Below are 57,671 nucleotides of genomic sequence, written 5' to 3' on the forward strand. Positions count from 1 at the left end.
TCATGGCCACGATCTGCTGGGCCAGTACGTCCAGCGGGTTGGCCGGGACGCGCAGGGCCTCGATGGCACCGCTGCGCATCCGCTCGGTGACGACGGCCGCCTGCACCAGATCGCCGCGGTACTTGGGGAAGACGACGCCCGTGGAGACCGCCCCCACCTGATGGCCCGCGCGGCCGACACGCTGCAGCCCTGAGGCGACGGAGGGCGGCGACTCGACCTGGACGACGAGGTCGACGGCGCCCATGTCGATGCCAAGCTCCAGGCTGGAAGTGGCGACCACGGCAGGCAGGCGCCCCGCCTTGAGGTCCTCCTCGACCAGCGCCCGCTGCTCCTTGGACACCGAACCGTGGTGGGCGCGCGCCATGACCGCCGGGCTTCCCTTGGCTGCACCCGAACCGCCCATCAGCTCGGCGGGGGAGTGGTGCTCGGGGGCCGGCTCGCCGGTCTCCCGCTCGTAGGCGATCTCGTTGAGCCGGTTGCACAGACGCTCGGCGAGACGACGGGAGTTGGCGAAGACGATCGTGGACCGGTGGGCCTGGACGAGGTCGGCGATCCGCTCCTCGACATGGGGCCAGATGGACGGCTTGCCGGCCCCCGACCCGCTCTCCGGTTCGGTGGCGGGGGAGGCGCCCAGCTCGCCCATGTCCTCCACGGGCACGACCACCGACAGGTCGAACTCCTTGCCGGACGGGGGCTGGACGACCTTGGCCGTGCGCTGCGGCGAGAGATAGCGCGCCACCTCGTCCACCGGACGCACGGTCGCCGACAGCCCGATGCGCCGGGCCGGACGCTCCAGCAGCTCGTCCAGCCGCTCCAGCGACAGCGCAAGATGGGCACCCCGCTTGGTGCCCGCGACGGCGTGCACCTCGTCGACGATCACCGTCTCGATCCCGGCCAGCGCATCGCGGGTGGCGGAGGTGAGCATCAGGAAGAGGGACTCGGGGGTGGTGATCAGGATGTCCGGAGGACGGTTCGCCAGGGCACGGCGCTCGGCCGCCGGTGTGTCACCGGAGCGGATGCCGACACGCACCTCAGGCTCCGGCAGCCCGAGCCGTACTGACTCGTGCCGGATGCCGGTGAGCGGGCTGCGCAGATTGCGCTCGACGTCCACCGCGAGGGCCTTGAGCGGCGAGACGTACAGCACCCGGCAGCGCTTCTTCGTCTCCGCGGGCGGCGGCGCGCTCGCAAGCCCGTCGAGCGCGGAGAGGAAGGCGGCCAGCGTCTTGCCGGAGCCGGTCGGGGCGACGACCAGCACGTCCGAGCCCGCGTCGATGGCCCGCCACGCTCCTGCCTGGGCGGCCGTGGGCGCGCTGAAGGCCCCCGTGAACCAAGCCCGGGTCGCGGGGGAGAACGCGCCGAGGGCCGACACCGCATCGTCCGACATGCTCCCCATCCTGCACCCGGCCACTGACAACGAGCCCGGTCCGCAGGTCGGCGTGGACCGGGCGGCAGGCCGGCGTCCTTCCGCTCCGCTGCACAATGGCGGTATGGCGCGGCAGGAGAAGGCACGGCACTGGCGGTACCCGGAACTGCCCGGCGTCGACCTGCTGAAGGCCCAGTACGTGCACAAGACCTTCGTCCGGCACACCCACGACCCCTTCGTCATCGCCGCGATCACCCAAGGAGTGGAGACCTTCAGATGCGGCGGGACCTTGGAGCGGGCCGGGGCCGGCGGGCTGGCGCTGGTGAACCCCGGCACTACGCACACCGGCCAGGCCGGCGTCCCGGAGGGCTGGACCTACTCGGTGCTCTACCCGGAGCCGGAGACGGTCGCCGCGATCGCCGCCGAGACCACGACGATCCGTGGTACCGCCGGCTTCGCCTCCGCCGTCGTCGACGACCCGTACGTCTGCCACCTGGTGACCGAGGTGCACCGGGCCGCCGAGGAGGGCAACGCGCTCGCGGCGGACACTCTGCTCAAGGTCGCTGTCGCCCGGCTGCTGCGGGTCAACGGCGGCACCCTTCCGGTGCGCGGTGCGCGCACCGCGGGTGCGCGCACCGCCGAGCGTGCCCGGACGATCCTGGAGCAGCGGATGGCCGATCCGCCCTCTCTGGAGAAGCTCGCGGCCGAACTCGGCACGAGCCCGTTCGCGCTGCTGCGGGCCTTCCGCGACCTGTACGGGATGCCGCCGCACAACTGGCTCACCGACGCCCGGGTGCGCCGGGCCCGACATCTGCTCGACTCCGGCACGGCCCCAGCCGAGGCGGCCGTCACGGTCGGCTTCACCGACCAGCCGCATCTGAACCGGCACTTCAGCCGGATCGTGGGCGTGCCGCCCGGGGCGTACCGGCTCGAGCGGACCCGGTTCCGCGGTGCTGCGACGGAGCGGAGCGTTGCGGCCGCAAGAACGTACAAGACCGGGGACCGCCCCGGCTCGTAGCGTGCGGTGCGTGGCACGAGAACGAACTCCGATACGCCCCGGTGACCGGGAGACGGCTCCTCGGGACCGGGACACGGGCCTCCGGGACGAGAAGGCGATTCCCCAGGACAGCCCTCGGGACAGGGAGGCGGTCCTCCGGAACCCCCGGGACCCGAAAGCCGCCCGCCCCCGGGCGCGCTCCGATGCCGCGGTGGTGCGCGACGCCCTGGGCGTCGGCGTCGCCGTCGGTCTCTCCGGCTTCGCCTTCGGCGTGACATCCGCGGGCGCGGGATTGACCCTCCTGCAGACCTGCGCGCTCAGCCTGCTGGTTTTCACCGGTGCGTCCCAGTTCGCGCTGGTCGGCGCACTCGCCGCGGGCGGCAACCCGCTCACCGCGGCCGCCGGCGCCTTCTTCCTGGGCGTGCGCAACACCTTCTACGGGCTGCGGCTGTCCCAGCTCCTGCGGATCCCGCGCGCCCTCCGCCCCCTGGCCGCCCACTGGGTCATCGACGAGACCACGGTGGTGACCCTGGCCCAGCCGGACCGGCGCAGCGCCCGGATCGGCTTCACCGTCACCGGGCTGAGCATCTACGTGCTGTGGAACCTCACCACCCTGCTCGGGGCGGTTGGGGCCTCCGCCCTTGGGGACCCGGATGCCTGGGGGCTGGACGCCGCGGGGCCGGCGGTGTTCCTCGCGCTGCTCGCGCCCATGCTGCGCACCACGCTGGAACGCGCGGTGGCGGGGCTCGCCGTGGTGTTCGCCCTGGTGGGGCACCCGCTGCTGCCCGCAGGTGTGCCGGTGCTGCTGTCGGCCCTCGCCGCGCCCGTGGTCCTCGCCCTCCACGGGCTCCGCACACGGCGCGCGGGCACGGACGGGGAGGCGGACCGATGAGTGTCTGGATCGCGATCGGCGCCACCGTCGTCGGCTGCTACGCGGTCAAGCTGCTGGGTCTCTCGGTGCCCGCCGGTGCACTGGAGCGCCCCCGCATCAAGCAGCTCGCCGCGCTGATCCCCGTCGCCCTGCTCGCCGCGCTGATCGCCATCCAGACAGTCGGCGCCGACGATCGCACGCTGGTGCTCGACGCCCGCGCGGCAGGGCTCGCGGGGGCCGCGGTCGCGCTGGTGCTGCGCGCCCCCTTCCTGGTGGTCGTCGCCGTCGCGGTGCTGATCACCGCGGGCGTACGGGCACTGGGCGGTTAGCCGCATAGCGTCCGTACGCCCCGGGGGCGGGGATCCGGCTACGCGGGCCGGTCCTCGAGCGGCCGGCCGTGGGCGCGGAGCGCCAGCAGCGCGTCGACAGTGACCATGGGACGGCACTCCAGAGCCGTGCCGGGCGCCCAGGAGCGCCAGCGGATGGGCCAGCCGCCGTCCTCCTCCTGACCTGCCGCCAGGAAGTCCAGCGACCGCTCCATCTCCGCGTCACTGAACCAACGGCGGGCGAGCGAGCCGGGCGTGCGCGCGAAGTCGTGGGCGTAGTGGTGCTCGCCCGGGCCGTACCCTTCGGGCACCGGGTGGTCATCGGCCCCCTCGGGATCCACGACCACCAGGTCCTGTTCGCGCACCAGCCGCCCGAGCCGCTCCGCCGCGGCTTCGGCGCGGTTCCGGTCCGGGACGCCGTCCAGGAAGGCGACCGCGGCCATGATCTCGTACGGGTGGGACTTCTCCAGCGACTCGACGGCCGCCCAGCAGAAGTCCGTGGCCCGGAAGAGCCAGGCGTGCCACACCTCGTTGCGGTGCAGCAGGCCCACGACGGGGCCAGTCGCCAGCAGGTCGCTCTGCGGGTGGTCCACGACCGGGATCCAGGGGGCGGCCGGGTAGCCCCGGAGGGACGGGTCGATCGCGGGCAGCGCGCCGTCCTCGGTAGAGATCGTCGTCAGATAGCGGCAGATCCGCTCCACCCGCTGTCCGCCGCAGCGGCCGATGGAGTCCAGCACGCGGAGCGCGTGCGCGGTGTGCAGGGGCTGGCTGACCGGACCGCGCAGATCGGGCTCCAGCGCGTGGCCGTAGCCGCCGTCGCCGTTGCGGTAGGCGTCAAGCGCCGTCTCCACGGCGTCGGCCGCCGGGGAAAGGTCCGCCTCCCCGGACGCGCCTGGGGTGCCGGAGAGGAAGTGGTACGCGAAGGTGCGCTGCTCGAGCACGCGTGCGGTGAGCCAGACGAAGTGCTCGGCGCGGGCGAGAGGGGTTCCGGATCGGGCCATGTCCCCGACCGTATGGGGAAAGCGCGCCGGGTTCCCCGGGAGCGCGAGGCTGCAATCCCTGAGCGGGATACTGGGCGCATGCGGTTGACGGTCTTCTGGCAGCGGATGGCGGATTACTTCGGCGAGGCGTACGCCGACTCCTTCGCGCGCGATCATGTGATGTCGGAGCTCGGGGGCCGGACCGTGCACGAGGCACTGGCCGCCGGGTGGAACGCGAAGGACGTCTGGCGCGGTGTGTGCGCCGCCATGGACGTTCCTGCGGACCAAAGGTGACAGAGGTGGGTCACACTGGCCCGATGGATGCGACGGAAGAAGCGGCCCGCGAAGGCGCTCGGGGCGGTGCCCGCGACGGCGCTCAGGGTGGTGCTTCCGAGGCGGGGAGACCCGGCGGGGCGGCGGCTCCCCGCGAGCGGATGCCGCGCTGGCTGCCCCGCGCCATCGTGCTGGCCCTCGCCCTCTTCGCCTGCTTCCAGCTGGCGAACTGGGCTTTTCACCAGCTCATCGGGCTCCTGGTCAACATCCTCATAGCGTTCTTCCTGGCGCTCGCCGTGGAACCTGCCGTGGACCGCATGGCAGCGCGCGGCGTACGGCGAGGGCTGGCCACGATGCTGGTCTTCCTCGCGGTGATCGGCTTCTTCGCGGGGTTCTTCGTCCTGCTCGGCTCGATGCTGGCCGGGCAGATCGTGACCATGGTGGAGCACTTCCCGCAGTATCTGGACTCGGTGATCCGGTGGATCAACGAGTCATTCCGGACGAATCTGTCCCGCGTCGAGATCCAGGACAGCCTGCTCCGCTCGGACTGGCTGAAGAGGTACGTGCAGAACAGCGCCACGGGCGTGCTGGACATCTCCACGACCGTGCTCGGCGGGCTGTTCCGGGTCCTGACCGTGCTGCTCTTCTCCTTCTACTTCGCCGCCGACGGGCCGCGGCTGCGCCGCGCGCTGTGCTCCGTGCTGCCGCCCGCCCGGCAGACGGAGGTGCTGCGCGCCTGGGAGATCGCGGTCGCCAAGACCGGCGGCTACCTCTACTCGCGCGGGCTGATGGCCCTGATCTCCGGTGTCGCGCACTACGTGCTGCTGGAGTTCCTCGGCGTCCCGTACGCGCCGGCGCTGGCGTGCTGGGTGGGTGTGGTCTCGCAGTTCATCCCGACCATCGGCACGTATCTCGCGGGTGCGCTGCCGATGCTGCTGGCCTTCACGGTGAACCCCTGGTACGCGCTGTGGGTGCTGTGCTTCGTGGTGGTCTACCAGCAGTTCGAGAACTATCTGCTGCAGCCGCGCATCACCGCCCGGACCGTGGACATCCACCCGGCCGTGGCCTTCGGCTCGGTGATCGCGGGCACAGCGCTGCTGGGCGCGGTCGGCGCGCTGATCGCCATCCCGGCGACTGCGACGCTGCAGGCGTTCCTGAGCGTGTACGTCAGGCGGTACGAGGTCACCGACGACCCGCGAGTGCAGGGGCGCCCGCGGCGGCGCACGATCGCCCCGGCGCTGGCGAAACTCCGCCGGGCGTGGCGCGGTTGACACCAAAATCGAACATCCATTCTCATGGTGGTCCGGCCCGGTTTTCCACAGGCCGGACGACGCCCGAGCGCATTGTCAGTGCCAGGCGCTAGCGTCGTTGACGTGAAGCGATCGACTCAAGCAAACCGGGTGGGACCCATGGCAGGAACCGACCGCGAGAAGGCGCTCGACGCCGCACTCGCGCAGATTGAACGGCAATTCGGCAAGGGCGCCGTCATGCGCCTGGGGGAGCGGCCGAACGAGCCCATCGAGGTCATCCCCACCGGGTCGACCGCTCTCGACGTCGCGCTGGGCGTCGGCGGCCTGCCGCGCGGCCGCGTCGTCGAGGTCTACGGTCCGGAGTCCTCCGGCAAGACGACTCTGACGCTGCACGCGGTGGCAAACGCCCAGCGCGCGGGCGGCACGGTCGCGTTCGTGGACGCCGAGCACGCCCTCGACCCCGAGTACGCGAAGAAGCTCGGTGTGGACATCGACTCGCTGATCCTGTCCCAGCCGGACAACGGCGAGCAGGCGCTGGAGATCACGGACATGCTGATCCGCTCCGGCGCCCTCGACCTCATCGTCGTCGACTCGGTGGCGGCCTTGGTGCCGCGCGCGGAGATCGAGGGCGAGATGGGCGACTCCCACGTCGGCCTCCAGGCCCGGCTCATGAGCCAGGCCCTCCGCAAGATCACGGGAGCGCTGAACCAATCGAAGACCACCGCGATCTTCATCAACCAGCTCCGCGAGAAGGTCGGCGTGATGTTCGGCTCGCCGGAGACGACGACCGGTGGCCGGGCCCTGAAGTTCTACGCTTCGGTGCGTCTGGACATCCGCCGTATCGAGACCCTGAAGGACGGCACCGACGCGGTCGGCAACCGCACCCGGGTCAAGGTCGTCAAGAACAAGGTCGCGCCGCCCTTCAAGCAGGCCGAGTTCGACATCCTCTATGGACAGGGCATCAGCCGTGAGGGCGGGCTCATCGACATGGGCGTCGAGCACGGCTTCATCCGCAAGTCCGGCGCCTGGTACACGTACGAGGGCGATCAGCTCGGCCAGGGCAAGGAGAACGCCCGCAACTTCCTGAAGGACAACCCCGACCTCGCCAACGAGATCGAGAAGAAGATCAAGGAGAAGCTGGGTATCGGAGTGAAGCCGGACGCCCCGGCGGGTGAGCCCGGCGCGGATGCGGCGGCTGCCGCGGGTGCACCGGCCGAGCCGGCGGCAGCGGCCGCCCCCGTGACCAAGGCCACGAAGGCGACCAAGGCCGCCGCGGCCAAGAGCTGATCCGTGACGCGTCGCACCGACTGGGGGGACGTCGCCTCCAGCGGCACCGGCAGTGATGGCGGGGACGTTTGCACGGGTAGCGGTGCCTCTTCTTCGTCGAGGGCCGAAGAGGGGGCGCCGCGCAGCCCCGAGGAGCAGGCGCGGGCGATCTGCCTGCGCCTGCTCACGGGGACTCCCCGGCCCCGCAAGCAGCTCGCGGACACGTTGCGCAAGCGCGGCATCCCTGACGCCGCCGCCGAGGAGGTGCTCTCCCGGTTCGAGGGTGTGGGACTGATCGATGACGCGGCGTTCGCCGATGCATGGGTCGAATCCCGGCACCACAGCCGGGGGCTGGCCCCAAGAGCACTGGCGCGTGAACTGCGCACCAAGGGCGTCGACTCGGCGCTGATCGACGAGGCCGTCGGGCAGCTCGATCCCGAGCAGGAGGAGCAAACCGCCCGGGAGCTGGTCGAGCGCAAGCTCCGCGCCACCCGCGGTCTCGACCGGGAGAAGCGCATCCGCCGCCTCGCCGGAATGCTTGCCCGTAAGGGCTACGCGGAGGGGCTCGCCCTGCGCGTAGTGCGCAGCGCGCTGGAGGAAGAGGGCGAGGACCCGGAGCTGCTGGAGTACCACCTGCCGGACGGCTGACGCCTTCCGCGCGCCGCCATACCGCCCGCCGTCCCCCTCGGGTTCCGGTCGAGCGTCGCCCTGTCGGTCGGCGGCGCAGCCCCGGCGGGCGACGCGAGGTTCGGGTGGGGGCCGCCGAGGTCGGGGGCGGGCGACGCGACGTCCGGGCGGAGGACGCCGAAGTTCGGGAGACGAGGCCGAGGTCCGCGGTCGTGGAACGCCGTCCGTCCGATGCACCGACAGACGCGGGCTACGCGGACGCTGGCGGAGTGATGGGGAGCCCCGCTGCCCGCCATGCCTGGAAGCCGCCGTCCAGGTCCGTGGCGCGGCCGAGCCCCAACTGCCGCAGCGAGATGGCCGCGAGACTCGATGCATAACCCTCGTTGCAGACCACGATCACCCACAGGTCGTGGCTCGTCGCCTCCGCGGTGCGGTGGCTGCACTGGGGGTCCAGCCGCCACTCGAGCTCGTTGCGCTCCACGATCAGCGCACCCGGGATGGTGCCGTCGCGCTCGCGCAGCGCCGCGTAGCGGATATCGACCAGCAGCGCACCACCGGAAGCGAGGGCCTGCGCGGCCTGTTCGGGGCTGAGCCGGTCCAGCGCTGCGCGGTTCTCCTCCAGCAGGGCGTCGATGCTTTTCGGCGCAGGGCCTCCGGGCGCCTCGCTCATTCCCACGCCTCCGCTTCCTCGACGGCCTCCAGGCGAAGCAGTGCCCCCGTACGGCTGTAACGCCGCATCAGGGGCAGCGGCGGGTAGTACGCGTGCACGGAGACGGCGTGTTCGCCGGGGGCGAGGTTGAGCACTTGGTGCACATGGTTCGGGCCGAACGCGCGGCCGTCGCCGGCGGGCATCCGCCGCTCGCGGTCGACGTCCTCGGCCAGTTCGAGCGTGCGCCAGCCCTCCGTGGGGAGCTGGGCGGCGAGGGACTGCTCGGTGAGTTCGCCGGCGGCGATCGCGAAGGCTCCGCGCGAGCCGCCGTGATCGTGCCAGCCGGTGCCGGTTCCCGGGGGCCAGGCGATGAGCCAGGCCTCGCTGCCTCCGGGGCCCTCGAGCCGCATCCAGGTGCGGCCATCGCGGTCGAGGGGGAGCGAGGCGATCAGGCCCCGGTCGGCGGCGGCGCGGCGGGCGAAGTCGAGCAGGTCGCCCGCTGTGGGGCCGGTATCGGCAGCGGCAGGGCCGGTAGCGGGAGCCAGGGGGACGGTCGCGGCTGGGGTGGATCCGGATGCTGCCGGGGCCACGGGCGAGGGCGCGACCGCAGCCACGGGCGAGGGCGCGGATGCGGAGACGTCGCCGGGGGCGGCGGTGGAGAGGGGAGACACAGGTCCGTCCGTAAGTGATCGCGAGGGGGCGCGGGATCGGTGGCCGCGCAGGGACAGTGCGGATCAACAGGACGGACGACACACGCAGCCCGCGTAGCGGAGGAGGTCCACATGGACCCTCCGCCAGAAGCCGGGCCGGGTGTCAATCACGTTCCGGAGTGAACCACGCACCAAATGACCCGGTCAACTCAGCGCGCACGTGGGACGAACCACAGCGCCCGGCCCTCAGGGCCTTTCGGCCCTCCCGTGTCACCAGTGGGCCGAAGCCGTCCCCGCGGGCCCGGGCGCGGAAGCCCTCTGAGCCGGACCGGGCGTGGACGTCTTCTGCACCGGACCGGGCGTGGACGTCTTCTGCACCGTGGACGTCTTCTGTGCCGGTTCCGGCGTGGAAGTTCTCTGCGTCGGTCCCGGCGTGGACGTCGTTTCCGTCGCCCCGGGCGCTGAAGCCGACACCGCCCGCCCTGGTGTTGCCGAGGCCGCACTGCGGTCCGTGGCCTGCGGCGGTACGGCAGTGCCCCCGCGCGCCGCGTCCGCGCACGCGTACAGCTCGGCCGGCCGGACGCCGGACATCGCGGCGACCAGGTGCCCGTCGGGCCGAACGAGGAGCACGGTGTGCGCGGCCGCTCCCGGGTAGCCCTCGGTGACGAGCAGTTCGGCCCTGACGGGCAGCGCGGCGATGGCCGCCGCGAGCCGCGGCATCAGGCCCGCGCTCACCCAGTGGCGGCGTTCCCACACGGCCGTCCCGGGAGCCACGAGCAGGACGAGCAGATCGCGGCCGAGCCGGTCGCGCAGCCGGGCGGACGAGCCGTCGGGTGCCGTGACCGTGACATCGGCGACGGGGGCGCCGGGCGCGGTCGCCACGCGCACCGTGCCTTCCGGGGGCTCGGGTGCGAGGGGTGAGCGTGCGTACACCGGCGGGGCGCCCAGCGGTCCGAGCCCGATGTGACCGTCCGTCAGGAGCACATCGTGTCCCCGCGCACCGCCCGGCACCAGTGACCGCCGTACGGCCGGCCAGCTTCCGCCGCCGCGCACCAGCGGCAGCGCCTGGTCCGCCGCGCGCAGCCGGGACCCGACCGCCGCGCGGCGCTCTGCCTGGTAGCTGTCCAGAAGCGCGTCGGAGGCGTGGCGGTGCCAGACCAGGGCGAGCTTCCAGGCGAGGTTGGCGGCGTCGCGCAGTCCCTCGTCGAGGTCCTGCGTGCCCAGTGCGCCGAGCAGATGGGCGGCACCACCGGCCAGGAAGGCGCGGCCCACACGCCAGCGTTTGGCAAGGCGGTGGTGCACGGTGTGGACGCCGGCGTCCAGCAGGTCGTACGGCGGGGTGCCGTCGCACCACAGGCCGAGCGTGTCCCGGATCCGCGCGACCAGGGCTTCGGGCGTGACCAGTTCACCGCGCGGTGGCAGCAGCCAGTCCAGCCGCCACAGGCCCCCCGGCAGCGGACGGGCCGTCACCTCCCCGCCGAGGGACGGCGAGCGGTGGAGCACGGCCTCACCGGGCCAGGGCAGTTCGGCCCGCAGCGCCGCCACGGCGTGCCGCTCGACGGCCGTACGTCCCGGGAAGCGGATCTCCAGCAGCTTGCGGACGGTGGAGCGCTGGCCGTCGCAGCCGATGAGATGGCTGCCGCGCCACCATGTGCCCGCGCCCGGGGCCTCCGGCCCGCCGGGGGAGCCGCCGGTGGGCCGGGTGTGCGCGGTGACGCCGTGGTCGTCCTGTTCGAGGGCGTCGAGCTTGCTGTGGATGGCGATCCGTGCAAGCCGCTCGCGGGAGAGCGCGGCCCGCAGACGGCGGGTCAGGATGTGCTGCGGTACGTGCAGCGGGGACTCCGGGGGCTCCTCCGCTTCCGCTGCCGCGCCCCTGGCGGGGATGGCCGTCGCCGGGCCCGGCTCGCCGAACTCGATCCGGCGGCTCACCTGCCTGCGCCGCACCGTCCGCCAGGCACTCCAGCCGCAGCCCTCCTCGGGCGCGGGCGCGCAGCCCAGCCGCCGCAGAAAGGCGGCGGTGTCCCGGCGGAGGAGGATGGTGCGCGCGGTGCGCGGCTCGTCGTGACCGGGGCCCTCGTCGAGGACGACGACGGGCACACCGTGGCGCGTGAGAGCCAGAGCGGTGGACAGCCCGACGGGCCCGGCGCCGACGACGATCACCGGGTCCACGGCGCGACTCCCAGAGCCGTACGGGACGTACAGAGGGTGCCAAGAGAAGCCCGGTGCGCGATCACAGGAAAAAGTATGCAGCCCCTCGCGGATGCGTGCACCAAGAGACATCTGCAGCGGCGCGATGAGCGCCACTGCAGATGCCGATGGGACGTCAGACGCCTCGTGGGACGGGGTTCCGGACGAACCGTCAGACCTTGGTGGCCGGCGGTTCCTCCGCGGACGGACCGGGGCGGTCCGTGTCCAGCACACCCGGCGCCTCGGCCGGTTCGGCGGCCGCTGCCACGGAAATGCCGGTCTTCGCACGGCGCCCGCGCTTCTCGATCCAGGTGGCGAGCGAGGAGAGGGCCAGACACATCGCGACGTAGATCGCACCGACGACGATGACGACCGGGGTGATCGGGTTCTCACCGTTCACGATGATGTTGTTGGCCATCGTCCGGGCCGCGTACAGCAGCTCCGCGTACGTGATGATGTAGCCGAGCGAGGTGTCCTTCAGCGTGACCACGAGCTGGCTGATGATCGTCGGCAGCATCGAGCGGACGGCCTGCGGCAGCAGCAGCATGGTCATCACCTGGGACTTGCGGAGGCCCAACGCGTAGGCCGCCTCCACCTGTCCGCGCGGCACGGCGTTGATACCGGCGCGCAGCACCTCCGCCTGGACGCAGCCGTTGTACACGGTGAGTCCGATGACCAGGGCCCAGAACGCCGTGTTCTCGCCGATGAAGCCGAGGTCGGCCTTGTAGGAGAGGAAGACGACCCACAGGGCGTAGATCGTGATCAGCAGCGGCACCGCCCGGAACAGCTCGATGAATCCGGTGGCCAGCCAGCTCACGGCCTTGTGGTCGGAGAGGCGGGCGACCGCGAGCACGACGCCCAGCACGAGCGACAGCAAGCCTGCGGCGGCGAAGACCTGCAGCGTGGTGAGGACACCGTCGCGGATGTTGGTGCGCACACCCGCGTTGTTGAAAATGTTCCAGACCTCGGGCTCCAACTGGCCCTTCTGGTGGAGCCGGTAGACCGAGAAGACGATCAGCCCCAGGACGAGCAGGGAGCCGACGACGGTGTAGATGCGGTTGCGGAGCCGGGCGCGGGGGCCCGGTGCGTCGTACAGGACGCTCGCGCTCATCGTGCGACCTCCAGGCGCCGCTCGAGCAGCCGGAAGAGACCGCTGATGGAGAAGGTGATGACCAGGTAGGCGAGTGCGACCCAGAGGAAGATCCAGGCGATGTCGAAGCCGAGGTCGCTCAGGCGCTTCTGCACGCCGAACAACTCGGTGACACTGAACGCGCCCGCGATGGCCGAGTTCTTGGTCAGGGCGATGAAGATGCTGCTCAGCGGCGGCACGACGGTGCGTGTGGCCTGCGGCAGCACGATCAGACGCAGCGTCTGGAAGAAGGTCATGCCGACGCTGCGGGCGGCCTCGGCCTGGCCGAGCGGCACGGTGTTGATGCCCGACCGCACGGCCTCACAGACGAAGGCCGAGGTGTAGAAGCCGAGCGCCAGCAGCGCCTTGGTCCAGGGGTTGAGGCCGGGGGCGAAGATCACCGGAACGACGAACCACGCGACGAGGAACAGTAGCGTCAGCGGGGTGTTCCGGAACAGCGTGACCCAGGCGGTGCCGAAGAACCGCAGCGGCGGTACGGGCGAGACCCGGAAACCGGCGATCACGACACCCAGCACCATCGCGAGAAGCCCGCTGGACAGGGTCAGCAGGATCGTGCCTATGAACCCCTCGCGGAACAGAGACAGATGGTCGAGCAATACGTTCACGGGGATGTCCTCGTGGGCGGCAGCGGTCGGGGCAGGGGGACCCCGCCCTGTGGGCACCGTCCGGTGCCCACAGGGCGCGGCTCACTGCCGGCTCGTCAGGGAAGGTCAGTAGCGCTCGAGGGCCGGCGGCTCGGTGAACTTGGAGCCGGACAGGCCCAGCGTCGCGTCGTACGCCTTCTTGTAGTCACCGTTCTTGATGTGCGCCTCGAGGGCGTCGCTCACCGCGTCGCGGAGCGCCTTGTCGTCCTTGGCCAAGCCGACGCCGTACGGCTCCTTGGTGAACGGCTTGCCGACGACACGCAGCTTCTCCGGCCGCTGGGCGGCGTAACCCTTGAGGATCGCGTCGTCGGTGGTGACCGCATCGACCTCGTTGTTGAGGAGCTGCTGCACGCACTCCGAGTACTTCGCCAACTCGACGGTCTCGGCGCCGTACTTGGGCTTCTTGATCTCGGCCAGCGGGGTGGAGCCGACGATCGAGCAGACCTTCTTGCCCTTAAGGCTGTCCGGGCCCTTGATGGCCGTGTCGTCCTTGCGGACCAGGAGGTCCGCACCGGCCATGAAGTACGGGCCCGCGAAGCCGACCTGCTTCTTGCGCTCGTCGTTGATGGTGTAGGTGCCCACATAGAGGTCGACGTCGCCCTTGGAGATGGTGGTCTCGCGGACGCCGGAGTCGACCGTCTTGAACTCGATCTGGTCGGTTGAGAAGCCGAGGTCGGCGGCGACCATCTTGGCGATCTCGATGTCGAAGCCGGAGCGCTTGCCGTCCGTGTCCTCGAAGCCCAGGTACGGCTGGTCGTTCTTGGCACCGAAGACGATCTTGCCGCGCTTCTGGGCCTTCTTCAGCGTCGCGGAGTCGACCTTCACGTCCTTGGCAACGGAGTACGTGGGCAGCTTCGGCTGCCCCTCGCCGCCGGTCCCGCCCTTGGGCTTGTCACCGGCGGTACCGGAGTCACCGCCACAGGCGGTTGCGGTGAGTGCGAGCACAGCGATCGCCGCTGCGGCGGCGGACTTGCGGAGCTTCATCGTGAACATCCTTAGTGTCGTCAGGCGTTGGCAGTCGGCGTGTGCCGTCAGTGGTGAAGGATCTTCGAGAGGAAGTCCTTGGCTCGGTCGCTACGCGGGTTGTTGAAGAACTGGTCCGGCTGCGCCTCTTCGACGATCCGCCCGTCCGCCATGAAGACGACGCGGTTCGCGGCGGAGCGCGCGAAGCCCATCTCGTGGGTGACGACGACCATGGTCATACCGTCGCGGGCGAGCTGCTGCATGACCTCCAGCACCTCGTTGATCATCTCCGGGTCGAGCGCGGAGGTCGGCTCGTCGAAGAGCATGATCTTCGGGTCCATGGCCAGGGCGCGCGCGATGGCGACGCGCTGCTGCTGGCCACCGGAGAGCTGGGCGGGGTACTTGTCCGCCTGGGTTCCGACGCCCACGCGGTCGAGCAGGGCGCGGGCCTTCGCCTCGGCCGCCTTCTTGTCCGTGCGCCGGACCTTGACCTGGCCCAGCATCACGTTCTCCAGCACGGTTTTGTGAGCGAAGAGATTGAAGCTCTGGAAGACCATGCCGACGTCGGCACGCAGCCGGGCGAGCTCCCTGCCCTCCGCGGGCAGCGGCTTTCCGTCGATCGTGATCGAGCCGGAGTCGACGCTCTCCAGCCGGTTGATCGTGCGGCACAGCGTCGACTTGCCCGACCCGGACGGTCCGATGACCACGACGACCTCGCCGCGCGCGATCGTCAGGTCGATGTCCTGGAGCACATGCAGCGCGCCGAAGTGCTTGTTGACGTTGTCCAGGACGACCAGGGGCTCTGCAACGGCTGTGCCGTCCTTGGTCACCGATACTTCGGTCATCGGCTTAACGCTCCGTCCTCCTCGGTTGGGAGGACATTAATGAGCTGCGCCGACCGGAGTCATTACTTCTGAGCGGAAATTGAGCATAACGATACGGATACGCGCCGCGACGCTGGGTGACCAACCGACACCCTTCACGACAACTTTCCCACAGGCCTCGTTACGTCCCACGGGTTGCCCCCTGTTTACCGGCTCCATAACGGATCCCCGCCCTCCGGCCGACAGCACTTGACGGGCGCCGCGCCGATCGGGCTGTATGCCCTGTGGACCACGCAGAACCAGGACCGGCCCGACAGGAGGGGGGACGCATGAGGCTGCTGCTCGTCGAGGACGACGACCACGTCGCCGCCGCGCTGTCCGCCATCCTCACCCGGCACGGCTTCGACATCACCCACGCACGCAGTGGAGAGGAGGCCCTGCAGGCCCTGCTGCCCGACTCCGGGGCGCCCTACGGCGTGGTGCTCCTGGACCTGGGCCTGCCCGACCAGGACGGCTTCGAGGTGTGCGGGCGGATCCGCAAGCGCACCAGCACCCCCGTGATCATGGTGACCGCGCGCGCCGATGTCCGCTCCCGGATACACGGCCTCAACCTGGGCGCCGACGACTACGTCGTGAAGCCGTACGACACGGGCGAGTTGCTGGCCCGTATCCACGCCGTCAGCCGCCGCACCGCGCCGGGCGAATCCGGCCCGGAGGAGCACGGGGCACCTGACGGCGGCGGTCGGGCCGAGCCGCTGCGCCTCGGCTCCGTCCTCATCGAACTGCCCACGCGGCAGGTCACGGTCGACGGCAGCCCTGTGCAGCTCACCCGCAAGGAGTTCGACCTGCTGGCTCTGCTCGCGCAGCGCCCCGGTGTCGTCTTCCGACGCGAACAGATCATCAGCGAGGTCTGGCGGACGAGTTGGGAGGGGACGGGCCGCACGCTGGAGGTGCACATCGCCTCGCTCCGCTCCAAGCTGCGGATGCCGGCCCTGATCGAGACGGTGCGCGGGGTCGGCTACCGTCTCGTCGCCCCGGCGGCGTGAAGGACCCCTCGGACCGGTGCGCACCCGACTTCTTCCCCTTCTCATCGTCCTCCTGGCGGGCGTTCTGCTCGCGCTCGGCTTCCCGCTGGCCGCGAGCCTGGCCGCCGCCGAACAGGAACGGGTCGTCGTCGACCGCATCGACGACATGGCCCGGTTCGCAGCCCTTGCCCAGTTCGTGACCGCCCGCCCCGAGGCCCGTGTCCCCGAGGACGAGGGCGGCCGCCTGGTCACCCTCCGCGCCGAGCTCGACCGCTACCACGACCTGTACGGCATACGGTCCGGCGTCTACTACCGCGACCGCTCCGCCATGGCCCAGGCTCCGGAAGGCTGGTCGGTACCCGGCCAGGGCGAGGGCGACCAGGCCTTCATGGAGGCACTCGCGGGCCGCCGCAGCCACGATCCCCAGCAGGTCTGGCCCTGGCAGGAGGGGCGTCTCGCAGTCGCCTCGCCCGTCGTGCGCGACGGAGACGTGGTGGCCGTCGTCGTCACCGAGTCGCCCACCGGCCAGATGCGCTCCCGCATCCTGCACGGCTGGCTGCTCATCGGCGCGGGCGAGTTCGCCGCCATGCTCGTCGCCGTCGGTGCTGCCTTCCGTCTGACGGGCTGGGTGCTGCGGCCGGTGCGGATCCTGGACGCGGCCACGCACGACATCGCCACGGGCCGGATGAAGTCCCGGGTGGCCGCTGGGAGCGGGCCACCCGAACTGCGGCGGCTGGCACGCTCGTTCAACGAGATGGCCGACAACGTCGAGGACGTGCTGGAGCAGCAGCGCGCGTTCGTCGCCGACGCCTCCCACCAGTTGCGCAATCCGCTCTCCGCGCTGCTGCTGAGGATCGAGCTGCTCGCGCTCGAACTCCCCGACGGCAACGAGGAGATCCGCTCGGTCCAGACCGAGGGCAAGCGGCTCGCGAACGTCCTCGACGATCTGCTCGACCTCGCGCTCGCCGAGCACGCGGCAGCCGATCTCAAGCTGACAGACGTCGCCGAGGTGGCGGAGGAGCGGGTGGGCGCCTGGCGCCCGATCGCCGACCGGGAGCGGGTCACCCTCACATACGACGGTCCCGTCGGCGCCACCGCCTGGGCCGACCCGGTGGCTCTCTCCAGCGCCCTGGACGCCGTCGTCGACAACGCGCTGAAGTTCACGCCCCAAGGGGAGACGGTTCGCGTGGGCGTGGAGCACGACGGCGACACCGTACGGATCGTGGTCGCGGACGGCGGACCGGGCCTGAACGAGGAGGAACTGGCGCGGATCGGGGACCGTTTCTGGCGCAGCAGCCGTCACCAGAACGTCTCCGGCTCGGGGCTCGGCCTGTCCATCACCCGGGCACTGCTGGCCGCTGGCGGCGCGTCGATCGCGTACGCCGGCAACGAACCGAAGGGCCTGCGCGTGACCATCACGGTGCCCCGTACGCCACGGAGCTGATCGCCCGCGCCGGTGCCCGGCCCCAAGGGACGACGGCCGGGGTGACGGCGTTCCCGCGCGGCCGGGGTGACGGCGTTCCCGCGCGGCCGGGGTGACGGCGTTCCCGCGCGGCCGGGGGCAGGCCCGGGGGGACGGGGACGGGGCGCGGCATGCGCGAGGCGCCGCGGCAGATGTGCGCGCGGCGCCTCGGTCAGGGGTCCGGCCTCAGCGGAGGAGGCCGAACTGCTCCAGGATGGTCTTCGCGAAGTCCGGGGCGGAGAGCTCGACCGGTTGTGCAGGGGCGGTGTTCCCTGCTGCGTAGCATGACGAACTGCCGTCCGGCCTGGTGGCGCACCGACGCACCTCCTGGCCGAGGCGCTCGGTACCCGCCTTGAGTCCGAGCGTGGCCGTCATCTGCGGGTCATTGGGGTCCACGGGCCCGGTCGACGACGTCTGTCCCTGGAAGCGTGTGCCGAGGATGGCCTTGACCGGCCTGTTCGCACGCTGGGGGGTGAGGACGTTCGTCTCGGCGGTGAGCAGGGTCGCCGAACTGCAGACGATGTCCCAGGTCGCGACCGCCGTCGCCGTTCTCGCCTCGCGGTCGACGGTCAGGTCCACCTCCTGGGTGCGCACGGTGCAGTCGGAGGCGTCGGCCGACCCGGGGGCGGCAATGGCCGGAGGCGCGGCCAGGAGTCCGACGGCGAGGACGGCGAGGGCGGAGAGGGCGGTGGCACGGGCTGGACGAGATCGCATCTGGTCTCCGGTGAATCAGGGCCGTTCGGGTGGGGGATTGCGTGATCCGGTACAGGTGTGGACCATCCTTGCCCCGTACTCACCGGCTCCTTCGCCGAGTTCGGCCGCATGGCGTACGGACGGCCCACCCACGCCGGGCACCCGGCACGTGCGGATGCCGGTTGCGGATCGGTGGTGGCACGCCCCTTCGGCTCCGGACGGTTCTCAGCTCGGGATGCAGCCCTTCACGCCGTCTTCGGCGCCCCGCTCGAAGGCGGCGATGGGTTCCGTGGCGTTCCCGTGGTCCGTCGCCCTTGTCCACGGGGTGTCCCCGTCCGAGCGCCGCCACTCGTTACGGCGCGGCCGCGGCCCGCCACGCGGTTCACCGAGGCGACAGTGGGCACGCACGAGGCGACCGTGGACACGCGCCGGACTGCCCGGACGTGGGGCGGGACGTCGTGGCACTCCCCCGCGAAGTGCCTTGCGCACCGGCCGACTTCCCCGAGCTGGACCACGGGCTCGGCCTGCTCGCCAACGACGTGAGGGCCAGGCTCGCGGGTCCGCCATCGCCCGGACCGTGGAGGAGCGGCGGGGGGCGTGCACACCGGCCCGCGGTGCGCTCGACGGCGCTGGTGGTGGACGTGGGCGGAAGCGAGTCCGTCCCGCTGTGTTCCGTCTGCGGTCCCGGTGGGCAGGTCTTCGGGGCCTGGACGAAGCCGGTGGCCCAGGGCGCCAGCCCTGCCGTTGTGCTCGCCGTCCGGGCGCGGGATGGTGAACACCTCGGCGCCCGGGGGATCACCGAGGTCGTCACCCCGGACCAGGAGGACCGACCCGGACGCGGACCGACACCGCCCGCTCACCGCACCGCCCGCTCACCGCACCGCACCGCCACCGACCACACACCACGGGACGTCCGACGAGCCCCCGGTCCTTCGACGGCCGCCACCCGGGCCCCACTTCCACCCTCGGGCTCCAGCTTCCCCCCGGAGCCCTGGACCTCCGCCTCCCGAACGTCACGAGCCCGCCCAGCCGACCGGCAGTTACGGAGCACTCCGCTATGCACGACGACCGCAAGCTGATCGAAGCCCGGCTGGGACGCGTCCTCGAAGAGCGCATCCGCCCGGCCCTCTACCCTGCGTCCGTACCGCTGGACGTGGCCGCGTGGGTGGCCCCCGGCGAGCCGGTGCCGGTCTCCGAGGGCCTTTCTGCAGAGCACACCCCGGTGTCCGTGGGGGACCAGTGGGGTGCCCCCTGGGGCACCACCTGGTTCCGGGTCACCGGCAGAGTGCCGGAGGAGTGGGCGGGGAAGACGGTCGAGGCACTGCTGGATCTCGGCTTCGACGAGCGGATGCCGGGCTTCCAGTGCGAGGCCCTCGTCCACCTCCCCGACGGGACGCCCGTGAAGGGCCTCAACCCGCGCAACCAGTGGGTGCGCGTCGGCTCTCCCGTGACCGGTGGCGAGGGGGTGCTGTGGCACCTCGAGGCCGCGTCCAACCCCGTGGTCCTGGGCGACAACCCGTTCCGCCCGACCCACCTGGGAGAGAAGGAGACGGCCGGTACCGACCCGCTCTACCGCATCGCCCGCATGGATCTCGCGGTCTTCGACGAGGCCGTCTGGCAGCTCGTCCAGGATCTGGAGGTCCTCGGGGAGCTGATGCACGAGCTGCCGGTCGAAGGGGCCCGCCGCTGGGACCTGCTGCGCGCCATCAGCCGAGCCCTCGACGTCATCGACCTGCAGGACGTGGGCGGCACGGCTGCCGCTGCCCGCAAGCAACTCGAAGGCGTACTTGCCACCCCGGCCCAGCCGTCCGCACACCGGATCAGCGCCGTCGGCCATGCGCACATCGACTCCGCTTGGCTGTGGCCGCTGCGCGAAACCGTACGGAAGGTCGCCCGCACCGCCTCCAACATGACCGCCCTGATCGAGGACGAGCCGGACTTCGTCTTCGCCATGTCCCAGGCACAGCAGTTCGCCTGGATCAAGGAGCACCGGCCCGAGGTCTACGCGAAGGTCAAGAAGGCCGTGGCCGGCGGCCGGTTCGTGCCGGCCGGAGGCATGTGGGTGGAGTCGGACACCAACATGCCCGGGTCCGAGGCCATGGCCCGGCAGTTCGTGCACGGAAAGCGGTTCTTCATCGACGAGTTCGGCGTCGAGAACGACGAGGCCTGGCTGCCCGACACCTTCGGCTTCGCCGCCGGTCTGCCGCAGATCATCAGGGCCGCGGGGTCGAAGTGGCTGCTCACCCAGAAGATCTCCTGGAGCCGGGTCAACAAGTTCCCGCACCACACCTTCCTCTGGGAGGGCATCGACGGCACCCGGATCCTCACCCACTTCCCACCGGTCGACACCTACAACTGCTCGATGCACGGGCATGAAATCGCCCACGCCGTAAGCAACTTCAGGGACAAGGGTTCCGCGCGCCACTCCCTGGCCCCCGCCGGCTGGGGCGACGGCGGGGGCGGTACCACCCGCGAGATGGTGGCCAAAGCCGCCCGGCTGAAGGATCTCGAAGGCTCGGCGCGGGTCGCCTGGGAGCCGCCGGCCGCGTTCTTCGCCAAGGCCGAGGCCGAGTACGAGAATCCGCCAGTATGGGTCGGTGAGCTGTACCTGGAGCTGCACCGCGCGACCCTGACCAGTCAGGCGCGCACCAAGCAGGGCAACCGGCGCAGCGAGCACCTGCTGCGCGAGGCCGAACTCTGGTCGGCCACCGCCGCCGTACGGAACGGATTCCCCTACCCCTACGAGCAGTTGGACCGGATCTGGAAGACCGTGCTGCTCCATCAGTTCCACGACATCCTTCCTGGCTCGTCGATCGCGTGGGTGCACCGCGAGGCCGAGAGGATGTACGCCGCCGTCGCCGAGGAGCTGAACACGATCATCACCGAGGCCCAGCGTGCGCTCGCCGGCGACCCCGCCTCGGGCGGCGAACTCGTCTTCAACGCGGCGCCGCACACCCGCGGCGGCATCGCCGCCGGCGGCGCCGCACCGAGAACCCCCGCCCAGGGACCTGCGGCCGTCACCCCGCGGTTGAACGGCGGATACGTGCTGGACAACGGCCTCCTGCGGGTGGAGATCGACGAGCGTGGCCTCGTGCACTCCGCGTACGACCTCGCCTCCGAACGGGAGACCGTCGCCCCCGGCCAAGCGGCCAACCTGCTCCAACTCCACCCTGATTTCCCCAACATGTGGGATGCCTGGGACGTGGACGCCTTCTACCGCAACACCGTCACCGACCTCGTAAACACCGATGAGCTCACCGTCGCCGCCGAGGGCCCGGAGGCGGTCGCGGTCCGTGTGGTCCGGGCGTTCGGCGACTCGAAGGCCACTCAGATCCTCACTCTTGCGGCGGGCGAGAAGCGGCTCGACATCGACACCGAGGTCGACTGGCACGAGAGGGAGAAGTTCCTCAAAGCATCCTTCCCCGTCGACCTCCACGCCGACCGGTACGCCTCCGAAACCCAATTCGGCCACCTCTTCCGTCCGACCCACACCAACACCAGTTGGGAAGCGGCCAAGTTCGAAGCCTGCAACCACCGCTTCGTCCATCTCGAAGAGCCCGGCTGGGGCGTCGCCCTGGTCAACGACTCGACGTACGGGCACGACGTCACCCGGACGATCCGCGATGACCGGGGAACAACCACCACGGTCCGCCTCTCCCTGCTCCGCGCCCCGCGCTTCCCCGACCCCGAGACCGACCAGGGCGTGCACCGCTTCCGCTACGCGCTCGTCCCCGGCGCGGGCATCGGCGATGCGGTTCGCGAGGGCTACCGCACCAACCTCCCCGAACGCCGACTCCCCGGCGACGCCGAGGTCGCTCCGCTCGTCACCGTGGACCACGACGCCGTGGTGGTCTCCGCGGTCAAGCTGGCCGACGACGGCAGCGGCGACGTCGTCGTCCGGGCCTATGAGTCGTACGGCGGCCGCGCCGTGGCCCGGGTGACCCCCGGCTTCGCGACGACGGGCGTCGTCGCGACCGACCTCCTCGAACGCGCGCTCATGGACGCCCCCGTACCCGGCCCGCGGCTGGAGGGCGGCACGGTGACGCTCTCCCTCCGCCCCTTCGAGCTCGTCACGCTCCGCTTCTCATGCACCCAACCCTGACGACCGCCCCTTCCGCGTCCGTACGGCACGCCCCCACCTCGGCGAGTCGCACGGACCGGCAGGCTCGCAGCCCCCGACCATGGCGCCTCCGGTACGGGTCGTCCCCGCGTTCCGACCGCGCAGACGATCGCGTGCGTCGCGGAAGCGGCCCGCAAGGACGGCCATCACCGCGCGCCCCGGGCCTGGAGCGGCGAGCCCGGGAAGGGACGCGCCGAGCCCAGAAAGTGGACGGGCCGGGTGCTGGTCTCCCGGTGGTCAGGGCTTGACCGAGCGGTAGTAGCGGCGGGCGCCCTCGTGCAGCTCCAGCGGATCGGTGAATATCGCCGTCCGCAGGTCCACGAGCTGCGCCGCGTGGACCTGGCTGCCTATGCGGTCCCGGCTGCCGATGACCGTCCGGGTGATGCCCTCGGTCAGCCCGGGCTCCGCACGGTCCGTGGTCACCAGCAGATTCGCCACCGCCAAGGTCCGCACCGCTTTGCCGTTCTGCGCCTCGGGGTAGGCGTCGGCCGGCATCACCGCCGCCCGGTAGTGGCGTGCCGCATGCCCCTGGGCGTGCAGCTCGTCGACGAGATCGCCGAGTTGCACCAGCCGTATGTCGAAGTCGTCGGCGAGATGGGACACGGCCTGGGTCGGCAGCCCACCCGACCAGAAGAAGGCGTCGATCTTCCCCTGGCGCAGCAGGTCGGGCATCTTGTCGATGCCCACCTCCATGGGCTCGATGTCCTTCGCGGGGTCGAGCCCCGCCGCCTTCAGCAGGCGCCCGGTTATCAGGCTCACCCCGGAGCCCTTCTGCCCGATGGCGACCCGTTTCCCCTTGAGATCGGCCGCGTTCAGCACGCTCGAACCGGCAGGGACCACGAGCTGCATGTAGTCGTCGTAGAGTCGCGCGCACGCCCGCAGTCGTTTCGCGTCCTTGCCGCCCTTGTCGATGTACGTCGCGACCGCGTCCGCCGCGGCGATGCTGAAGCTCGCATCACCTGACACGAGCCGCTTGATGTTCTGCACCGACCCTTCACTGGATTCCAGCCGCACATCGACATCGGGGAGGTCCTTGGCCATGCTCCTCTTCAGCAGCTCGCCATAGCGCGCATAGACCCCGGTGGGCACCCCTGTGGCGAATGAGACCTTCCCCTTCGGAGGAGAGGCCTCGCCGATCGGCAGCAGCCACCACAGCAGCAGCCCGAGCGCGACGATGACCGCGACGGCGGACTCGACGGCGCGAACTCTGCCGATGCGGATATGTGGCGTTTCCATGCGGGCGATCCTGCCAGCAAGCTCGACGGAGCGGCCAGGCCTGTGGATAACCGAGGCGGGGGTGGGCCCGCGGCGCGAGCACGTACCCTGGTGGGCGAGATGAGCGCGAAGACTTACGAGGTGCGCACCTACGGGTGCCAGATGAACGTCCACGACTCCGAGCGGCTCTCCGGTCTGCTGGAGGACGCCGGTTATGTCCGTGCGCCCGAGGGCACGGGCGAGGGCGAGGCCGACGTCGTCGTCTTCAACACCTGCGCGGTGCGGGAGAACGCGGACAACCGGCTCTACGGCAACCTCGGCAGGCTGGCGCCGGTCAAGGCCGAGCGCCCCGGTATGCAGATCGCCGTCGGGGGCTGCCTCGCGCAGAAGGACCGCGACACCATTGTCAAGAAGGCGCCGTGGGTCGACGTCGTCTTCGGCACGCACAACATCGGCAAGCTGCCCGTACTGCTGGAGCGCGCCCGCATCCGGGAAGAGGCGCAGGTCGAGATCGCCGAGTCCCTCGAAGCCTTTCCGTCCACGCTCCCCACGCGCCGCGAATCCGCCTACGCGGCCTGGGTGTCCATCTCGGTCGGCTGTAACAACACCTGCACGTTCTGTATCGTCCCGGCCCTGCGCGGCAAGGAGAAGGACCGCAGGCCGGGAGACATCCTCGCCGAGGTCGAGGCCCTGGTCGACGAGGGCGTCTCCGAGATCACGCTGCTCGGTCAGAACGTCAACGCCTACGGCTCCGACATCGGCGACCGTGAGGCCTTCTCCAAGCTGCTGCGCGCCTGTGGGTCCGTCGCGGGCCTGGAGCGCGTTCGCTTCACCTCTCCCCACCCGCGCGACTTCACCGACGACGTGATCGCCGCGATGGCCGAGACGCCGAACGTCATGCCGCAGCTCCACATGCCCCTGCAGTCCGGCTCGAACGCCGTGCTCAAGGCGATGCGCCGCTCGTACCGCCAGGACCGTTACCTCGGGATCATCGAGAAGGTGCGGGCCGCGATGCCGGACGCCGCGATCACCACGGACATCATCGTGGGCTTCCCCGGCGAGACCGATGAGGACTTCGAGGAGACCCTGCACGTGGTGCGGGAGGCGCGCTTCGCGCAGGCCTTCACCTTCCAGTACTCCAAGCGCCCCGGAACCCCGGCCGCCGACATGGACGGGCAGATTCCGAAGCAGGACGTCCAGGCGCGGTACGAGCGCCTCGTCGCCCTGCAGGAGGAGATCTCCTGGGCCGAGAACAAGAAGCAGGTCGGCCGCACCTTCGAGATCCTCGTCGCCGAGGGCGAGGGGCGCAAGGACGGCGCCACGCACCGCCTCTCCGGCCGCGCCCCGGACAACCGGCTCGTCCACTTCACTCGCCCCGAGGAGCCCGTGCGCCCGGGCGACGTCGTCGAGGTCGAGATCACCTACGCCGCGCCGCACCACCTGCTGGCCGAGGGCCCGACCAGGGGCGTCCGCCAAACCCGGGCGGGCGACGCCTGGGAGCAGCGCAACGCCGCCCCTCCGACACCCCAGGGCGTCATGCTGGGCCTTCCGACCGTCGGCGCCCCGGCTCCCGCTCCCGCCCCCGCGTCGGCCTGCGGCTGCGACTGACCGCCCCGCCACCCGCCGAGCACCTGCGATCACCCGGCGGGCGCGGCGACCGGCAACAGGCGGCGCCGGGGACCGTGGGGCTCCGCCCGTCGGGCGTTAAGGTGCGGGACATGCTTGCCGCAGCCGCCGTATGCCCCGCGCCCCCTCTGCTCGTCCCCGAGGTGGCCGCCGGCGCCGCCCCGGAGCTCGATCCCCTCCGCGCCGCCTGCTCCGACGCTGTCGGCGTGCTCGCCGCAGCCCGCCCTGAACGCCTGCTCGTGGTCGGGCCTGCCGACCGGGACGGCCGCGGCCCGCACCCGCAGGGTTCAGCCGGCTCGTTCCGCGGCTACGGGGTCGACGTGGAGGTGCGGCTCGGCGCGGGCGACAGCGCCCCCGGAATGCCCGATCTGCCGCCGTCGTTCGCCGTGGCCGCCTGGCTGCTGGCGCGCGCCCACTGGGACGCCTCGCCCGTCGAAGGGCTCGGGATCGGCGCACCCCTCGCCGCCGACCGCTGCGCGGAGACCGGCCGCCAGGTGGCGGCCGGCGCCGAACGCGTCGCCCTCCTGATCATGGGGGACGGCAGCGCCTGCCGGTCCCTCAAGGCGCCCGGGTACCTCGACGAACGCGCCGCCGGGTTCGACGCCGAAGCCGCCCGTGCTCTGGCCGCGGCCGACACCGCTGCCCTGCTCGCGCTCGATGAGGAGCTGGCCCACGAGGTGCAGGCCGCAGGCCGTCCGGTATGGCAGGTGCTCGCCGGTGCGGGCGAGCGCGCGGGTCTCGAGGGCCGGCTCCTCTACGACGACGCTCCGTACGGCGTGGGCTACTTCGTCGCGACGTGGTCGTAGCGGTCCGCGCCCGTGGCGCGGGCGAGCACCTCGCCGCCGGACGCGGACGGCCGCGAAGCGCATCGCTTCGCGGCCGTGCTCCGTATAGCTCCTGTCGATGGTCAGGCGCCCTTGCCCTCGTCCTTCTGCTGCTCGGAGAGGCGATCGAGGGATTCCTTCGCCTTGTCGCGACCGGTGTCGACCTGGCTGCTGTACTTGCCCTGGGTCCTCTCGTCGGCCTTCGAGGCCGCCGTGTCCGTCCCCTTGTCGATCGTGTCCCGGTGCTGGCGTGCGGCGTCTTCGGCCTTGCCCCGGTTGAGCTTGGCCTTGACCTTGTCCATCATCCCCATGGGCCGGCCACCTTCCCTGTCGAAGGACTAGTTCCGGGCGCCCTCACCGGTCTCGCTGTCGGCGGCCTCGTCCGCGGACTGCTGCTTGGGGATCTCGACTCCCTCGGCCGTCTCCGACGGCTTCGCGACTCCTGCCGGCTCCTCGACGGCAGCCTCTGCGGTTTCCGCCGTTGGAGTGGCGGCTGCCGCCTGCTCCGTTGACGCCGAGGACGAACGACGGCGAAACCTTGCAAAAACGCCCATATCAACTCCATAGACTACTCGTGTGAGCGAGGTCCCGCGCCTTCCACGGCGTTCCATGGCGTCGCCCGGCGGCGCCGGCCCGTAAACCGGCGTGCGAAACCTCGCAACAGGAAACGACCCCGGACGCGGACCGTCACGCCACTCTTTCGAGGAGGGGCTCCGACGTTTGCAAGACTGTGCCAGTGAAAAGCGCAGCACCTGTGTCCCGGGTCATCGCCGTCGTCGGACCCACAGCAGCCGGAAAGTCCGATCTGGGCGTGGCCCTCGCCCAGCACTTCGGTGGTGAGGTCGTCAATGCCGACTCGATGCAGCTCTACCGAGGCATGGACATCGGCACCGCCAAGCTCACTTCAGCCGAACGCCAGGGTGTTCCGCATCACCTTCTCGACATTTGGGACGTGACCGAGACCGCGAGCGTCGCCGAGTACCAGCGGCTCGCCCGGACGGAGATCGACCGGCTGCTGACCGCCGGCCGTACCCCTGTCCTCGTGGGCGGCTCGGGTCTGTACGTGCGCGGGGCCATCGACGCGCTGGAGTTCCCGGGCACGGACCCTGACGTAAGGGCGCGTCTGGAGGCCGAGTTGGACGAGTGGGGCGCGGGCAACCTGCACGCCCGGCTCGCGGCCGCCGACCCCGAAGCCGGCCGCGCCATCCTGCCCAGCAACGGACGGCGCATCGTCCGCGCGCTCGAGGTCATCGAGATCACCGGGCGCCCGTTCACCGCCAACCTCCCCGGCCACGAAGCCGTCTACGACACCGTGCAGATCGGCGTCGACGTCGAACGGCCCGAACTGGATCAGCGCATCGCGCTGCGCGTGGACCGCATGTGGGACGCCGGCCTCGTCGACGAGGTGCGCTCCCTGGAGGCGGTGGGCTTGCGGGAAGGGCGTACGGCCTCACGTGCGCTCGGCTATCAGCAGGTGCTCGCGTCGCTCGCCGGGGAGTGCACCGACGAGGAGGCGCGGGCCGAGACCGTGCGCGCCACGAAGCGTTTCGCGCGCCGCCAGGACTCGTGGTTCCGCCGTGATCCGCGGGTGCACTGGCTCAGCGGGGCGGCGGACCGGCGGCAGGAACTCCTGGGGCAGGCGTTGGCGTTGGTCGAACGAGCGGTCACAGCCTGATCACGTGATGGCATCGGGACGCTCCGGGCGTCTTCCGGGTCTCCTTGCGCGTGTCATCATCGAGCTCCGATCGAGCCGCGATGTCCGTCGCGATGACCGTCGTGATGTCTGAGTTGGGAGGGCGCGTGTCGATGGAGGCCGGCCCTCGCGACAAGCCGTATCCGCCGCGCGAGGAGCAGTCGGACGACCTGGCGCAGAGCGGGCGTGCGCCGGGCGGACCAGTGCAGGACAGGCCCGGACCGGTGCAGGACGGGCCCGGACCTGTGCGGGACGAGTCCGGACCCGTACGGGACGAGCCCCGACCCGTACAGGACGGGCCGACTCCGGACGGGCTCGCCCTGGACGAGCTGACGCCTGACGGTCCCGACAGCGAGAACCAGGGCGGCGAGTCCTTCCGTGAACTGCGCCCGCCCGCCCGGCTGAGGATCTGGGAGATCGCCCCGATCGTCGGTCTCGCGGCGGCGGGTTCGCTGATGTTCGCGTTCCCGCTCGCCTTCGAATTCGGCGACGGCGGAGCCGTGGTGGCGATGCTCGGGCTGCTCATCAGCAGCTGCGCGGCAGGCTGGGGCTTGATGGCCGGCCGCCGTGCGGGCCTCACCTGGCCCGGCCTCCCGCCCCGCGGATCCGGCCGGCGCCCCGACTGGCGCATCGTCGGGCTGTACGCGCTCGTGGTGCTGACCATTGCCCTGCTCGCGATCTGGCGCGTGGCCCGGCTCCGCTGACCCCGTCTCCCCCCCCGGCCCGGTGGACGGCACCGTCCAGGGCCCCTGCCGCAAGCGTTCTCCGGCAAGCGCTGTCCGCTTCCGGCTGCCGCCAGGGCAGCCGAGTCCGCTCGCGTGGCACCGGCGGGCTCACGCTGCGCCCGGACCCGTAGGATCGAGGGGTGAGCACTGCGCAGATCCCGTTCTTCAAGGGCCACGGCACCGAGAACGACTTCGTGATCATCCCTGACCCCGACAACGCCCTGGAGCTGTCGGCTGACGCCGTTGTGCGCCTGTGCGACCGGCGAGCGGGCATCGGCGGCGACGGGCTGCTGCGGGTCGTGCGGTCCGCAGCGCACCCCGAGGCCGCGGAGATGGCCGCGGAGGCCGAGTGGTTCATGGACTACCGCAACAGCGACGGTGGGATCGCCGAGATGTGTGGCAACGGGGTCCGCGTCTTCGCCCGCTACCTGCAGCGCGCGGGGCTGGCCGACGAGGGCGATCTGGCGATCGCCACCCGCGCGGGGGTCCGGCACGTGCACATCGCGAAGCCCGGTCCTGACCCGGCGGGTACCGGGGCGAGCGGCACCATCACCGTCGAGATGGGCAAGGCGGTCCTCCCAGGGGGCGAGGTCACCGTCTCCGTGGGGGACCGGAGCTGGCCCGCCCGCCACGTCAACATGGGCAATCCGCACGCCGTCGCCTTCGTGGAGGATCTCGACGACGCGGGGGATCTGCTCACGGCCCCGCCCGTACAGCCCGCCTCCGCCTACCCGGATGGCACCAACGTGGAGTTCGTCGTCGACCGCGGCCCGGGCCATGTTGCGATGCGTGTCCATGAGCGCGGCTCGGGTGAGACCCGCTCCTGCGGTACGGGCGCCTGCGCCGTCATGGTGGCCGCCGCGCGCCGCGACGGGCTCGACCCCGCCGTTACCGGACGGCCCGTCACGTACACCGTCGACCTCCCCGGCGGCAGCCTGGTCATCTCCGAACACCCCGACGGGCGGGTCGAGATGACGGGCCCTGCCGTCCTCGTGGCCGAGGGACTCATCGAAGCCGACTGGGTCGCAAGGGCTTTCGCCTGAATCTTCGCTCGAACGGGTGGTCCGTCTCGCACGGGGCAGGACCGGTTCGGTGGTAGCCAATGGGCTCGGTAGCATCAAGCACCGGCCGGGCGTCGGGCGCAGGCCCGGGTCACCGAGCCCCGCCGGTCGACGCCGCCGGAGGAGCCATGACCGTAGAGGACCCCCGTCCAGGTCCTCCCGTCCGCAGGCGCGGCCGCCCACGTATCGAACTCCGTAGACTCGGCCGTGCCGCCCTGCTGGGGCCGGCGCCCAAGGACCGTCTGCCGGACGCGATCGAGCATGTCGCCAAGGTGCACCGCTCGCACCACCCCCGCGCGAACCTCGACCCCCTGCGCCGTGCCTACGTTCTCGCGGAGTCCTCCCACCGGGGCCAGATGCGCAAGAGCGGCGAGCCGTACATCACCCATCCGCTGGCCGTCACCCTCATTCTCGCCGAACTCGGCGCCGAGACCACGACCTTGACGGCCTCACTCCTCCACGACACCGTCGAGGACACCGATGTGACACTCCATCAGGTACGGCAGGAGTTCGGCGAGGAGGTCGGCTACCTCGTCGACGGGGTCACCAAGCTGGAGAAGGTCGACTACGGCGCCGCGGCCGAGCCCGAAACGTTCCGCAAGATGCTCGTGGCCACCGGCAACGACGTGCGCGTGATGTCCATCAAGTTGGCCGACCGACTCCACAACATGCGGACCCTCGGTGTCATGCGCCCCGAGAAACAGGCGAGGATCGCGCGGGTGACACGGGACGTCCTCATCCCGCTCGCCGAACGCCTCGGCGTGCAGGCACTCAAGACCGAGCTCGAGGACTTGGTCTTCGCCATCCTCCACCCCGAGGAGTACCAGCTCACCCGGGCCCTCCTGCTCGACCAGGCAGGCCGTCCCGACCCGCTTCCGGCGACCGCCGAGGACGTGCGGTCCGTCCTGCGCGAGGCGGGCATCGCGGCCGAAGTCCATGTCAGGCCACGCCACTTGGTGTCGGTCCACCGCGTCCACCGCAAACGTGGCGAGCTGGGCGGTGTCGACCTCGGACGGATCCTGGTACTCGTCTCCGAGGACGCCGACTGCTATGCGGTGCTGGGTGAGCTGCACACCTGCTTCACGCCGGTCATCTCGGAGTTCAAGGACTTCATCGCCGTCCCGAAGTTCAACCTCTACCAGTCCCTGCACACTGCCGTCGTCTCCCGCCCGGGCGGTGAGGTCGCCGAAGTCCTCGTCCGTACGCACCAGATGCACCGGGTGGCCGAGGCCGGAGTGATCGCTCTCGGAAACCCGTACGCCCCGACCGCCGAAGGGGAGGGCGGCGCAACGGGAGACGGCGCGCAGGACGGCGAGCGGGCGGACCCCACGCGCCCGGGCTGGCTGTCCCGGCTGCTCGCATGGCAGGAGTCGGCCCCCGACCCCGACACGTTCTGGAGCTCGCTGCGTGACGACCTCGCGCAGGACGGCGAGATCACCGTCTTCCGTGCGGGGGGCGGCGCGTTCGGCCTTCCGGCGGGCGCCAGTTGTGTGGACGCCGCGTACGTGCTGCACGGCGAGGCCGCGCACGCCTGTATCGGCGCTCGCGTCAACGGCCGCCTCGCGGCGCTGTCCACGGTGCTCGCCGACGGCGACGCCCTCCAGCTCCTCCTGGCGCCGGACGCCGCGGCGGGGCCCTCCCCGGAGTGGCTGGAGCACGCCCGTACGCCGGCGGCACGCATCGCCATCACCCGCTGGCTCGCCGCCCACCCCGATGCCCCGCTCGCCGACTCCGCCTCCCCGGCAGGGCCTGGGCAGGAGCCCGGCACCGAGCCCGGCGCCGTCGCGGAGGCGGGCGAGAAGGACCCGCGTCACACCAGAGAGGTGGCCGCCGTTGCCGACATGCCCGGCGCTACGGTGCGGCTCGCGGGCTGCTGCACGCCCGTGCCACCCGACGCGGTCACCGGTTTCGCCGTCCGGGGCGGGGCCGTCACCGTGCACCGCACGCAGTGCCCCGAGGTGGCCCGTATGCAGCTCGCGGGGCGGAACCCGGTGGCAGTGAGCTGGCGCGGACGCGGCGACGGCACCTCGGGGGACTGCCGCGTGACGCTCATCGCGGAGGCCTTAGGAAGGCCGCAGCTTCTGGCCGACCTCACGGAGGCCATTGCGCTCCAGGGCGCGGCCGTCGTCGCGGCCGCGGTGGAGCCGCCGCGCGAACAGACCGTCCGCCACACCTACACTCTCCAGCTCCCGGACGCGGCACGGCTGCCCGCCCTGATGCGCGCGATGCTCAAAGTGCCCGGCGTGTACGACGTGACGCGCGCCCAGCGGACAGTCACCGCCGCACGATGGAACAGCGTCTGACCGCTCGCACGGCCGCTCGCCTCCGGCCGACGGCGGAGCGCCGGGGACACGCTCTTTCGGGTGCGTGCGGCGCGCGGCTCCCCCGGAGGACAGGGAGGCGCTGATAGCCGTATTTGCATGATCCGATCCCCGCATCGCAGGGCACGCAGAGCGGCTTTCGCGGCCGCCGCCATGGCCACCCTCGTCGCAGCCGGGAACCCGGCACCGGCCCCCCTGGGGATCGGCGACCGGCTCTATCCGCATCTGGGGAACCCGGGCTACGACGTCCTGGCGTACGACCTCGCCTTCGACTACTCCGGCAGAAGCACCCGACCGCTGCAGGCCGTCACGTCGATCGACGCCCGTGCCACATCCTTGCTCGACGCGTTCAATCTCGACTTCGCGCGCGGCAAGGTGCGGTCCGTCGAGGTCAACGGCAAGCGCGCCCGCTTCCGCAGCGTCGGCGAGGACCTGGCCGTCACGCCGGCCGAACCCATTGCCCCGGGCGGGCGGTTGCACGTCAACGTGGCGCACACCAGCGACCCCGGCACCGGCGCCGACGGCGGGTGGGTGCGCACCCGCGACGGCCTCGCCATGGCGAGCCAGCCGGACGCTGCGCACCGCGTCTTCCCCTCCAACGACCACCCCGCCGACAAGGCGCGCTTCACCTTCCGCATCGTCGCGCCCAAGGACCTGACCGTCGTCGCGTCCGGTCTGCCGGTCTCCCGGGACCGGGGGCGTCGGGCCACCACCTGGGTGTACCGGAGCGCACACCCCATGGCGACCGAACTCGCGCAGATCTCCATCGGCCGGTCCGCGGTGCTGCGGCGCAAGGGGCCGCACGGGCTGCCCCTGCGGGACGTGGTGCCGGCCGCCGACCGGCAGCGCCTGGGGAAATGGCTCGCGAAGACGCCCGGGCAGATCTCCTGGATGGAGCGGAAGGCCGGCCGGTACCCCTTCGAGACCTACGGGGTCCTGATCGCCGACGCCCAGACCGGCTTCGAGCTGGAGACCCAGACGCTCTCGCTCTTCGAACGCGGTCTCTTCACCGATCCGCGGTTCCCCGCCCCGTATGTCGCTTCGGTGATGGTGCACGAGCTCGCCCACCAGTGGTTCGGCAACAGCGTCAGCCCCGCACAGTGGTCCGACCTCTGGCTCAGCGAGGGGCACGCCACCTGGTACGAGGCCCTGTACGCGCACGAGGTTTCCCGGGTGTCGCTGACGGAGCGCATGCGCCGCGCGTATGCACGGTCCGACGCGTGGCGTACCGAGGGCGGTCCGCCCGCCGCCCCCAAGCCGCCGTCCCCGGGCAAGAAGATCAGCATCTTCCGTCCGATCGTCTACGACGGCGGTGCCCTGGTGCTGTACGCGTTGCGGCAGCGGATCGGCACTCAGGCATTCGACCGGCTCGAACGAGCCTGGTCCAGCCGGTACCGCTACGGCAACGGCTCCACCGAGGGCTTCATCGCGCTCGCCTCGGAGATCTCGGGGCGTGATCAGTCGTCCTTCCTGCGGTCCTGGCTGTTCGGTGAGACGACGCCACCAATGCCCGGGCACCCGGATTGGAAGGCCGACCGGACAACCTCGCGCAAGGCCGCCCACGCGCCCCAGCACATGCCGCACCAGGCCGGCCGGAAGCCCGGATCGCAAGGGAAACCCGCGTGACGCCCCCGGCGCGCCGTGCGACCATTCCGGTGTCGGCACTGCGCTGCTGGGCCGGGGAATCCTCCGGGCCTCCACCGCGTTGACCCGACGAGGATTCCCATCGACGTAAGGATCAAATGACCTCCTCTTCTTCCCCTTCCCAGGACGCTCAGCGCTTCTCGACGGGCCTTCGGGCCGACGCCCTGATGGAAGAGGACGTCGCCTGGAGCCACGAGATCGACGGGGAGCGTGACGGCGACCAGTTCGACCGTTCCGACCGCGCCGCTCTGCGGCGGGTCGTGGGCCTCTCCACCGAACTCGAGGACGTCACCGAGGTCGAGTACCGGCAGCTCCGCCTGGAGCGCGTGGTGCTGGTCGGCGTCTGGACGTCCGGCACTGTGCAGGACGCCGAGAACTCGCTCTCGGAGCTGGCCGCGCTGTCCGAGACGGCGGGTGCGGTGGTGCTCGACGGTGTGATCCAGCGCCGTGACAAGCCCGACCCGGCCACGTACATCGGCTCGGGCAAGGCCCAGGAGCTGCGCGACATCGTGATCGAGACGGGGGCGGACACCGTGGTGTGCGACGGTGAGCTCACCCCGGGCCAGCTGATCCACCTCGAGGATGTCGTCAAGGTCAAGGTGGTCGACCGGACCGCCCTGATCCTGGACATCTTCGCGCAGCATGCCAAGTCCCGAGAGGGCAAGGCGCAGGTCTCGCTCGCGCAGATGCAGTACATGCTGCCGCGACTGCGCGGATGGGGTCAGTCGCTGTCCCGGCAGATGGGTGGCGGTGGCTCCGGTTCCTCGGGCGGCGGCATGGCCACCCGTGGTCCCGGTGAGACCAAGATCGAGACGGACCGTAGGCGGATCCGCGAGAAGATGGCCAGGATGCGCCGCGAGATCGCGGGGATGAAGACCGGCCGTGACATCAAGCGGCAGGAGCGCCGGCGGAACAAGATCCCCTCGGTTGCCATCGCCGGATACACCAACGCGGGCAAGTCCTCGCTGCTCAACCGTCTGACGGGAGCAGGGGTCCTGGTGGAGAACGCGCTGTTCGCCACCCTGGATCCGACGGTCCGCCGGGCCGAGACGCCCAGCGGGCGGCTCTACACGCTTGCCGACACGGTCGGGTTCGTACGCCACCTCCCGCACCACCTCGTCGAGGCGTTCCGCTCCACGATGGAGGAGGTCGGTGATGCCGACCTGATCCTTCACGTGGTGGACGGTTCGCACCCGGCCCCGGAGGAGCAGCTCGCCGCAGTGCGTGAGGTGATCCGGGACGTGGGCGCGGTCGACGTTCCCGAGATCGTGGTGATCAACAAGGCTGACGCGTCCGATCCGCTCGCTCTGCAGCGGCTGCTGCGGATGGAGCCGCGGGCTATCGCGGTGTCGGCCCGTACCGGGCAGAACATCGACGAGCTCCAGGCGCTGATCGACGCGCAGCTCCCGCGGCCTCAGGTCGAGGTCGAGGTACTCGTGCCGTACACGCAGGGCCAGCTCGTCTCGCGGGCGCATGCCGACGGTGAGGTGATCTCCGAGGAGCACACCCCGGAGGGCACCCTGCTCAAGGCGCGCGTCCATGAGGAACTGGCCGCGGAGTTCCAGCCGTTCGCCCCTGCCGGGCGTCGCTGACCGGATCTACGACGGACGGCGGTGCCGACCCCGTCTTGGTGACACGGCAGGTGTTGTACCGGGCCGCTCGCCCGCCGGACGAGCGGCCTGACGGGTCGCTGATGGTCCCAGCGTCCGCAGCCGGGCGGCAGGAACTCTGAAGTGCCAGGCCGAGGGGCCAGGCCCAGGTGTCAGGCCTGAGGTGTCAGGTCCGAAGTGCGAGGCCTGAGGTGTCAGGTCCGAAGTGCGAGGCCTGAGGTGTCAGGCCCGGTGTGCGAGGCCGCCGACGTGCCAGGCCCGAAGTACGAAGGCCCGTCCCACCTGTTCTTCGGTGGGGCGGGCCGCGTCGTGTGCCCTGTCACGTGCGCATGCCCGATGGGCCGTGTCCGGCAACGGCGGGCATCGGCCCTCTACGCCCTCCGGCGCGGGTATCCGCCCGTCGCCGGAGGGCGTGGTGCGGTTACTGTCCGGCGAACTTCCGGCTCACGGAGTCGAACATCTTCTTCGCCTCGGGCCCAAGATGCGGACCGGCCAGCCACCTGGCGGGGCGTGGGCCGATGGAGGTGTTGGACACCAGCGCGGGCTTTCCGTCGGTGCCGTTGGCGAACCAGCCACCGCCCGACGCGCCGCCGGTCATGGTGCAGCCGACGCGGTACATCGTCGGCTGCGACGAGGACAGCGAGAAACGGCCCGGCCTGTCGACGCAGGAGAACATCGTGGCACCGTCGTACGGGGGTGCCGCCGGGTAGCCCCAGGCGCCCATGCTGCTGATGTTCTTGACGGCCGGCGCGTTGAACTCGACCGACAACGCGGCTCCGACGGTCTCTTCCAGCGACTTGCCGCCGCTGCCCTTCTCCGGCTTCACATGCAGGACTGCATAGTCAAACGGAGCCCCGTTGCCACCGGTCTCCGTGCCCTCGGAGATCCACTGCTGCGACGTGGACGCCCAGTTGGCCCAGTACACGCCGTACGGCGCGACTTGCTCCCGCGGAGTGCCCTTCAGGGCTTCCGCGGGGACGCCGTTGTCGTTGAAGGACGGGACGAAGGCGATGTTGCGGTACCAGCCGCCGTTCTTGCCCGCGTGGACGCAGTGGCCCGCCGTCCAGACGAGGTTGGACTTCCCCGGGTTCGCCGGGTCCTTCACCACCGTGGCCGAGCAGACCATCGAGCCCTGAGGGCCGTCGAAGAACACCTTGCCGACCGGAGCCGCGTTGTCGTGGTACGGCGTCCGGACTCCCTTGGCCTGGACCGGCTGCGGCTCCGGGTCCGTGACGCCCTGGTCACCCGAGACATCGGCGGGAACCGACTTCTGCGGCTCCTCTGCCTCCTTCATGCGCTCAGGCTTCCACAGGTCCTCGATGACCGGGTTGATGAAGTCCCCGGCCTCGCGTAGCCAGTCGTCCCTCTTCCAGTTCCTCCACTCCCCGTTCTTCCACTTGTCCACATCGACGCCCAGCTCCTTCAGGCGCTCCTCGAAGTTGGGCAGGGAGACGTCCTGCCGGTCCTGCGAGGTTGCCGACGCGCCGGGGTTCGGGCTCGTGCCGTCCTCCGACGTGCCGCATGCTGTAGCGATGACCGCCAGAACGCCGGTCAGGGCGACTGCGGCGGCGACAGTGCCGCGGACTCGCAACACACTCCGCCCGGAGCGCCGGGAGACGGGCGGGCGTATCGATGGCATGGGCGGATCTCCCCCGTGTATTCGAACCTGCGATTGACTTGTCATGCACGCCGACGAGAGGCGCAGGCCCCCCACTATGCCGGTGCCCTGGGGGACGGCGCCGGGCGGGTCCACGGTTCCCCGCCGACTCCGCGGCTCCGGAGGAACTCCCGTTCGCCCGTGATCCGCTGCCCTCGACGTCGTTGGTACGTACGGGGGACAGTCGGGGAGCGTTCAGCGCGTTCAGGAGGATCGACGAGACGTGGCCGTGACCCAGCCGCCGACGACACCAGCCGTCCCTCCGGCCGACGCGGCTGCCGAGGGCACTTTGCGGCGGGAGTCGCTGCCCGAATCCACCACCTGTACCGACGTGTGCTCGCTGCCGATCGTCCCGGTCCGGGCCCGTGGGCTGACGATCGAGAGTGCCGACGGGAGGCGCTATCTCGACTGCCTTTCGGGAGCAGGGTCGTTGACGCTCGGACACAACCATCCAGTTGTGCTCGAAGCGATCCGCTCCGTCCTCGACTCCGGCGCCCCGCTGCACGTCATGGATCTGGCGACGCCGGTCGAGGACGACTTCACCAGAGAACTGCTCCGTACCCTGCCCCGGCCGCTCGCCGAACGGGGACGCGTACGGTTCTGCGGACCGGCCGGCACCGACGCGGTGGGGGCCGCTCTCGACCTCGTGTGCTCCGCGACCGGCAGGACGGGGCTCTTCGCCTTCTCCGGCGCCGCTCGCGCTACTTCTCCGGGCGACCCCGATACCCGCGCGGATGCCCCTGCCCCACGGGTCACGCGTCTGCCCTATCCCAGCGTCGACCCCTGCTCGTCCGGAAGCGGGGGCCTGGGCGCTGCGCGGGTGCCCGCATCCTGGGCCGAGGACGCCGGCGTCATGGACCTGTTCGCCTCCCCGCGGCCCGGGACGCGAGCGCCCGCAGGGGTGATCGTCGAACCGGTCCAGGGAGAAGGCGAGTTGGTGCCGGTGCCGGAGGACTGGCTGCGCAGCATGCGCCACCTCACCGCTGCACGCGGCATCCCGTTGGTCGTGGACGAAATGCAGACGGGCGTCGGCCGGACCGGGACCTTCTGGGCTGTCGAGCGGAGCGGCGTCGTGCCGGACGTGATGGTGCTGTCCGCGGCCATCGGCGGCAGCCTGCCGCTGGCCGTCATGGTCTACCGCGACGATCTCGACCCCGGGCATCCGGGCGCGAGCGCCGGAGCCTTCCGTGGGAACCAGCTCGCCCTGGCCGCAGGTGCCGCCACCCTGGCCCACGTACGCGAGCACGGGCTGGCCGAACGCGCCGCAACACTCGGCGATCGCATGATTCGCCAGTTGACGGTCCTTGCCTCGCAGCAGCCGTGCATCACCGACGTACGAGGACGCGGTCTCATGATCGGCGTGGAACTGGACGACCCGGACGGCCCGGTATTCGCCGAGCCCGCGACGAACGGCACGGGCGAAGGGGGGCCGTCCGTGCTTGCCGCAGCGGTCCAGGAGGAGTGCTTGCGACGGGGGTTGATCGTCGGCATCGGGGGACGCCGCTCCGGTGTCGTCCGACTGCTGCCACCGCTCACGATCAGCGATGAGCAGGTCGATGCTGTGCTCGAACGGCTCGGCGACGCCATCGACGCCGGAGTCAGGACCGCCCGGCAGCGCGCTCATGGACGCGCGGGGCGAGGTCAGGCTGGTCCGGCTGAGAGCACCGAGAGCGCGGTCCGGTGATGACGGCCCGCCGGGGCCCCGGCAGGCGGCCGTCGCTGCCGGCGGAGGCGCCGCCGCGTCGGACGGCCCGGGTGGGCAAACGGATACCCGGGCCCTGCCACGCGCCTCTCGCCCCTTGCTCATAGCCGAAGGAGGAAGGCGCCGTTGCCATGGCCCCAGCGCCTGGAGCAGCGCGCCGATCAGACCGTGCACCCACCTCAGGGCCCCTCGACCGCATCGCTCACCGCCGAACCCACCGTTCCGGGCCAGGCCGGGCCGGAGTCCGCCCACTCGGTCGCCCGCGACCCGCTGGACCAGCCCGACGCCTTCCTCGCAGCCGACGCCGCGGCTGTCGAGAACCTCCTCCGCTGCTGGACGCGGGAGGACGCCACGCCGCCCCCGGACGGTGACGTTCTGCGCATTCCCCTCCACGCCAGCGGTGCCGCCCTGCTCGTCCCTGTCCGCTACTGGTCGGCCACCGGCTGGCACCGCTTCGGCGCACCCGCCCTCGAGAACGGACCACCCGGCGCCCCTGCGGTCGACGCCGTGACCCTTGCCGCCCTGCTCGGTCGGGAGGCGGCCCACGGGGCCACGAAGGCTCCGGTCCCGGACAGCACCGCACTCGTGAGCCGGGTAGCCGACTCCGTGGACCGCACGGCCGGGTTCATCGCCGACCGGCGGAGCCGCCCCGCCCACTCCGTCACCGGCCACCAGTTCCTGGACTCCGAGCAGTCCCTTGTCCTCGGACATCCGCTCCACCCCACTCCCAAGAGCCGCCAAGGGCTCTCCGATGCCGAATCCCGCGCTTATTCGCCCGAGTCGGGCGGTAGCTTCCCCCTGCACTGGATGACCGTCGACCGGGCCGTACTCGCGGGTGACTCGGCCTGGACCGAGGGCGGGCGGCCCGTACCCGTCGAGCAACTCGTATCGAGCCTGGCCGACGGCCTCCAACCGCCGGACGGCACGGTGCCGTTGCCACTCCATCCCTGGCAGGCACGCGACGTGCTGCGGCGCCCCGCCGTCGCCGAACTCCTCGACGCCCGGCTGCTCCACGACCTCGGCCCCCATGGGGAGCCGTGGTACCCCACCTCCTCCGTACGAACGGTGCACCAGCCCGGTACGGCCGCGATGCTGAAGCTGTCTCTCGGGTTGCGCATCACCAACTCCCGCCGCGAGAACCGCCGTAAGGAACTCCGGCGCGGCGTCGAGGTGCACCGCCTGCTCCGCGCCGGACTCGGACGCCAGTTGCGCGGCAGCCACCCCTGCTTCGACATCGTCCGCGACCCCGCCTGGATCGCCGTGACCGCACAGGACGGCACACCCCTGACGGGCCTGGACACCGTGGTCCGGCACAACCCTTTCGGCCCCGGGGACGACGCCCTGTGCATTGCCGCGCTGACGTCTCCCCGGCCCTGGCCGGGCGCCGAGGCCTGCGGAGTCCCCCTGATGCGATCCCGCCTCGCCGACATCGTGTCCCGCCTCGCGGCCGAAACGGGACGCTCATCAGCCGCGGTGTCCGCCGAGTGGTTCCTGCGCTACCTGGAGGCCGTGGTGCGTCCCGTTCTCTGGCTCGACGGAACAGCCGGTATCGCCCTGGAGGCGCACCAACAGAACACTCTCGTGCTCCTGGACGCCGACGGCTGGCCCGTCGGCGGCCGCTACCGCGACAACCAGGGCTACTACTTCCGAGAGTCCCACCGGGAGGCCCTCGACCGGAGGCTGCCCGGTATCGGCATCGAGAGCGACACCTTTGTCTCCGACGCGGTCACCGACGAGCGTTTCGCCTACTACCTCGGCATCAACAATGTGCTGGGCCTGATCGGGGCCTTCGGCTCCCAACGCCTCGCCGACGAGAGCCTTCTGCTCGCCGCCTTCCGCAGGTTCCTCGCCGACGCGGCATCAGGCAGCACCGGCACCGCCTCGCCCCTCCCGGCTCTCCTCCTCGAATCCACGACCCTCCGTTGCAAGGCGAACCTCCTCACCCGTCTGCACGGCCTCGACGAACTGGTCGGCCCCGTCGACACCCAGTCCGTCTACGTCACCATCCCCAACCCCCTTGCCACTGCAGCGGCATGAACCCGAGACCGATCGGACCGAGGAGGCCCCGAGATCCATGAGGCTCACGCGCTCGGCGCCACTAACGCCATCCATCCGCTCCACGCCGGCAACACCACCCACGCCACCCACACCAAGGCACTCCGCGTGCCCCACCACGTCCACGATCCCCACGAGATCGACGAGAGGAGAGCGCCGCCGTGCCGTCCGCGGACTCAAGGACCGACCAGAGCCCCTGCTCCAGCACCGACGACACCCTCGATCTGCATCTGCGCGACGAACTCGCCGCGCTGATCGCCGAGGAACGTGCGGTCCTGGCGCGCACGGAGGCACCGCCCGACACCCCCTCCCGGACCCGGCCGCCGTGGGTCGGCCCCGATCTGCTCGACTATGTTTCGGCATGGGGCCCCGCACCGAGCGGCTCACGCCCCTTCCGGCTCGTCCCCGTTCGGATCGACCGCGACCTGGCGCTCATCTCCCGGTGGATGAACGACCCGGCCGTGGCCGCCTTCTGGGACCTCGCAGGCCCCGACGAGATCGCCGCCGCCCACCTACGTGCCCAGATCGAGGGCGACGGCCGCAGTGTGCCGTGTCTGGGTCTCCTCGACGGCACTCCTATGAGCTATTGGGAGGTCTATCGCGCCGACCTCGACCCGATCGCGCGGCACTATGCGGCACGTCCGCACGACACCGGACTCCATCTGCTCATCGGGGCCGTCGGCGACCGCGGCCGTGGCTTCGGCACAGGCCTTCTGCGCACGGTCTCCGACCTCGTCCTCGACAATCGGCCCGCCTGCAGCCGCGTGATCGCCGAGCCCGACATCCGCAACACCCCTTCCGTAGCCGCGTTTCTGGGCGCCGGATTCCGCTTCCACGCCGAGCTCGAACTGCCGGGCAAGCGCGCCGCGCTGATGGTTCGCGACCGTCTTCACCGCCACCTCCTCTGATCCGGGCCGGGCCGGCCCGCTGAGCGCTCCACTGCTTTCTCTACACCGCTCGGCCCGATGCGGTTCCGCCCCGATTCCCGTTCCCGCGACGCCGGCAAATGCGCCCGCGCGGGTCCCGACCCGGACCCGACCCCAACCCCGACCCGGTCCGGACCCGACCACACACCGGGCCCAACCCCGACCCCAACCCGCCCCGGGCCCGGTCCGGACCGAGGCCGGCTCCCGACCGTGCCCGGCTCCCGGACCGCCTCCAACTCCCTGCTCCCGCACCCCCTTTACCGCACCACACCCCCACCCGCACACACCGGACACACCCGCACCCGCGCACACCCCCCCCGCCCGTTCCGCCCGAAGAGCCCAGACCTTGCGCCCGTCACTCCAGCCCCACCCCCGACGCCTGGCATCGAGCATCACGCCGTCTCTTCGCCAAAATGCTGGCCGAGTTCGCGTACGAAGGGGTGATCACGCCGGAGCCGGGCGGTGCCGATCCGCTCGCCTACCAACTCCCCGTGAGCGACTCGATCACCTACCGCTTCCGCGCCCGCCGAGGCGCGTACGAGCACTGGCGCGTCGACCCCGACTCCATCGCGCCGACCGCCGACCCCCTCCGGTTCGTCGCGCAGGCCAACGACACCCTCCTCGGGCTGACCGGCGACACCACAGGCCGCCTCATCCGCGAACTCATGGCCACGCTCGCCGCCGACACCCGGATCGATGCCTCAGCCGCGAGCGTCGCCGACCTCGCCGACCTCGGCTACGCGCACCTCGAAGGGCACCAGACCGGCCACCCCTGGATCGTGGTCAACAAGGGCCGTATGGGCTTCTCCGCCGCAGCCGCCGCCCGCTGGGCCCCCGAGCCCGCACGCCGCAGCGCCCGCCCTGGCTCGCCGTCCACCGCGACGCCGCCCGCTACCGGGGCGTCCGCGCTGTCGCGACGCCGGAGCGTCTCCACGCCGAGGAGCTTTCACCGGGGACCCGCCAGGCCTTCGGTCGCCCGGCACCATCGCGACCCCGCCGACTACCTCTACCTGCCCGTCCATCCGTGGCAGTGGGACGAGTGCATCGCCCCCCTCTTCGCCCCGCAGATCGCCGAAGGAACGATCATTCCGCTCCCGGAGGACGAAGATCTCCGGCTGCCGCAGCAGTCCGTCCGCACTTTCCTCAACACCACCCGGCCACGCGCCCGTACGGTCAAGCTCCCTCTCTCCGTCCTCAACACCCTGGTGTGGCGCGGCCTGCCCACCGAACGCACACTCGCCGCGCCCGCCGTCACCGAGTGGGTGCACGGTCTGCGCGACGCCGACCCGTTCCTGAGGGAGGAGACCCGGGTCGTCCTGCTCGGCGAGACCGCCTCCGTCACGGTCGAGCACCCGCTGTACGATGGGCTGCCCGGCGTCCCGTACCAGTACCGCGAACTCCTCGGCTGCATCTGGCGCGAGCCCCTCACGGGCCACCTCGATGCGGGCGAGCGTGCCCGCACCCTCGCCGCCCTGCTCCTCACGGACGCACAGGGCAGTTCCTTCACGGCCGAACTCGTCCGCCGCTCAGGGCTCGAACCCACCCTCTGGTTGCGGCACCTCTTCGCGGCGCTCCTGCCACCGCTGCTGCACTTCCTCTACCGGTACGGCACCGTTTTCTCGCCGCACGGGGAGAACGCGATCGTCGTCTTCGACGAGCACGACGTTCCCGCCCGCCTGGCGGTGAAGGACTTCGTCGACGACGTGAACATCAGCGCCGAGCCGCTTCCAGAGCGCGCCGCCATGCCCGGCGACGTACGGTCGGTGCTGCTCACCGAGCCGTCCGGATTCCTCATCCAGTTCATCCACTCCGGCCTGTTCGTCGGCGTCTTCCGCTACCTCGCGCCGATCTGCGCGGACCACCTCGGCGTGCTCGAGGCCGAGTTCTGGCCGCTCGTCCGGGCCGAGATCCTGGCCCACCAGGCGCGCTTTCCGGAGCTGAAGGAGCGCTTCGAGACCTTCGACCTCCTCACCCGCGCATCGAGCGGCTCTGTCTCAACCGCAACCGTCTGCACCTGGACGGTTACCGCGACCGGCCCGAGCGGCCCCATGCCGCCGTCCACGGCACGGTCCCGAACCCGCTTCACCAGCCGTGACGACGCGATGTCAGTGCTGCGCCGTAGGGTGGTCCCGCTATGACGAAGCCCTCCCTCCCCGATCTGCTCCACGCCGCCGTCACCGCCGTCGGCGGCACCGAGCGCCCTGGTCAGGTCACCATGGCCGAATCCGTCGCCGAGGCGATCGACGGCGGGTCCCACCTGCTGGTCCAGGCCGGCACCGGTACCGGCAAGTCCCTCGGATATCTGGTGCCCGCGCTGGCGCACGGCGAGCGCGTCGTCGTGGCCACGGCGACGCTGGCGCTGCAGCGCCAGCTCGTGGAGCGGGATCTGCCGCGCACGGTCGAGGCATTGCAGCCGCTGCTGCGCCGGCGCCCCCAGTTCGCCATGCTCAAGGGCCGTTCCAACTACTTGTGCCTGCACCGGCTCCATGAGGGAGCGCCGCAGGACGAGGAGGACGGCCTCTTCGACGTCTTCGAGTCCGCCGCCCCCACCAGCAAGCTCGGCCAGGACCTGCTGCGGATGCGGGACTGGGCGGACGAGACCGAGACAGGCGACCGGGACGCCCTGACCCCCGGCGTCTCGGACCGCGCCTGGGCCCAGGTGTCGGTCTCGTCCCGCGAGTGCCTGGGCGCGTCCAAGTGCGCATACGGCGCCGAGTGCTTCGCCGAGGCCGCGCGGGAGCGGGCGAAGCTGGCCGATGTCGTGGTCACGAATCACGCGCTGCTCGCGATCGACGCGATCGAGGGCGCACCCGTACTGCCCAGCCATGAGGTTCTGGTCGTCGACGAGGCCCACGAGCTGGTCTCGCGGGTGACGGGAGCCGCGACCGGTGAACTCACTCCGGGCAGCGTGAACCGAGCGGTCCGAGGCGCCGCGAAGCTGGTCAACGAGAAGGCGGGGGACGCCTTGCAGACCGCGGCCGAGAGCTTCGAGCGGATCATGGAGCTGGCCCTGCCCGGTCGGCTCGAGGAGATCCCGGAAGACCTCGCCTATGCCCTCATGTCCCTCCGGGACGCGGCCCGTACGGTGATCACGGCGCTGGGGAACACGCGCGACCAGTCCGTGCAGGACGAGGACGCGGTGCGCAAGCAGGCGCTCGCCTCCATCGAGAACGTCCACGCCGTGGCGGAGCGTGTCGTGGCAGCCTCGGAGTACGACGTCGTCTGGTACGAGCGGCACGACCGGTTCGGGGCGTCCCTGCGGGTCGCGCCGCTCTCGGTGTCCGGGCTGCTGCGCGAGAAACTTTTCGCCGATCGCAGCGTGGTCCTGACCTCGGCCACCCTGAAGCTGGGCGGCGACTTCAACGGTGTGGCGGCCTCGCTCGGGCTGCCCCCGGAGTCCGTGCCGAACGGGCTGCCGGGGCCGAGGAGCCACGTCGAACGGCCCGGCGCCGCATCGTCCGACGAGGCGCAAACAGACAGCGACGGGAGAGAGCCGGCCGACGGCTCCGAGCAGGACACGAGCCCGCTGTGGAAGGGGCTCGACGTCGGGTCGCCGTTCGACTACCGCAAGCAGGGCATCCTCTATGTGGCCCGCCATCTCGCGCAGCCGGGCCGCGAGGGCAGCCGTACGGACATGCTGGACGAACTCGCGGAGCTCGTGGAGGCCGCGGGCGGGCGTACGCTGGGTCTCTTCTCGTCGATGCGCGGCGCACAGGCCGCGGCCGAGTCGCTGCGCGGACGCCTGGACATGCCGATTCTGCTCCAGGGCGAGGAGACCCTGGGCGAGCTGATCCGCTCGTTCTCCTGTGACGCCCGGACGTGCCTGTTCGGCACGTTGTCCTTGTGGCAGGGGGTCGATGTGCCCGGGGCGAACTGCCAGCTCGTCGTCATGGACCGTATCCCCTTCCCGCGCCCGGACGATCCGTTGATGAGTGCCCGGCAGAAGTCCGTTGAGGATGGCGGCGGCAATGGCTTCATGGCGGTCGCTGCGACGCATGCCGCCCTGCTGATGGCCCAGGGCGCGGGCCGGCTGGTCCGGGCATCGGGGGACCGCGGCGTGGTGGCGGTCCTCGACCCGCGCCTGGCCACGGCGCGCTACGGCAGCTTCCTCAAGGCGTCCATGCCCGACTTCTGGTACACCACCGACCGCAATCAAGTGCGCCGGTCCCTCGCGGCGATCGATGCCGCAGCACTCGCGGCGCAATAGGTCGGGCCGGGTGCATCTGCCTCGACAGGGAGTGCCCGCTTCCCGGTTTGGTTCGCCGCATAGGTGGTGTGCGGCGGGCGCATGGCCACACGTGGCCATGACGTGCGTCCGACATGCAGCGGGCCCCGGAACCGGCGCAGGGATTCCGGGGCCCGGTCGTGAGGGGCGTGTCAGACCCGCCGCAGCACCGCCACCACCTTGCCGAGGATCGTGGCCTCGTCGCCGGGGATCGGCTGGTACGCGGAGTTGTGCGGGATCAGCCAGACGTGGCCGTCCTCCCGCTTGAAACGCTTCACGGTGGCCTCGCCGTCCAGCATCGCGGCCACGATGTCCCCGTTCTCCGCGACGGGCTGGCGGCGGACGGTGACCCAGTCGCCGTCGCAGATCGCCGCTTCGACCATCGAGTCGCCGACCACCTTCAGCACGAACAGCTCGCCGTCACCGACCAGTTGACGGGGAAGCGGGAAGACGTCCTCGACGGACTCCTCGGCGAGGATCGGGCCGCCGGCCGCGATACGGCCGACCAGCGGCACATAGGACGCGGCGGGCTTGCCCGTGGTGTCCGCCTGCTGGCTCGTCGGCCCGTCGGAGCCGCGGACCTCGTACGCCCGCGGGCGGTGCGGGTCGCGCCGCAGGAAGCCCTTGCGCTCCAGCGCCATGAGCTGGTGCGCGACGGACGAGGTGCTCGAGAGGCCCACCGCCTGGCCGATCTCACGCATGGACGGAGGATAGCCGCGCCGCTGCACGGAGTCCCGGATCACCTCGATGACCCGGCGCTGGCGGTCCGTGAGACCGGAGCTGTCGGCCCGGATGCCTGGAGGTCGACCGGGCAGCGAGCGTACGGGCTTCTGCCCCTCGGGATTCGTGGTGGCGTCGTTCATCGGGTGGCTCTGCTCGAATCGGTGCTGGGAGCGGTCCTGGGCAGTGATGGTGGCGCTGTCTGCGGTGGTGGTCACGTCGGCCCCTCTCGAGATGGTTCTCCCCAGTGACACAACGGTAGTTGGTTTCGAAAGGTTGCGCCAAACACACGTTCGAGTGAAATTTCCCAGATCACCTGACGAGATCAAGTGCTGAGGTGTATAGGCGGGTGCCCGATCGCCCGGGCGGGTCCCGCCCGGGCCGGTTCGCGGGCCCGGCGGAAGTGTTGCCGGGGCTGTGGCCAGTGTGGCAGCTGAGACCCGCGTGACGGTATACGTACGCGCTCCCGCTAGTCTCCTGTTGCCGCCCCTTCGTGCGACACGCGGTCGACGTGCTTGACGGGCAACCACCAGATCTAGTGGTTAGATGTGCGGCAGCCACCCACAAGTTGTGGTTCACGGTCCTCAAAGGCCGCAGTTATGGCCTATGATTGAGGCTGTTCCCAGGCCTTTCCACGGGTCTGCGGAGCCATGCAGCTGTGCCGGCTGCCATTCGACGTTCACAGGGTTTCAGGAAGGGTGAGGACCGTGCACTGCCCCTTCTGCAGACACCCCGACAGCCGCGTCGTGGACAGCCGCACCACCGACGACGGGACGTCGATCCGCCGGCGCCGTCAGTGCCCCGACTGCTCTCGCCGCTTCACGACAGTGGAGACGGCGTCACTCATGGTGATCAAGCGGAGCGGGGTCACTGAACCGTTCAGCCGTGACAAGGTCATCGCCGGTGTGCGCAAGGCATGCCAGGGGCGGCCCGTCACCGAGGACGCTCTCGCCAAACTCGGCCAGCGGGTCGAGGAGGCGGTGCGCGCCACGGGCAGCGCCGAGCTGTCCACGCATGACGTAGGGCTCGCGATACTCGGTCCGCTCCAGGAGCTCGACCTCGTCGCCTATCTGCGGTTCGCGTCCGTCTACCGGGCGTTCGACTCGCTCGAGGACTTCGAGGCCGCAGTCGCGGAGCTGCGCGAGCAGCGGAAGCCGACCGACGAGGACGGGAGCGGGCCGGCGGGGGGCGCCGAGGCCCCCGCCCCGACCACCACCGCCGCCGGTTGACCGGCGGCGCCATCAGACCCGCCCCGGGCGCGCAGGTGCGCCGGGGCACAGGACAGAAATAGTGCCTGGGGGAAGAAACAGGCACGTCAGGGCGTTATGCCCGTACAGGGAGGCGGCATGACAGAGACGACGAGCGGCCAGGCACGAAGCTCCCGTGCCAAGGGCAGCAAGGCGAGCAAGGGGCTGCGTGTCGAGCGCATCCACACCACCCCCGGCGTGCACCCGTACGACGAGGTGGTCTGGGAGCGCCGCGACGTCGTCATGACCAACTGGCGTGACGGTTCGGTCAACTTCGAGCAGCGGGGTGTCGAGTTCCCCGAGTTCTGGTCGGTGAACGCGGTCAACATCGTCACGAGCAAGTACTTCCGCGGTGCCGTCGGTTCGCCCGGCCGTGAGTCCAGCCTGAAGCAGCTCATCGACCGTGTGGTCAAGACCTACCGCAAGGCGGGCGAGGACCACGGCTACTTCGCCTCCCCGGCGGACGCCGAGATCTTCGACCACGAGCTCACCCACGCCCTGCTGCACCAGGTGTTCAGCTTCAACTCCCCGGTCTGGTTCAACGTCGGCACCCAGCAGCCGCAGCAGGTCTCCGCCTGCTTCATCCTCTCCGTCGACGACTCCATGGAGTCGATCCTCGACTGGTACAAGGAAGAGGGGATGATCTTCAAGGGCGGTTCCGGCGCCGGCCTGAACCTCTCCCGTATCCGGTCGTCCAAGGAACTGCTGTCCTCCGGCGGCAACGCCTCCGGTCCCGTCTCCTTCATGCGCGGTGCGGACGCCTCCGCAGGGACGATCAAGTCCGGTGGCGCGACCCGCCGCGCCGCCAAGATGGTCGTCCTGGACGTCGACCACCCGGACGTCGAGGCCTTCATCGACACCAAGGTGAAGGAGGAGGAGAAGATCCGCTCCCTGCGCGACGCGGGCTTCGACATGGATCTGGGCGGCGAGGACATCACCTCCGTCCAGTACCAGAACGCCAACAACTCCGTTCGAGTCAACGCCGAGTTCATGAAGGCCGTGGAGTCCGGCTCGAAGTTCGGCCTGCGCGGACGGATGACCGGTGAGGTCTTGGAGGAGGTCGACGCGAAGTCCCTCTTCCGGAAGATGGCCGAGGCGGCGTGGGCCTGCGCCGACCCCGGCATCCAGTACGACGACACCATCAACCACTGGCACACCTCGCCGGAGACGGGCCGGATCACCGCCTCCAACCCGTGCAGCGAGTACATGCACCTGGACAACTCCTCGTGCAACCTGGCCTCGCTGAACCTCATGAAGTTCCTGCGCGACGACGACCTGGGCAACCAGACGTTCGACGCCGAGACCTTCGCGAAGGTCGTCGAACTGGTCATCACGGCGATGGACATTTCCATCTCCTTCGCCGACTTCCCGACCGAGAAGATCGGTGAGACGACGCGCGCCTTCCGCCAGTTGGGCATCGGGTACGCCAACCTCGGCGCCCTGCTGATGGCCACCGGCCACGCGTACGACTCCGACGGCGGCCGCGCACTCGCCGGTGCCATCACCTCGCTGATGACCGGCACCTCGTACAAGCGCTCCGCCCAACTGGCCGCGGTCGTCGGCCCGTACGAGGGCTACGCCCGCAACGCCGATGCCCATCAGCGCGTCATGCGGCAGCACTCGGACGCCAATGGTGCCGCCAAGCGCATGGACGACCTGGACACTCCGGTCTGGGCCGCGGCCACCGAGGCGTGGCAGGACGTCATCCGCCTCGGCGGGAAGCACGGCTTCCGCAACGCCCAGGCCTCCGTGCTGGCTCCGACCGGCACCATCGGCCTGATGATGGACTGCGACACCACGGGCGTCGAGCCGGACCTGGCCCTGGTCAAGTTCAAGAAGCTCGTCGGCGGCGGCTCGATGCAGATCGTGAACAACACGGTCCCCAAGGCGCTGAAGCGCCTCGGCTACCAGCCGGAGCAGGTCGAGGCGATCGTCGCCCACATCGCCGAGCACGGCAATGTGATCGACGCACCGGGCCTGCGCCCCGAGCATTACGAGGTCTTCGACTGCGCCATGGGCGAGCGGTCCATCTCCCCGATGGGTCACGTCCGCATGATGGCGGCGGCCCAGCCGTTCCTCTCCGGCGCGATCTCCAAGACCGTCAACATGCCGGAGTCGGCCACCGTCGAGGAGATCGAGGAGATCTACTTCGAGGGTTGGAAGCTCGGTCTGAAGGCGCTCGCGATCTACCGCGACAACTGCAAGGTCGGCCAGCCTCTCTCCGCCAAGAAGAAGGAGGAGAAGAAAGCCGCGGAGCCCGTCCCGGCACCGGAGAAGGTCGTCGAGTACCGGCCCGTCCGCAAGCGGCTGCCGAAGGGGCGTCCAGGCATCACCACCTCCTTCACGGTGGGTGGCGCCGAGGGCTACATGACGGCCAACTCCTACCCGGACGACGGCCTCGGCGAGGTCTTCCTGAAGATGTCCAAGCAGGGCTCGACCCTCGCGGGCATGATGGACGCCTTCTCCATCGCCGTATCGGTTGGCCTGCAGTACGGGGTACCGCTGGAGACGTACGTCTCGAAGTTCACCAATATGCGGTTCGAGCCGGCCGGTATGACCGACGACCCTGATGTGCGGATGGCGCAGTCGATCGTCGACTACATCTTCCGCCGCCTGGCGCTGGACTTCCTGCCGTTCGAGACGCGGTCGGCCCTCGGCATCCACTCGGCCGAGGAGCGGCAGCGCCACCTGGAGACGGGGTCGTACGAGCCGGCCGATGACGAGGTCGACGTGGAGGGGCTCGCCCAGTCCGCGCCCCGCCATGTCGAGGTGCTGCCGAAGACCTCGCCGGAGTCGCCGAAGCCCGAGGTGACGTCCGCTGTTCCCGCGCCGAAGGAGGCGCACAGCTCCACGGAGCTGGTCGAGATGCAGCTCGGCCTGAACGCGGACGCCCCGCTCTGCTTCTCGTGCGGCACCAAGATGCGCCGGGCCGGGAGCTGCTACCTCTGCGAGGGGTGCGGCTCGACCAGCGGCTGCAGCTGAAAACGAGCGGAATTGCGCCTGATGCAACATTGAGCCTTCTGCGCTGATTCCGCAGCATCGCAGGTCAGAGCGGGAGTCGAGACTTTCTCGGCTCCCGCTCTCGGCTGTGTGAGGGCAGGTCGGACAGAGGGACGTAACCAATTCATCGATGTTGCGTTGAATGCAACGTGGCAAGAGAAGCGAGTCTGCCAGGGGCTGCTGCCCTCCTCTTGGTAGACGGTGTCGCGCACCTGGATCCGGCCCAGGCCGTGTTTGAGGCGATGCAGGAGGGCTGGATCACGCAGCAGCGGTCCCGCTTTCTCAAGGCAGGGACGATCAAGGCCCGTGTCGACCTTGTGCGTCGGCTCGCCAGCTTCACGAACCAGTACCCGTGGCAGTGGGAAGCGGCTGAGGTCGAGGCATTCTTTGATCACTTGGCCTCGGGCGCCCGACCGATTGCGGTCTCGACTGCGCGCGCTTATCAGAACGCACTGCGCCTGTTCATGGACTACGTCACCGACGCCCGCTATGGCTGGCCGCTGGCCTGCCAGGAGCGTTTCGGTGAGACGCCGGTCCAGGTCCTGCACGAGTGGAACACCGTCACTCACGTCGCCGACTTCGAGGGCCAGCCCGGTCGCCGTCCGCTGACCTACGACGAGGTGCAGGCTCTCTTCGACGCGGCGGATACCCGCGTGGGTGAGGTCCGTGCCAGGGGGCGGAAGGGCGTACTCGCGGCCATGCGTGACGCTGCGCTATTGAAGACCATCTACGCCTACGGTCTGCGCCGCTCCGAGGCCTGGGGGTTAGATCTGCACGATCTGCGCCACAATCCCAAGGCTCGCCAGTTCGGCTGTTGCGGAGCCCTGTTCGTCCGCTGGGGCAAGTCCTCCAACGGCAGCCCGCCAAAACGCCGGACGGTACTTACAGTGCCTGAGATGGACTGGATCGTCCCGGTGCTGGAGCAGTGGATCACGGAGATCCGGCCTGTCCTCGCTCCGGAGAAGCACCCGGCGCTGTGGGTGACTGAGCGGCGGGGACGACTCTCTCGCCGTGCGATCAACGAGGCATTCGAAGATGCCCGGGGGGCCGCGGGCCTGCCGACGGAGCTCGACTTGCACTGCTTGCGGCATTCCTACGTGACCCACCTGGTCGAGTTCGACTACCCCGAGCGATTCGTTCAGGACCAGGTCGGGCACGTGACCGCGTCCACCACGGCCATCTACACCGGCGTCTCCGACGAGTACCGGAACCGCCTCCTGCAACGCGCGCTGACCCGAGACCCCGACCTCTGGGACAAAGAATGATCAAGAAAATGGGGTTCAACTGGCACCTGCGGCAGCTCATGGCAACCCAGGGCATGTTCCAGACCTCCGATCTCGTGCCGTTGCTGGCTGAACGCGGCATCCACCTGTCGCGAGAGCAGGTCTACCGGCTCGTGACCCAGCCGCCCCAACGGTTGTCAATGGACACGCTCGCCGCCCTCTGCGACATCCTGAACTGCGGTGTCCAAGACTTGATCGAAATCACGGTCGTGAACGAAACCGTGCGCAAGACCGGTACCGGCGGCGGGCGCACGGCCCCGGCCAACGTGCATCGCGCCACGATCCGTCGTCCGGAGGGGCTGTGAGCAAGCGCGTCAGCACCCCACCCGTGGGACCGGACACCGTGGCCGAGCTTGTCGCACGGTCCCTCCCTGACCTCGACATTCATACGGCGGTGGGCATCGTTAAAGAAGCTGTCCCGAGCCAGTTCAGCCAGCGCCAACTCCACCAGCATCTGAGCAGGCACACGGATGCGCTCACTTCAGGCAGCTCGGACGTGCCCCTGGCCGTTGTCCGTCTCGCCCACGCCCTCAAGAAGGCCGGGGCCGAGCCGGTCACTCTCCCGATCTGCAGGAAGTGCCGGGAAGGCAGGCCCGACCTGAAGCACCGCACCGAGGGCGGCCGACTCTGCGGCACCTGCTTCCAAAGGAACAACATTCAGCCCTGCTCGCGCTGCGGAACCCACCGACGGGCGGCATGCCGCACACCGGACGGGCCTATTTGCTCCACCTGCTACCGCCGCGACGTTCAGCCCCGTGAAGAGTGCTCCGGCTGCGGTCGAGAACGGCGCATCGCCGCACGCACCGATACGGGCGGCGCCCTCTGCGACGCCTGCTACGAACCCCCGCTCCACACATGCACGCTCTGCGGAGAGGAGAAGCGCGCCGCCGCGCACACGGCCGATGGACCGATCTGCACCCAGTGCTACCGCTACCCCACGCGCATCTGCGGCGGATGCGGGAAGATGCGCCGCATCCGCAACAAAGCCACCGCCGGCCAGCCCGACCTGTGCTTCGGCTGCTACAAGGAACCCCTGGCCTGCTGTTCCGTCTGCGGGCGTGAGAAACGCTGCCGAGGCGTCGGAAGCGGCCAGCCGATCTGTCACGGCTGCCGCGGCAAGAACCGGCCCTCCACTCCATGCTGTTCATGCGGCAAGCAGCGGCCCGTCGCAGCGCGCTGGCCCATCGGCCCGGTCTGCTCTACCTGCTACCTCTACATCCGACGCGACCCCCAGCCCTGTCCCCGATGCACACGCTCCCAGCCCTTGATCGGCCGGGCCGAGGACGGCACACGCATCTGCAGCGACTGCCACGGCCTGGCCGTCTCATATGACTGCTCCACCTGCCACGCCAGCACGGACCTCTACGCAAGTGGAGAGTGCGCCCGATGCGTGCTGACGCGACGCCTGCGCGACCTCCTGTTCACCCAAAGCGGCACAGTGCAGCCACAGCTCCACGGGCTTCTGGAGCAGATGGCCTGTGTCGACAACCCCAGGGCAATCCTGAACTGGCTCCGAACACCGGAAGTCCCCAGCCTGCTCACCGACCTTGCCCGCCAAGAGCAAGAGATCACGCACAGGTTGCTTGACAGCTGGCCGCAGACTCCACGGCTACACCACCTTCGCTCGATGCTCGTACACGCCGGCGCCCTGCCGCCCAGGTCCGAGTACCTGGAGCGCAGTGAACCCTGGCTCGAAAGTCTCCTGCGGGACGAACCCCGCGACCACCAGCGACTCCTGCGTACATACATCTGCTGGTCCGAGCTGCCCCGCGCTCGGCGCCGAGATCGCAGACGCCCCATCACAGAGGGGGGTGCGAAGAACCTCCGGACGAAGGCACGCGTTGCACTGGAATTCCTGCATTGGCTCGACCAACACGGTTGCACCATCGAAGACGTCACTCAACATGAAGTTGACCAATGGCTGGCTTCAGGATCACGGCGCCATCAGTGGCTTCGTTCCTTCATCGTCTGGGCCCAGCGACAACGCCTGATCTGCGACATCCGGCTCCCCCGGGTTCGCCGAGGGGCACCCCACGAGTTCCTGCATGACGACGACCGATGGCGGCAGCTCCGCCGCTGCCTGCACGAAACGCAGCTACCGCTGGACGTCCGAGTCGCCGGCGCCCTGCTGCTGACCTACGGATATCCCATCAGCAGGGCCGTCCTCCTCACCGTCGATCATCTACAGCAGCGACAGGACAGTACCTACCTGATCCTTGACCAGCATCCAGTGCTCCTGCTGCCCAGCCTGGCCAACCTGGTGAACACGCTGCGAGCGACGGCATCGTCCAGGTCCCTCCTCGGCCGCAGTTCCCCAGGAACAGGATGGCTCTTCCCCGGGCGTCAGCCCGGCCGTCACATCGCAGCATCCGGATTCAGCACGAAGCTTGCCCAGCACGACATCCCGGCCCGCGTCGCACGCAACACCGCGCTGGCGGCACTCGCCGGGGATTTACCTGCGCCAGTGCTCGCTGACCTCATGGGCATCCACATCAGCACCGCAGTCCGATGGAGCAAGCAGTCAAAGCGAGACTGGTTCGACTACGTCGGAACCCGCTCCACCACTGAGGACAACTGAAGTCGCCCGAATACAGCGCACTGCGAATAAGTGCTCTGCACCGGTAGCCCGTGTGCCGTCAGCGCGTGAGCCCCACCCGCTGACGGCGTGGAGCCCGGGACGGGGGTGATGACCTACGGTCGTCACCCCCTTCGCTGTTGTACGGATCGTGCTGGATCGACGAGTGGGATCCGGCCACAGGCCGCTGACCACTACGATGGCGCGGTGCTGGTCAAGTGGATTCGCTGCACTGTGGTTGACCGCCGAGGTTTCGCGCGGGGGCAGCGTAAATGGGCGGGGCTGCTCGGCGAGCCGGGGTTCCGGGGGCAGGGCGGAGGCTGGAGCCGGGCACGGCCCGATGTGGCGCATCTCTTCGCGTTCTGGGAGAGCCGAGCCTTCTACGACTCCTTCATGGCGCGCTCGCACGACCGGCTCGCGGCAGCCCAGTCCGGCACGTTCAAGGACAGCAGGGTGCGGCTCTTCGAGCACCGCTTCGATGTCAAGGTCGGATTCCGGCCGGTCTTCTCCGATGCGGATGTGGCGCGCGTGGCCCACTGCCGGGTGCGCGAGGAGCGCGTCGAGCACTTCACCTTGATGCAGGAGAAAGTGTGGAACCCGGCCATGGCCGGGTCGCCCGGCATGCTGCGCGGAGTGTTCGGGGAGGCGCCCGGCAACGAGTTCCTGGTGCTCTCGCTCTGGGACTCGGCCGCCGAGCACGGGAAGTACCGCCAGGAGCGCGTGGAGCGGCTGGCCCTGCGAACCCAGATCGAGGCCGATGTGTCAGGGCTAGCCGGCGATGTCGTCGCGCTCGAGCCCACCTGGTCCGTGTGAGTCCGCTGGGGGCGGGGGAGCCGGGCGAGTGCGCTTGCGTGCGAGTGAGTCCGTGCGAGGACGCGGCGCACCGCGGACCCTGGAACTAGGGTGGCGTCATGGTACGGCCCCGTCGCATCGTCCTCCTCCGGCACGGAGAGTCGGAGGGCAATGCGGATGACACGCTCTACGAACGGGTTCCCGATCATGCTCTGCATCTGACCGAGCAGGGCTGGCGGCAGGCGAAGCAAGCCGGTGACCGGCTGCGCGCCATGTTCGGCGAGGAGCGGGTCAGCGCGTACGTCTCCCCGTACCGGCGGACGCACCAGACCTTCAAGGCTCTGGACCTCGACCCCCGGCGCGTGCGGATGCGCGAGGAGCCGCGGCTGCGCGAGCAGGACTGGGGCAACTGGCAGGACGCCCAGGACGTGCGGAAGCAGAAGGTCAACCGCGACGCGTACGGGCACTTCTTCTACCGGCTGGCGCAGGGGGAGTCCGGCGCCGACGTCTACGACCGGGTCGGCGCCTTCCTCGAGAGCCTGCACCGGAGCTTCGAGGACCCCGACCACCCGCCCAATGTGCTGCTGGTCACACACGGCCTGACCATGCGGCTGTTCTGCATGCGGTGGTTCCACTGGAGCGTGGCCGAATTCGAGTCACTCTCGAATCCTGGGAACGGAGAGTTCCGGACGCTGGTCCTGGAGTCCGGGGGGAGGTACCGCCTGGACAGGCCGTTCGAGCGCTGGTGCACCCCGGAGTCGTACGACGCCACCGGCTAGAGTGTCCGTGCGATGACCGCTGATCCCACTCTTACGCAACGCCGCGACCGTGCCCTCGCGAGCTTGCGCGGGCTGGCCGTGGGCGATGCCCTGGGCTCCCAGTTCTTCGTGCCCTCGAACTATCCGGCGCTGAAGCGCCACGAGCTGCCGCCGGGTGTGTGGCAGTGGACCGACGACACCGAGATGGCTTGTTCTGTACTTGCCGTCCTCGTCGAGCAGGGACGCATCGACCAGGACGCGCTCGCCCGCTCCTTCGCCGAGCACCACGACGCGGACCGGGGCTACGGCCCGGCGGTCGACCGTATGCTGCGGCTGATCCGCGAAGGCGGGAACTGGCGTGAACTTGCCTCCGCGCTCTTCAACGGTCAGGGGTCGTGGGGCAACGGCGCCGCGATGCGGATCGCTCCGCTCGGCGCTTGGTACGGGGGCGACCCGGAGCAGGCCACGCACCAGGCGGAGATCTCCTCCTACACCACCCACCAGCACCGTGAGGCCGTCGCGGGGGCCATGGCTGTGGCTGCAGCCGCGGCCCTGGTCGCGGACCCGGCGGGCAGCCCCGGGCCCGAAGCCCTGCTCGACGGCGTGATCGAGCTCGTACCGCGCAGTGCGGTGCAGGCGGGTCTGCGGCGAGCGCGCGACATGCTCGACTACGGTGACGCCGGGACCGTCGCGGCCGTCCTCGGCTCTGGACGGCGGACGAGCGCGCACGACACGGTGCCCTTCACGCTCTGGGCGGCGGCCCGCCACCTCGGGGACTTCGGCGGAGCCTTCTGGACCACGGTGCAGGTGGGCGGCGACATGGACACCACCTGCGCGATCGTGGGCGGAATCCTTGCGTCCGCGGAGGCGGGCACGCCGCCGGGCGACTGGCAGGAACGCACCGAGCCGCTCCCCGTCTGGACCCGGGCGGTTTCTGCCTGAAACCGGGACACTGAGGGATCCAGGCGGCCCGGGCTGTCGTGGCGGTCCGAAGGGTGGTTGGCCGGTTCTCGGCTCCCCTTCATCTTGTCCGCGCGAGCGCGAACTTTTTCGTCTTCGTGGATGTCTGCGTTGTGTCTTGCCGATTGGCGGACGGCTGCGTCTTGCCGAACAGGACCGTGCGGTTTCGGGCATCGGCCGATGCCCGCCTCCCGAACCGCGGCCCCGGCGGCGTAATCTAATGGACGCCATGCCGTACGAACCGCCTACTCACCGCGTTGAGCGTTCACTCCGCGCCACCACCGACGCCCGTATCGTCGTCGGCATCGACGAGGTCGGGCGGGGCGCCTGGGCCGGACCGGTCACCGTGTGCGCCGCCATCACCGGCCTCCGCCGCGCGCCCGATGGGCTGACGGATTCCAAGCTGCTCACCCCGAAGCGACGCACCGCGCTCGCCGGTGTGCTGGAGAATTGGGTCACGGCGCATGCGCTGGGGCATGCCTCGCCGCACGAGATCGACGAGTTGGGGATGACGGCGGCGCTGCGTCTGGCCGCGGTACGGGCGCTCGCCGCCCTGCCCGTGCAGCCCGACGCGGTGATCCTCGACGGCAAGCACAACTATCTCGGTGGGCCCTGGCGGGTCCGTACGGTGATCAAGGGCGACCAGTCGTGCGTTCCCGTCGCGGCCGCCTCCGTGATCGCGAAGGTGCGGCGCGACGCCATGATGGCCGAACTTGGCCAGGACTGCCCGGA

48 protein-coding genes (1 of these 48 running past the window's edge) are annotated in these 57,671 nt (G+C 70.5%); 32 read left to right on the forward strand and 16 right to left on the reverse strand.

Features of this window, described 5'->3' with window-relative positions; translation table 11 throughout:
- The coding region (locus AB0M26_RS21030; protein ID WP_365263328.1) for a DEAD/DEAH box helicase at positions 1-1,384 on the reverse strand (1,384 nt) is incomplete at its 3' end.
- 103 nt (positions 1,385-1,487) lie between these two features.
- Here AB0M26_RS21030 and AB0M26_RS21035 point away from each other — a divergent pair.
- From AB0M26_RS21035 to AB0M26_RS21045, 3 genes are read left to right on the forward strand one after another with little or no spacing between them, the layout of a single operon-like run.
- The gene (locus AB0M26_RS21035; RefSeq protein ID WP_365263329.1) at positions 1,488-2,381 is read left to right on the forward strand and encodes an AraC family transcriptional regulator; all 894 of its coding nucleotides are present in this window, start codon (positions 1,488-1,490) and stop codon (positions 2,379-2,381) included.
- 10 nt (positions 2,382-2,391) lie between these two features.
- The gene (locus tag AB0M26_RS21040) at positions 2,392-3,252 is read left to right on the forward strand and encodes an AzlC family ABC transporter permease (protein WP_365263330.1); all 861 of its coding nucleotides are present in this window, start codon (positions 2,392-2,394) and stop codon (positions 3,250-3,252) included.
- Positions 3,249-3,560 (forward strand): AzlD domain-containing protein, encoded by a 312-nt coding sequence (locus AB0M26_RS21045; RefSeq protein ID WP_365263331.1) that lies wholly within the window; start codon positions 3,249-3,251, stop codon positions 3,558-3,560. The genes AB0M26_RS21040 and AB0M26_RS21045 overlap by 4 nt, the downstream gene beginning before the upstream one ends.
- A 38-nt stretch (positions 3,561-3,598) precedes the next feature.
- Here the strand turns inward: AB0M26_RS21045 and AB0M26_RS21050 are convergent, their stop codons facing one another.
- Positions 3,599-4,558, reverse strand: a complete 960-nt coding sequence (locus AB0M26_RS21050) for a hypothetical protein (RefSeq protein WP_365263332.1) — start codon at positions 4,556-4,558, stop codon at positions 3,599-3,601.
- A 78-nt stretch (positions 4,559-4,636) separates the two neighbouring features.
- Between AB0M26_RS21050 and AB0M26_RS21055 the strand changes: the two genes are divergently transcribed.
- From AB0M26_RS21055 to recX, 4 genes are all read left to right on the forward strand, one after another.
- Positions 4,637-4,831 (forward strand): DUF3046 domain-containing protein, encoded by a 195-nt coding sequence (locus AB0M26_RS21055; RefSeq protein ID WP_365263333.1) that lies wholly within the window; start codon positions 4,637-4,639, stop codon positions 4,829-4,831.
- A 140-nt stretch (positions 4,832-4,971) separates the two neighbouring features.
- Positions 4,972-6,081: an AI-2E family transporter gene (locus tag AB0M26_RS21060; protein WP_365263395.1), complete on the forward strand. Its 1,110-nt coding sequence runs from the start codon at positions 4,972-4,974 to the stop codon at positions 6,079-6,081.
- Positions 6,082-6,219: 138 nt separating this feature from the next.
- A complete protein-coding gene (recA, locus tag AB0M26_RS21065) occupies positions 6,220-7,347 on the forward strand; it encodes a recombinase RecA (RefSeq protein ID WP_365263334.1) in 1,128 nt (375 codons plus the stop codon).
- 3 nt (positions 7,348-7,350) lie between these two features.
- The gene (gene recX / locus AB0M26_RS21070; protein WP_365263335.1) at positions 7,351-7,974 is read left to right on the forward strand and encodes a recombination regulator RecX; all 624 of its coding nucleotides are present in this window, start codon (positions 7,351-7,353) and stop codon (positions 7,972-7,974) included.
- A gap of 229 nt (positions 7,975-8,203) precedes the next feature.
- On the opposite strand, the gene AB0M26_RS21075 is transcribed toward recX, so the two are convergent.
- The 8 genes from AB0M26_RS21075 to AB0M26_RS21110 all read right to left on the reverse strand — a co-directional run bounded on the left by AB0M26_RS21075 (position 8,204) and on the right by AB0M26_RS21110 (position 15,041).
- A complete protein-coding gene (locus tag AB0M26_RS21075; RefSeq protein ID WP_365263336.1) occupies positions 8,204-8,623 on the reverse strand; it encodes a rhodanese-like domain-containing protein in 420 nt (139 codons plus the stop codon).
- Positions 8,620-9,147, reverse strand: coding sequence for a cysteine dioxygenase (locus AB0M26_RS21080; RefSeq protein WP_365263396.1), 528 nt, complete (start codon positions 9,145-9,147; stop codon positions 8,620-8,622). The genes AB0M26_RS21075 and AB0M26_RS21080 overlap by 4 nt, the downstream gene beginning before the upstream one ends.
- A 189-nt stretch (positions 9,148-9,336) precedes the next feature.
- Entirely contained in the window at positions 9,337-9,444 is a 108-nt protein-coding gene (locus AB0M26_RS21085; protein WP_365263337.1) for a putative leader peptide, read from the reverse strand.
- 78 nt (positions 9,445-9,522) lie between these two features.
- On the reverse strand, positions 9,523-11,421 hold the full coding sequence (locus tag AB0M26_RS21090) for an FAD-dependent monooxygenase (RefSeq protein WP_365263338.1): 1,899 nt from the start codon (positions 11,419-11,421) through the stop codon (positions 9,523-9,525).
- Positions 11,422-11,611: 190 nt separating this feature from the next.
- Positions 11,612-12,550 (reverse strand): amino acid ABC transporter permease, encoded by a 939-nt coding sequence (locus AB0M26_RS21095; RefSeq protein ID WP_365263339.1) that lies wholly within the window; start codon positions 12,548-12,550, stop codon positions 11,612-11,614.
- On the reverse strand, positions 12,547-13,194 hold the full coding sequence (locus tag AB0M26_RS21100; protein ID WP_365263340.1) for an amino acid ABC transporter permease: 648 nt from the start codon (positions 13,192-13,194) through the stop codon (positions 12,547-12,549). The genes AB0M26_RS21095 and AB0M26_RS21100 overlap by 4 nt, the downstream gene beginning before the upstream one ends.
- 105 nt (positions 13,195-13,299) lie before the next feature.
- The gene (locus tag AB0M26_RS21105) at positions 13,300-14,217 is read right to left on the reverse strand and encodes a glutamate ABC transporter substrate-binding protein (protein WP_365263341.1); all 918 of its coding nucleotides are present in this window, start codon (positions 14,215-14,217) and stop codon (positions 13,300-13,302) included.
- 47 nt (positions 14,218-14,264) lie between these two features.
- Positions 14,265-15,041: an amino acid ABC transporter ATP-binding protein gene (locus AB0M26_RS21110; RefSeq protein WP_365263342.1), complete on the reverse strand. Its 777-nt coding sequence runs from the start codon at positions 15,039-15,041 to the stop codon at positions 14,265-14,267.
- Between the two features lie 308 nt (positions 15,042-15,349).
- Between AB0M26_RS21110 and AB0M26_RS21115 the strand changes: the two genes are divergently transcribed.
- Positions 15,350-16,066: a response regulator transcription factor gene (locus AB0M26_RS21115; RefSeq protein WP_365263343.1), complete on the forward strand. Its 717-nt coding sequence runs from the start codon at positions 15,350-15,352 to the stop codon at positions 16,064-16,066.
- Positions 16,067-16,082: 16 nt separating this feature from the next.
- Positions 16,083-17,489, forward strand: coding sequence for a HAMP domain-containing sensor histidine kinase (locus AB0M26_RS21120; RefSeq protein ID WP_365263344.1), 1,407 nt, complete (start codon positions 16,083-16,085; stop codon positions 17,487-17,489).
- A gap of 204 nt (positions 17,490-17,693) precedes the next feature.
- Here the strand turns inward: AB0M26_RS21120 and AB0M26_RS21125 are convergent, their stop codons facing one another.
- Positions 17,694-18,221 (reverse strand): hypothetical protein, encoded by a 528-nt coding sequence (locus AB0M26_RS21125; protein ID WP_365263345.1) that lies wholly within the window; start codon positions 18,219-18,221, stop codon positions 17,694-17,696.
- Between the two features lie 1,036 nt (positions 18,222-19,257).
- Between AB0M26_RS21125 and AB0M26_RS21130 the strand changes: the two genes are divergently transcribed.
- Positions 19,258-22,302, forward strand: coding sequence for a glycoside hydrolase family 38 C-terminal domain-containing protein (locus AB0M26_RS21130; protein ID WP_365263346.1), 3,045 nt, complete (start codon positions 19,258-19,260; stop codon positions 22,300-22,302).
- Positions 22,303-22,557: 255 nt separating this feature from the next.
- Here AB0M26_RS21130 and AB0M26_RS21135 read toward each other — a convergent pair whose 3' ends face one another.
- On the reverse strand, positions 22,558-23,556 hold the full coding sequence (locus tag AB0M26_RS21135; RefSeq protein WP_365263347.1) for a TAXI family TRAP transporter solute-binding subunit: 999 nt from the start codon (positions 23,554-23,556) through the stop codon (positions 22,558-22,560).
- Between the two features lie 99 nt (positions 23,557-23,655).
- Between AB0M26_RS21135 and miaB the strand changes: the two genes are divergently transcribed.
- Positions 23,656-25,143, forward strand: a complete 1,488-nt coding sequence (miaB, locus tag AB0M26_RS21140; RefSeq protein ID WP_365263348.1) for a tRNA (N6-isopentenyl adenosine(37)-C2)-methylthiotransferase MiaB — start codon at positions 23,656-23,658, stop codon at positions 25,141-25,143.
- Between the two features lie 110 nt (positions 25,144-25,253).
- Complete coding sequence (locus AB0M26_RS21145; RefSeq protein ID WP_365263349.1) at positions 25,254-25,967, forward strand: class III extradiol dioxygenase subunit B-like domain-containing protein; 714 nt, start codon at positions 25,254-25,256, stop codon at positions 25,965-25,967.
- 101 nt (positions 25,968-26,068) lie between these two features.
- Here AB0M26_RS21145 and AB0M26_RS21150 read toward each other — a convergent pair whose 3' ends face one another.
- Both AB0M26_RS21150 and AB0M26_RS21155 read right to left on the reverse strand, forming a co-directional pair.
- A complete protein-coding gene (locus AB0M26_RS21150) occupies positions 26,069-26,296 on the reverse strand; it encodes an antitoxin (protein ID WP_365263350.1) in 228 nt (75 codons plus the stop codon).
- A 27-nt stretch (positions 26,297-26,323) separates the two neighbouring features.
- Entirely contained in the window at positions 26,324-26,539 is a 216-nt protein-coding gene (locus tag AB0M26_RS21155) for a gliding motility protein (protein WP_365263351.1), read from the reverse strand.
- A gap of 182 nt (positions 26,540-26,721) precedes the next feature.
- Here AB0M26_RS21155 and miaA point away from each other — a divergent pair, with 182 nt between their 5' ends.
- From miaA to hflX, 6 genes are all read left to right on the forward strand, one after another.
- A complete protein-coding gene (miaA, locus tag AB0M26_RS21160) occupies positions 26,722-27,660 on the forward strand; it encodes a tRNA (adenosine(37)-N6)-dimethylallyltransferase MiaA (RefSeq protein WP_365263352.1) in 939 nt (312 codons plus the stop codon).
- Positions 27,661-27,761: 101 nt separating this feature from the next.
- A complete protein-coding gene (locus AB0M26_RS21165) occupies positions 27,762-28,382 on the forward strand; it encodes a hypothetical protein (RefSeq protein WP_365263397.1) in 621 nt (206 codons plus the stop codon).
- 161 nt (positions 28,383-28,543) lie between these two features.
- Complete coding sequence (gene dapF / locus AB0M26_RS21170; RefSeq protein WP_365263353.1) at positions 28,544-29,446, forward strand: diaminopimelate epimerase; 903 nt, start codon at positions 28,544-28,546, stop codon at positions 29,444-29,446.
- A 146-nt stretch (positions 29,447-29,592) separates the two neighbouring features.
- Positions 29,593-31,767, forward strand: a complete 2,175-nt coding sequence (locus AB0M26_RS21175; protein WP_365263354.1) for an HD domain-containing protein — start codon at positions 29,593-29,595, stop codon at positions 31,765-31,767.
- A gap of 117 nt (positions 31,768-31,884) precedes the next feature.
- Positions 31,885-33,411, forward strand: a complete 1,527-nt coding sequence (locus AB0M26_RS21180) for a M1 family metallopeptidase (RefSeq protein WP_365263355.1) — start codon at positions 31,885-31,887, stop codon at positions 33,409-33,411.
- Between the two features lie 116 nt (positions 33,412-33,527).
- Positions 33,528-35,021 (forward strand): GTPase HflX, encoded by a 1,494-nt coding sequence (hflX, locus tag AB0M26_RS21185; RefSeq protein WP_365263356.1) that lies wholly within the window; start codon positions 33,528-33,530, stop codon positions 35,019-35,021.
- A gap of 439 nt (positions 35,022-35,460) precedes the next feature.
- Here hflX and AB0M26_RS21190 read toward each other — a convergent pair whose 3' ends face one another.
- Positions 35,461-36,678 (reverse strand): hypothetical protein, encoded by a 1,218-nt coding sequence (locus tag AB0M26_RS21190; RefSeq protein WP_365263357.1) that lies wholly within the window; start codon positions 36,676-36,678, stop codon positions 35,461-35,463.
- 241 nt (positions 36,679-36,919) lie between these two features.
- Between AB0M26_RS21190 and AB0M26_RS21195 the strand changes: the two genes are divergently transcribed.
- The 5 genes from AB0M26_RS21195 to AB0M26_RS21215 all read left to right on the forward strand — a co-directional run bounded on the left by AB0M26_RS21195 (position 36,920) and on the right by AB0M26_RS21215 (position 45,586).
- Positions 36,920-38,380, forward strand: a complete 1,461-nt coding sequence (locus tag AB0M26_RS21195) for an aminotransferase class III-fold pyridoxal phosphate-dependent enzyme (protein WP_365263358.1) — start codon at positions 36,920-36,922, stop codon at positions 38,378-38,380.
- A gap of 144 nt (positions 38,381-38,524) precedes the next feature.
- Positions 38,525-40,435 carry an IucA/IucC family protein gene (locus tag AB0M26_RS21200; protein WP_365263359.1) on the forward strand — a complete coding sequence of 637 codons (1,911 nt, stop codon included), beginning with the start codon at positions 38,525-38,527 and terminating at the stop codon, positions 40,433-40,435.
- A gap of 179 nt (positions 40,436-40,614) precedes the next feature.
- Complete coding sequence (locus AB0M26_RS21205; protein WP_365263360.1) at positions 40,615-41,361, forward strand: GNAT family N-acetyltransferase; 747 nt, start codon at positions 40,615-40,617, stop codon at positions 41,359-41,361.
- 431 nt (positions 41,362-41,792) lie between these two features.
- A complete protein-coding gene (locus AB0M26_RS21210; protein WP_365263361.1) occupies positions 41,793-43,517 on the forward strand; it encodes an IucA/IucC family protein in 1,725 nt (574 codons plus the stop codon).
- A complete protein-coding gene (locus AB0M26_RS21215; protein ID WP_365263362.1) occupies positions 43,514-45,586 on the forward strand; it encodes an ATP-dependent DNA helicase in 2,073 nt (690 codons plus the stop codon). Before AB0M26_RS21210 ends, AB0M26_RS21215 begins: the two co-directional genes overlap by 4 nt.
- Before the next feature lie 170 nt (positions 45,587-45,756).
- Here AB0M26_RS21215 and lexA read toward each other — a convergent pair whose 3' ends face one another.
- Positions 45,757-46,542: a transcriptional repressor LexA gene (gene lexA / locus AB0M26_RS21220; RefSeq protein WP_365263363.1), complete on the reverse strand. Its 786-nt coding sequence runs from the start codon at positions 46,540-46,542 to the stop codon at positions 45,757-45,759.
- Positions 46,543-47,031: 489 nt separating this feature from the next.
- Between lexA and nrdR the strand changes: the two genes are divergently transcribed.
- The 9 genes from nrdR to AB0M26_RS21265 form a co-directional block, all read left to right on the forward strand.
- Positions 47,032-47,553, forward strand: a complete 522-nt coding sequence (gene nrdR / locus AB0M26_RS21225; protein ID WP_365263398.1) for a transcriptional regulator NrdR — start codon at positions 47,032-47,034, stop codon at positions 47,551-47,553.
- 117 nt (positions 47,554-47,670) lie between these two features.
- Positions 47,671-50,553, forward strand: a complete 2,883-nt coding sequence (locus AB0M26_RS21230) for a vitamin B12-dependent ribonucleotide reductase (RefSeq protein ID WP_365263364.1) — start codon at positions 47,671-47,673, stop codon at positions 50,551-50,553.
- Positions 50,554-50,813: 260 nt separating this feature from the next.
- Positions 50,814-51,836 (forward strand): tyrosine-type recombinase/integrase, encoded by a 1,023-nt coding sequence (locus tag AB0M26_RS21235; protein ID WP_365263399.1) that lies wholly within the window; start codon positions 50,814-50,816, stop codon positions 51,834-51,836.
- Positions 51,833-52,159, forward strand: coding sequence for a helix-turn-helix transcriptional regulator (locus tag AB0M26_RS21240; RefSeq protein ID WP_365263365.1), 327 nt, complete (start codon positions 51,833-51,835; stop codon positions 52,157-52,159). Before AB0M26_RS21235 ends, AB0M26_RS21240 begins: the two co-directional genes overlap by 4 nt.
- Before the next feature lie 1,085 nt (positions 52,160-53,244).
- A complete protein-coding gene (locus tag AB0M26_RS21245) occupies positions 53,245-54,432 on the forward strand; it encodes a hypothetical protein (RefSeq protein ID WP_365263366.1) in 1,188 nt (395 codons plus the stop codon).
- 204 nt (positions 54,433-54,636) lie between these two features.
- Positions 54,637-55,242, forward strand: coding sequence for a YdbC family protein (locus tag AB0M26_RS21250; protein WP_365263367.1), 606 nt, complete (start codon positions 54,637-54,639; stop codon positions 55,240-55,242).
- Positions 55,243-55,340: 98 nt separating this feature from the next.
- Positions 55,341-56,000, forward strand: a complete 660-nt coding sequence (locus tag AB0M26_RS21255; protein WP_365263368.1) for a histidine phosphatase family protein — start codon at positions 55,341-55,343, stop codon at positions 55,998-56,000.
- Positions 56,001-56,012: 12 nt separating this feature from the next.
- Entirely contained in the window at positions 56,013-56,921 is a 909-nt protein-coding gene (locus tag AB0M26_RS21260) for an ADP-ribosylglycohydrolase family protein (protein WP_365263369.1), read from the forward strand.
- Positions 56,922-57,168: 247 nt separating this feature from the next.
- Positions 57,169-57,671: the 5' portion of a ribonuclease HII gene (locus AB0M26_RS21265; RefSeq protein WP_365263370.1), read on the forward strand. Its footprint extends 199 nt past the window's final position; only the first 503 of its 702 coding nucleotides appear in the window; its start codon is at positions 57,169-57,171; its stop codon lies beyond the right edge, outside the window.

Origin of the sequence: Streptomyces sp. NPDC051776, assembly GCF_040681345.1 — a bacterium.
Taxonomy (GTDB): Bacteria; Actinomycetota; Actinomycetes; order Streptomycetales; family Streptomycetaceae; genus Streptomyces.

Coding starts and splice junctions, on each gene's coding strand:
- AB0M26_RS21035 (WP_365263329.1), top strand. CDS start 1,488: ATGGCGCGGCAGGAGAAGGCACGGCACTGGCGGTACCCGGAACTGCCC.
- AB0M26_RS21045 (WP_365263331.1), top strand. CDS start 3,249: ATGAGTGTCTGGATCGCGATCGGCGCCACCGTCGTCGGCTGCTACGCG.
- AB0M26_RS21050 (WP_365263332.1), bottom strand. CDS start 4,558: ATGGCCCGATCCGGAACCCCTCTCGCCCGCGCCGAGCACTTCGTCTGG.
- AB0M26_RS21055 (WP_365263333.1), top strand. CDS start 4,637: ATGCGGTTGACGGTCTTCTGGCAGCGGATGGCGGATTACTTCGGCGAG.
- AB0M26_RS21060 (WP_365263395.1), top strand. CDS start 4,972: ATGCCGCGCTGGCTGCCCCGCGCCATCGTGCTGGCCCTCGCCCTCTTC.
- recA (WP_365263334.1), top strand. CDS start 6,220: ATGGCAGGAACCGACCGCGAGAAGGCGCTCGACGCCGCACTCGCGCAG.
- AB0M26_RS21075 (WP_365263336.1), bottom strand. CDS start 8,623: ATGAGCGAGGCGCCCGGAGGCCCTGCGCCGAAAAGCATCGACGCCCTG.
- AB0M26_RS21095 (WP_365263339.1), bottom strand. CDS start 12,550: ATGAGCGCGAGCGTCCTGTACGACGCACCGGGCCCCCGCGCCCGGCTC.
- AB0M26_RS21105 (WP_365263341.1), bottom strand. CDS start 14,217: ATGAAGCTCCGCAAGTCCGCCGCCGCAGCGGCGATCGCTGTGCTCGCA.
- AB0M26_RS21110 (WP_365263342.1), bottom strand. CDS start 15,041: ATGACCGAAGTATCGGTGACCAAGGACGGCACAGCCGTTGCAGAGCCC.
- AB0M26_RS21115 (WP_365263343.1), top strand. CDS start 15,350: ATGAGGCTGCTGCTCGTCGAGGACGACGACCACGTCGCCGCCGCGCTG.
- AB0M26_RS21125 (WP_365263345.1), bottom strand. CDS start 18,221: ATGCGATCTCGTCCAGCCCGTGCCACCGCCCTCTCCGCCCTCGCCGTC.
- AB0M26_RS21130 (WP_365263346.1), top strand. CDS start 19,258: ATGCACGACGACCGCAAGCTGATCGAAGCCCGGCTGGGACGCGTCCTC.
- AB0M26_RS21135 (WP_365263347.1), bottom strand. CDS start 23,556: ATGGAAACGCCACATATCCGCATCGGCAGAGTTCGCGCCGTCGAGTCC.
- miaB (WP_365263348.1), top strand. CDS start 23,656: ATGAGCGCGAAGACTTACGAGGTGCGCACCTACGGGTGCCAGATGAAC.
- AB0M26_RS21145 (WP_365263349.1), top strand. CDS start 25,254: ATGCTTGCCGCAGCCGCCGTATGCCCCGCGCCCCCTCTGCTCGTCCCC.
- AB0M26_RS21150 (WP_365263350.1), bottom strand. CDS start 26,296: ATGGGGATGATGGACAAGGTCAAGGCCAAGCTCAACCGGGGCAAGGCC.
- AB0M26_RS21155 (WP_365263351.1), bottom strand. CDS start 26,539: ATGGGCGTTTTTGCAAGGTTTCGCCGTCGTTCGTCCTCGGCGTCAACG.
- AB0M26_RS21175 (WP_365263354.1), top strand. CDS start 29,593: ATGACCGTAGAGGACCCCCGTCCAGGTCCTCCCGTCCGCAGGCGCGGC.
- AB0M26_RS21180 (WP_365263355.1), top strand. CDS start 31,885: ATGATCCGATCCCCGCATCGCAGGGCACGCAGAGCGGCTTTCGCGGCC.
- hflX (WP_365263356.1), top strand. CDS start 33,528: ATGACCTCCTCTTCTTCCCCTTCCCAGGACGCTCAGCGCTTCTCGACG.
- AB0M26_RS21190 (WP_365263357.1), bottom strand. CDS start 36,678: ATGCCATCGATACGCCCGCCCGTCTCCCGGCGCTCCGGGCGGAGTGTG.
- AB0M26_RS21210 (WP_365263361.1), top strand. CDS start 41,793: ATGCTGGCCGAGTTCGCGTACGAAGGGGTGATCACGCCGGAGCCGGGC.
- AB0M26_RS21215 (WP_365263362.1), top strand. CDS start 43,514: ATGACGAAGCCCTCCCTCCCCGATCTGCTCCACGCCGCCGTCACCGCC.
- AB0M26_RS21230 (WP_365263364.1), top strand. CDS start 47,671: ATGACAGAGACGACGAGCGGCCAGGCACGAAGCTCCCGTGCCAAGGGC.
- AB0M26_RS21235 (WP_365263399.1), top strand. CDS start 50,814: ATGCAGGAGGGCTGGATCACGCAGCAGCGGTCCCGCTTTCTCAAGGCA.
- AB0M26_RS21240 (WP_365263365.1), top strand. CDS start 51,833: ATGATCAAGAAAATGGGGTTCAACTGGCACCTGCGGCAGCTCATGGCA.
- AB0M26_RS21255 (WP_365263368.1), top strand. CDS start 55,341: ATGGTACGGCCCCGTCGCATCGTCCTCCTCCGGCACGGAGAGTCGGAG.
- AB0M26_RS21260 (WP_365263369.1), top strand. CDS start 56,013: ATGACCGCTGATCCCACTCTTACGCAACGCCGCGACCGTGCCCTCGCG.